General features: G+C 51.6%; 54 protein-coding genes (1 of these 54 running past the window's edge). 17 read left to right on the forward strand and 37 right to left on the reverse strand.

Translation table 11 applies throughout. The features are described from left to right. Nucleotides 1–1,415: 1,415 nt before the first annotated feature. The 6 genes from NY07_RS10330 to NY07_RS10355 all read right to left on the reverse strand — a co-directional run bounded on the left by NY07_RS10330 (nt 1,416) and on the right by NY07_RS10355 (nt 10,029). On the reverse strand, nt 1,416–2,885 hold the full coding sequence (locus NY07_RS10330) for a phospholipase D family protein (RefSeq protein ID WP_052125602.1): 1,470 nt from the start codon (nt 2,883–2,885) through the stop codon (nt 1,416–1,418). Nucleotides 2,886–2,962: 77 nt separating this feature from the next. Next, nucleotides 2,963–5,053 (reverse strand): carboxylesterase family protein, encoded by a 2,091-nt coding sequence (locus NY07_RS10335; protein WP_033539283.1) that lies wholly within the window; start codon nt 5,051–5,053, stop codon nt 2,963–2,965. Between the two features lie 293 nt (nt 5,054–5,346). Then, entirely contained in the window at nt 5,347–7,035 is a 1,689-nt protein-coding gene (locus NY07_RS10340) for a hypothetical protein (RefSeq protein ID WP_033539284.1), read from the reverse strand. A gap of 453 nt (nt 7,036–7,488) precedes the next feature. Further along, the gene (locus NY07_RS10345) at nt 7,489–8,928 is read right to left on the reverse strand and encodes an FUSC family protein (RefSeq protein WP_033539285.1); all 1,440 of its coding nucleotides are present in this window, start codon (nt 8,926–8,928) and stop codon (nt 7,489–7,491) included. A 12-nt stretch (nt 8,929–8,940) separates the two neighbouring features. After that, nucleotides 8,941–9,804 carry an HlyD family secretion protein gene (locus tag NY07_RS10350; protein WP_033539286.1) on the reverse strand — a complete coding sequence of 288 codons (864 nt, stop codon included), beginning with the start codon at nt 9,802–9,804 and terminating at the stop codon, nt 8,941–8,943. Between the two features lie 12 nt (nt 9,805–9,816). Further along, on the reverse strand, nt 9,817–10,029 hold the full coding sequence (locus NY07_RS10355) for a DUF1656 domain-containing protein (protein ID WP_033539287.1): 213 nt from the start codon (nt 10,027–10,029) through the stop codon (nt 9,817–9,819). A gap of 238 nt (nt 10,030–10,267) precedes the next feature. Here NY07_RS10355 and NY07_RS10360 point away from each other — a divergent pair, with 238 nt between their 5' ends. From NY07_RS10360 to NY07_RS10370, 3 genes are all read left to right on the forward strand, one after another. After that, the gene (locus NY07_RS10360; RefSeq protein WP_033539288.1) at nt 10,268–11,173 is read left to right on the forward strand and encodes a LysR family transcriptional regulator; all 906 of its coding nucleotides are present in this window, start codon (nt 10,268–10,270) and stop codon (nt 11,171–11,173) included. A gap of 318 nt (nt 11,174–11,491) precedes the next feature. Further along, nucleotides 11,492–13,180, forward strand: a complete 1,689-nt coding sequence (locus tag NY07_RS10365; RefSeq protein ID WP_081953815.1) for a hypothetical protein — start codon at nt 11,492–11,494, stop codon at nt 13,178–13,180. A 74-nt stretch (nt 13,181–13,254) separates the two neighbouring features. Next, a complete protein-coding gene (locus NY07_RS10370) occupies nt 13,255–14,424 on the forward strand; it encodes a BamA/TamA family outer membrane protein (RefSeq protein ID WP_081953816.1) in 1,170 nt (389 codons plus the stop codon). On the opposite strand, the gene NY07_RS10375 is transcribed toward NY07_RS10370, so the two are convergent. Continuing rightward, nucleotides 14,393–15,544 (reverse strand): MFS transporter, encoded by a 1,152-nt coding sequence (locus NY07_RS10375; RefSeq protein ID WP_033539290.1) that lies wholly within the window; start codon nt 15,542–15,544, stop codon nt 14,393–14,395. The genes NY07_RS10370 and NY07_RS10375 overlap by 32 nt on opposite strands. A gap of 99 nt (nt 15,545–15,643) precedes the next feature. Between NY07_RS10375 and NY07_RS10380 the strand changes: the two genes are divergently transcribed. Further along, nucleotides 15,644–16,420 carry an AraC family transcriptional regulator gene (locus tag NY07_RS10380; protein ID WP_033539291.1) on the forward strand — a complete coding sequence of 259 codons (777 nt, stop codon included), beginning with the start codon at nt 15,644–15,646 and terminating at the stop codon, nt 16,418–16,420. 1,417 nt (nt 16,421–17,837) lie between these two features. Here NY07_RS10380 and NY07_RS10390 read toward each other — a convergent pair. From NY07_RS10390 to NY07_RS10400, 3 genes are all read right to left on the reverse strand, one after another. Then, nucleotides 17,838–19,052 (reverse strand): 4Fe-4S binding protein, encoded by a 1,215-nt coding sequence (locus tag NY07_RS10390; RefSeq protein ID WP_033539292.1) that lies wholly within the window; start codon nt 19,050–19,052, stop codon nt 17,838–17,840. Between the two features lie 183 nt (nt 19,053–19,235). After that, complete coding sequence (locus tag NY07_RS10395; protein ID WP_033539293.1) at nt 19,236–19,886, reverse strand: DUF2959 domain-containing protein; 651 nt, start codon at nt 19,884–19,886, stop codon at nt 19,236–19,238. Between the two features lie 22 nt (nt 19,887–19,908). After that, nucleotides 19,909–20,130, reverse strand: a complete 222-nt coding sequence (locus NY07_RS10400) for a hypothetical protein (protein WP_011867341.1) — start codon at nt 20,128–20,130, stop codon at nt 19,909–19,911. A 155-nt stretch (nt 20,131–20,285) separates the two neighbouring features. On the opposite strand from NY07_RS10400, the gene NY07_RS10405 reads away from it, so the two are divergent. The 5 genes from NY07_RS10405 to NY07_RS10425 all read left to right on the forward strand — a co-directional run bounded on the left by NY07_RS10405 (nt 20,286) and on the right by NY07_RS10425 (nt 23,612). Further along, a complete protein-coding gene (locus NY07_RS10405) occupies nt 20,286–21,140 on the forward strand; it encodes a virulence factor BrkB family protein (RefSeq protein ID WP_052125620.1) in 855 nt (284 codons plus the stop codon). Beyond that, nucleotides 21,137–22,087: an alpha/beta fold hydrolase gene (locus NY07_RS10410; RefSeq protein ID WP_033539295.1), complete on the forward strand. Its 951-nt coding sequence runs from the start codon at nt 21,137–21,139 to the stop codon at nt 22,085–22,087. Before NY07_RS10405 ends, NY07_RS10410 begins: the two co-directional genes overlap by 4 nt. 62 nt (nt 22,088–22,149) lie before the next feature. After that, nucleotides 22,150–22,689, forward strand: a complete 540-nt coding sequence (locus tag NY07_RS10415; RefSeq protein WP_033539296.1) for a hypothetical protein — start codon at nt 22,150–22,152, stop codon at nt 22,687–22,689. 30 nt (nt 22,690–22,719) lie between these two features. Then, a complete protein-coding gene (dtd, locus tag NY07_RS10420) occupies nt 22,720–23,157 on the forward strand; it encodes a D-aminoacyl-tRNA deacylase (RefSeq protein ID WP_033539297.1) in 438 nt (145 codons plus the stop codon). A gap of 14 nt (nt 23,158–23,171) precedes the next feature. Then, complete coding sequence (locus NY07_RS10425; RefSeq protein WP_140946947.1) at nt 23,172–23,612, forward strand: thioesterase domain-containing protein; 441 nt, start codon at nt 23,172–23,174, stop codon at nt 23,610–23,612. 259 nt (nt 23,613–23,871) lie between these two features. Here the strand turns inward: NY07_RS10425 and NY07_RS10430 are convergent, their stop codons facing one another. Further along, nucleotides 23,872–24,435, reverse strand: coding sequence for a NapC/NirT family cytochrome c (locus NY07_RS10430; RefSeq protein WP_033539299.1), 564 nt, complete (start codon nt 24,433–24,435; stop codon nt 23,872–23,874). 354 nt (nt 24,436–24,789) lie between these two features. Between NY07_RS10430 and NY07_RS10435 the strand changes: the two genes are divergently transcribed. From NY07_RS10435 to NY07_RS10460, 6 genes are all read left to right on the forward strand, one after another. Further along, nucleotides 24,790–25,245, forward strand: a complete 456-nt coding sequence (locus NY07_RS10435) for a hypothetical protein (protein ID WP_052125606.1) — start codon at nt 24,790–24,792, stop codon at nt 25,243–25,245. Nucleotides 25,246–25,362: 117 nt separating this feature from the next. Beyond that, entirely contained in the window at nt 25,363–25,800 is a 438-nt protein-coding gene (locus NY07_RS10440) for a DUF2057 family protein (RefSeq protein ID WP_052125609.1), read from the forward strand. Nucleotides 25,801–25,905: 105 nt separating this feature from the next. Beyond that, nucleotides 25,906–26,313 (forward strand): hypothetical protein, encoded by a 408-nt coding sequence (locus tag NY07_RS10445; RefSeq protein ID WP_033539300.1) that lies wholly within the window; start codon nt 25,906–25,908, stop codon nt 26,311–26,313. A 261-nt stretch (nt 26,314–26,574) separates the two neighbouring features. Next, on the forward strand, nt 26,575–27,108 hold the full coding sequence (locus NY07_RS10450) for a heavy metal-binding domain-containing protein (RefSeq protein ID WP_033539301.1): 534 nt from the start codon (nt 26,575–26,577) through the stop codon (nt 27,106–27,108). A 182-nt stretch (nt 27,109–27,290) separates the two neighbouring features. Beyond that, nucleotides 27,291–28,832, forward strand: a complete 1,542-nt coding sequence (locus NY07_RS10455; RefSeq protein ID WP_373681783.1) for an efflux RND transporter periplasmic adaptor subunit — start codon at nt 27,291–27,293, stop codon at nt 28,830–28,832. An 8-nt stretch (nt 28,833–28,840) separates the two neighbouring features. Next, entirely contained in the window at nt 28,841–31,984 is a 3,144-nt protein-coding gene (locus tag NY07_RS10460; protein WP_033539303.1) for an efflux RND transporter permease subunit, read from the forward strand. 69 nt (nt 31,985–32,053) lie between these two features. Here the strand turns inward: NY07_RS10460 and NY07_RS19615 are convergent, their stop codons facing one another. After that, nucleotides 32,054–32,224, reverse strand: coding sequence for a hypothetical protein (locus NY07_RS19615; protein ID WP_181404194.1), 171 nt, complete (start codon nt 32,222–32,224; stop codon nt 32,054–32,056). A gap of 136 nt (nt 32,225–32,360) precedes the next feature. After that, nucleotides 32,361–33,140, reverse strand: a complete 780-nt coding sequence (locus NY07_RS10465) for a VOC family protein (protein ID WP_033539304.1) — start codon at nt 33,138–33,140, stop codon at nt 32,361–32,363. Between the two features lie 377 nt (nt 33,141–33,517). Between NY07_RS10465 and NY07_RS10470 the strand changes: the two genes are divergently transcribed. After that, nucleotides 33,518–33,931: a globin family protein gene (locus NY07_RS10470; RefSeq protein WP_033539305.1), complete on the forward strand. Its 414-nt coding sequence runs from the start codon at nt 33,518–33,520 to the stop codon at nt 33,929–33,931. Nucleotides 33,932–34,019: 88 nt separating this feature from the next. On the opposite strand, the gene mtr is transcribed toward NY07_RS10470, so the two are convergent. From mtr to NY07_RS10485, 3 genes are all read right to left on the reverse strand, one after another. Then, nucleotides 34,020–35,279: a tryptophan permease gene (gene mtr / locus NY07_RS10475; protein WP_033539306.1), complete on the reverse strand. Its 1,260-nt coding sequence runs from the start codon at nt 35,277–35,279 to the stop codon at nt 34,020–34,022. Then, nucleotides 35,279–37,702 carry a glycerol-3-phosphate 1-O-acyltransferase PlsB gene (gene plsB, locus NY07_RS10480; protein WP_033539307.1) on the reverse strand — a complete coding sequence of 808 codons (2,424 nt, stop codon included), beginning with the start codon at nt 37,700–37,702 and terminating at the stop codon, nt 35,279–35,281. Before plsB ends, mtr begins: the two co-directional genes overlap by 1 nt. Before the next feature lie 189 nt (nt 37,703–37,891). Continuing rightward, complete coding sequence (locus NY07_RS10485; protein WP_033539308.1) at nt 37,892–39,241, reverse strand: DUF4397 domain-containing protein; 1,350 nt, start codon at nt 39,239–39,241, stop codon at nt 37,892–37,894. 328 nt (nt 39,242–39,569) lie between these two features. Here NY07_RS10485 and NY07_RS10490 point away from each other — a divergent pair, with 328 nt between their 5' ends. Then, the gene (locus NY07_RS10490) at nt 39,570–40,163 is read left to right on the forward strand and encodes an FMN-dependent NADH-azoreductase (RefSeq protein WP_033539400.1); all 594 of its coding nucleotides are present in this window, start codon (nt 39,570–39,572) and stop codon (nt 40,161–40,163) included. Between the two features lie 110 nt (nt 40,164–40,273). On the opposite strand, the gene NY07_RS19535 is transcribed toward NY07_RS10490, so the two are convergent. From NY07_RS19535 to NY07_RS10590, 21 genes are all read right to left on the reverse strand, one after another. Continuing rightward, nucleotides 40,274–40,444, reverse strand: coding sequence for a hypothetical protein (locus NY07_RS19535; RefSeq protein ID WP_157705016.1), 171 nt, complete (start codon nt 40,442–40,444; stop codon nt 40,274–40,276). Between the two features lie 8 nt (nt 40,445–40,452). Further along, nucleotides 40,453–40,791: a rhodanese-like domain-containing protein gene (locus NY07_RS10495; protein ID WP_033539309.1), complete on the reverse strand. Its 339-nt coding sequence runs from the start codon at nt 40,789–40,791 to the stop codon at nt 40,453–40,455. Between the two features lie 88 nt (nt 40,792–40,879). Beyond that, complete coding sequence (locus NY07_RS10500) at nt 40,880–41,338, reverse strand: GNAT family N-acetyltransferase (protein WP_033539310.1); 459 nt, start codon at nt 41,336–41,338, stop codon at nt 40,880–40,882. A gap of 105 nt (nt 41,339–41,443) precedes the next feature. Continuing rightward, nucleotides 41,444–42,685 carry a beta-ketoacyl-ACP synthase gene (locus NY07_RS10505; protein ID WP_033539311.1) on the reverse strand — a complete coding sequence of 414 codons (1,242 nt, stop codon included), beginning with the start codon at nt 42,683–42,685 and terminating at the stop codon, nt 41,444–41,446. Continuing rightward, complete coding sequence (locus NY07_RS10510) at nt 42,685–43,410, reverse strand: 3-ketoacyl-ACP reductase FabG2 (protein ID WP_033539312.1); 726 nt, start codon at nt 43,408–43,410, stop codon at nt 42,685–42,687. Before NY07_RS10510 ends, NY07_RS10505 begins: the two co-directional genes overlap by 1 nt. Then, on the reverse strand, nt 43,407–43,907 hold the full coding sequence (locus NY07_RS10515) for an ApeP family dehydratase (RefSeq protein WP_033539313.1): 501 nt from the start codon (nt 43,905–43,907) through the stop codon (nt 43,407–43,409). Before NY07_RS10515 ends, NY07_RS10510 begins: the two co-directional genes overlap by 4 nt. A gap of 3 nt (nt 43,908–43,910) precedes the next feature. Continuing rightward, nucleotides 43,911–45,098, reverse strand: a complete 1,188-nt coding sequence (locus NY07_RS10520; protein WP_033539314.1) for a beta-ketoacyl-[acyl-carrier-protein] synthase family protein — start codon at nt 45,096–45,098, stop codon at nt 43,911–43,913. Between the two features lie 32 nt (nt 45,099–45,130). Continuing rightward, nucleotides 45,131–45,703, reverse strand: a complete 573-nt coding sequence (locus NY07_RS10525) for a DUF3261 domain-containing protein (RefSeq protein ID WP_033539315.1) — start codon at nt 45,701–45,703, stop codon at nt 45,131–45,133. Next, nucleotides 45,694–46,950, reverse strand: coding sequence for an NAD(P)/FAD-dependent oxidoreductase (locus NY07_RS10530; RefSeq protein WP_033539316.1), 1,257 nt, complete (start codon nt 46,948–46,950; stop codon nt 45,694–45,696). Before NY07_RS10530 ends, NY07_RS10525 begins: the two co-directional genes overlap by 10 nt. Then, the gene (locus NY07_RS10535; protein WP_033539317.1) at nt 46,950–49,358 is read right to left on the reverse strand and encodes an MMPL family transporter; all 2,409 of its coding nucleotides are present in this window, start codon (nt 49,356–49,358) and stop codon (nt 46,950–46,952) included. The genes NY07_RS10530 and NY07_RS10535 overlap by 1 nt, the downstream gene beginning before the upstream one ends. After that, a complete protein-coding gene (locus tag NY07_RS10540) occupies nt 49,355–50,083 on the reverse strand; it encodes an outer membrane lipoprotein carrier protein LolA (protein WP_052125611.1) in 729 nt (242 codons plus the stop codon). Before NY07_RS10540 ends, NY07_RS10535 begins: the two co-directional genes overlap by 4 nt. Next, nucleotides 50,080–50,520 carry an acyl-CoA thioesterase gene (locus NY07_RS10545; RefSeq protein ID WP_033539318.1) on the reverse strand — a complete coding sequence of 147 codons (441 nt, stop codon included), beginning with the start codon at nt 50,518–50,520 and terminating at the stop codon, nt 50,080–50,082. Before NY07_RS10545 ends, NY07_RS10540 begins: the two co-directional genes overlap by 4 nt. Before the next feature lie 10 nt (nt 50,521–50,530). Beyond that, nucleotides 50,531–52,093, reverse strand: coding sequence for an HAL/PAL/TAL family ammonia-lyase (locus NY07_RS10550; protein WP_033539319.1), 1,563 nt, complete (start codon nt 52,091–52,093; stop codon nt 50,531–50,533). After that, nucleotides 52,094–53,812, reverse strand: coding sequence for a glycosyltransferase family 2 protein (locus tag NY07_RS10555; protein ID WP_033539320.1), 1,719 nt, complete (start codon nt 53,810–53,812; stop codon nt 52,094–52,096). Then, a complete protein-coding gene (locus NY07_RS10560) occupies nt 53,812–54,186 on the reverse strand; it encodes a 3-hydroxyacyl-ACP dehydratase FabZ family protein (RefSeq protein WP_033539321.1) in 375 nt (124 codons plus the stop codon). Before NY07_RS10560 ends, NY07_RS10555 begins: the two co-directional genes overlap by 1 nt. Further along, the gene (locus NY07_RS10565) at nt 54,179–55,540 is read right to left on the reverse strand and encodes an AMP-binding protein (RefSeq protein ID WP_033539322.1); all 1,362 of its coding nucleotides are present in this window, start codon (nt 55,538–55,540) and stop codon (nt 54,179–54,181) included. The genes NY07_RS10560 and NY07_RS10565 overlap by 8 nt, the downstream gene beginning before the upstream one ends. Then, nucleotides 55,537–56,085, reverse strand: coding sequence for a hypothetical protein (locus NY07_RS10570; protein WP_033539323.1), 549 nt, complete (start codon nt 56,083–56,085; stop codon nt 55,537–55,539). Before NY07_RS10570 ends, NY07_RS10565 begins: the two co-directional genes overlap by 4 nt. Further along, complete coding sequence (locus tag NY07_RS10575; protein ID WP_033539324.1) at nt 56,085–56,333, reverse strand: acyl carrier protein; 249 nt, start codon at nt 56,331–56,333, stop codon at nt 56,085–56,087. Before NY07_RS10575 ends, NY07_RS10570 begins: the two co-directional genes overlap by 1 nt. Nucleotides 56,334–56,341: 8 nt before the next feature. After that, the gene (locus NY07_RS10580) at nt 56,342–56,596 is read right to left on the reverse strand and encodes a phosphopantetheine-binding protein (RefSeq protein WP_033539325.1); all 255 of its coding nucleotides are present in this window, start codon (nt 56,594–56,596) and stop codon (nt 56,342–56,344) included. After that, nucleotides 56,574–57,395: a lysophospholipid acyltransferase family protein gene (locus NY07_RS10585; RefSeq protein ID WP_033539326.1), complete on the reverse strand. Its 822-nt coding sequence runs from the start codon at nt 57,393–57,395 to the stop codon at nt 56,574–56,576. Before NY07_RS10585 ends, NY07_RS10580 begins: the two co-directional genes overlap by 23 nt. Then, nucleotides 57,388–57,671 carry the 3' portion of a beta-ketoacyl synthase chain length factor gene (locus tag NY07_RS10590; protein ID WP_033539327.1) on the reverse strand. It continues 451 nt past the right edge of the window, so 284 of the gene's 735 nt are visible here — the last part of the coding sequence; the start codon falls outside the window, past its right edge — the gene reads right to left on this strand; the stop codon is at nt 57,388–57,390. Before NY07_RS10590 ends, NY07_RS10585 begins: the two co-directional genes overlap by 8 nt.

A 57,671-nucleotide genomic window follows, 5' to 3' on the forward strand; every position in this document is an offset into this window, starting at 1 on the left:
TCCCCGGAAAGCCGCGATGAACCTTTTTTTTAGCCTAAGTTTGTGGGCATCAGCCTTATGGATTTAACATTATATCTCTGGCGTAATAGCCTTGGTGCGATTAGCGTGCGACCGATAGGCTTTCGCCAGTGAATGCTATTTTGTTGACCAAGTGCTTATATTGGGCACTTATGACACTGTGTTAACGAGTTTGACCCTAGTTCAGCTATGCTCTTCACTCGTTGCCTTGCCTCATCAGCGCTAACCTTTAGTGCTAAATCGTCGCTGAGCGATCACATCTTTATACTAATTGGTTTAACCCGTGAACTTGCTCTGTTCTCGCTTGCTCTGCTTGAGCAGTACCGTTTTTCTTTTCTTCAGCCTTCAATCGTCTGGTCGCAGCGTGTTTCCATCGTTCAGCATGTCAGGCATTTAGCTCTTTAGACCGTTTCTCGATTAATCCATATTCCAATGGCAGACTCGCTTTATTCCCCAGCCTAAAAAACCGGATGTCTCTTTGCCGAGAGGCAATACTCGCGGCCATCAAAGGCCATAGGCACCACCAAAAGGCTATACGCACTACTAACCATGCTATGGCGCCTCGTGGACAAGGTGACCAGGCTTTGCCAGGGGTAATGACTCGCAGGTTACAGGCCTAGCCTTTACCCGCTTTGCCGTGCCGGACACTTCTTGGGAAGGGGGGCTTTAATTAGCGGCATTACTCATTGGGCGCCTGACTTGGAGGTGGCAGGCCTTAAGGGTCACCGACTTGCCTGTTGGCGATCCCGAGTGAGTTGTTTGGCGTTAGCTTACTAGAATTTGCTGTGGGGAATGAGCTTGTTGGTATTAGCTGTTTGAATTAGCCATATGGAGTGGGTGACTTAGCCCGTTAGAGCCGTTACTGGCGGTCATAGTTGCACTGCTGTGGTTAGCTTACTTCTCATCTTGGGTGATGCTGATGGTCATATGCCCAGGCTTATTGAGAGTCATCAAGATGATCATCAGTATAGCCATCAAGATGATCATCAACACAGCCATTAACATAGCCATCAACATAGTCGTGGCCAAGCCTGAATTTTAGGTTTCAACCTTGATATAGCATCACAGGAGTGAGGGCCAAAAGAGCGCGTTAGGTGAGGCATGACAGAGTCAGAGAGACCTGTTTTAGCACGGTGCTATGCATTTTTAGACAATAGTGTGCAAATTGTAGGAGAGGGAAGCTGGCTCTCGAATCTCTTTTAGGGATCAGTGTAAGACGTTTGGAAATCAAGGGCATTCACAGCAGAGTGTGGACGACTGGCAGAAAAGCCAGATTATGGATAAGCGAGCGGTTTGAAGAGGCGAGCAGACGGTGTTTAAGGCGCTAAGGTTGGCATTTTCCGGGCAACGACCTGTATTAAGTCGTCACCCGGCGCTGCGATTAATGATGAATAGGCTTATAGCTCGAATTCGGTATCGAGCAGCCTGATAAACCAATCAGGCAGCTTGTGCCAGTCACCATAGTTTGGTGAGGCATCGTGAATCTCTTCACCCGAATGCCAACGTATAGTGCCGTCTTCGGCTTGAGATACGTGCCAATAGAGCTGTTCCTTTTTGCCCAGCAGATAGTCTGTCAACTTGGCTGCAAAGGCTGGGCTATCGATCACCACGCCAAACTCAATATTAAGAAAGTCTGAGCGTGGGTCGAAATTTGACGAACCTATATAAGAGAGTTTGTCGTCAAATATAAATGTCTTATTGTGATAGTAGGTTGCACCATGATAGAGATGATCATCATTGATGGCGCTATCCTTAAATTCATACAGCTCTACCCCCATCTCCAATAACTGGGGACGATATTGCTCAAAGTAGGCAGGGACGAAAGCTGAGTCGTTCGATGCCGACGAGTTGGTGATGAGAGTCACCGCCGCATTATGTTGAGTCAGACTCTCAATAATTTTGAACTTAGTTTGAGTCGGCAGCAAATAAGGTGTTGAGATAACGGCTTTACTTGCATTGTTTACCGGTTCTTCCATCAGGCGTTCAACCCGAGTTCTAAAATAAGGCTTATTGTCTTTTACTTTCTCTAGCGAGTCGAAGACAGGCGTGACCTTGGCATCAATAAAGCTCATGGCAGGTAGTGAGGTTAGCGAGCTAGCAATCGCCTCAACGACTTGAGTCTCTTCTGCTTGAGCATGTTCCAATGCCTGATTAAATTGGTGGTAGCTGCCAGCTTCTTTGGTCTTAATCAGCATTGTAACTGGGGTCACCAGCTCACTGTTCCACAGTTGTTTGTAGTTAGCCATAAATGGCTGAATAATATCGCCTTTAAAGACTACATCTAAGTCGAAAAAGTTAGCGTCCTGGCTGTAACCAAAATAGTCATCACCGATATTGCGCCCGCCCAAGATCATCAACTGACCATCGACATTGAAATATTTTTCATGCAGTCGATTATCCAGCTGGCCCCTGTCGCGTTGAAAGTCGATGCTACGACCTAACCAGCCCGCCTTACGAGAATTGAAGTGGTTAAAGATGCGGATCTCCATCTGTTCATGATGGCCCAGTTCAGCCAGCCAGGTTTCATTGAACACCAGTAGATCATCTAAGACGATGCGAACCTTTACTCCCCTATCAGCCGCCTGCTTCAACTCGTTGAGTAGCGACAGACCTGAGAGATCCTTGTTCCAGGAAAAATAGGTGATATCGATACTGTGCTGTGCATGGCGAATCGCCTCTATGCGTCGCGCAAGCGCTTCACTTGCCTTAGGGATCAGATACACCTGTGCCTGATGGGGCTGAGACTGCCAATCAGACTCGAATGTGGGCTCCACCTCAGGGAAGGAGCTGGCGCATCCCGTGAGTACCAGGGCGCATAATGACAGCAAAAGTGTGCTTGCTGTGCGGTATAAAGATTTGTTTATCATCGGCTTTCTAGTCCTAATTCGGCTTTTAAGGCTAACTGGCGATTTGCCAGTCAGCCTTAAGGAAGGGGAGTTAAGGCTTACTTGTCGAAATAGCTCATGATTAGACCGAGCTGCTCTAGACCGGTTAGGCGGCCTTTTCTAAGCTCTGGATCTACGCCAACATTTTGTTGGGCATCCCAGTCGGTGATCGTTGAGATCTCACCGTCCTTATTGATGCTGAGCACATTGTCAGTCGCAGTATCATATTGATAGTCGGCGAATAGCTCGTCACTAAACCAGATACGTGACATCTTGTTCATCAGTAGCGTGTCTTTAACACTTGGCTTCACCTGGCTACCGGCCAAGTTGTAAGGCTTATTAAAGATGAACGGCAGCTCTGCACCCGTACATATTTTGCCTAAGCAGCTAGTTGATCTGAACATATCACCTGGGTGAATGGCTTCCCCTTCGTTATATACCGTCCAGCTATTGAAGCTTGGCTTATAGTCAAATTGATACAAGCTAGTGGCCACCTGTCCCTTGTCGCTGCTCTGCTTTGCCTTAATGCGAGCCGGGCCACTGAAGAGTAAGTCGTTAGTCAGCTGACCAAACTGTGCCATGTTTGCCACTGCACCCGAGAGTTGACTCTCGTTGTTAGGGGCGTAATCGGTTAATGCAAACAACTGGTTAGCCAACTCACCATTGCCCAGGCCAAAGAAGAATTTCACTATGGCCTCGTAGGCGCTGCCTGGCAGGATATCGCCAAGTTCTACCTGCGTAGCAACCTGCTCTGGTGTTAGCTGCATCAAACGCTGCTCCAGTTGGTCAAGGTTGTCTTGAGAAGCGAGCCAGGTTTGAATGGCCTGCGCCGATGGCTCTGTGTCCTCAGGGGCATTATTCATCTCTTTGATCAACTCAATGATCGTTGGGATCAACGAGGTTAGGCTCGGCAAAAAGCTGGTTGTTGCGCCATCGTTACTGTTAAAGCCAACCACAGTAGGTACTGTATATTCGGTTTGTGCCGGCTGAGTGGTGAGGTGGTGGCCGCTGATTTCAGGCTTCAAGAACCCCTTAGCACGATACTCTACGTAGGGCGCAAATGGCTTCAAATGATGCTGAGGTGTCATTTCGCTGTCTAGCTTACCGGCGAAACATAGGCCGCTGCCAACCAGGTCGTCAGTATCAATACAGTCGATGCCAGACCAGGCGCCAACTGTGTGTAACAGTCCAGTGGCTTTGGCTTGAACCTGCATCAGCTGCTCCAGAGTCAGCTCTGCCAACTCGGTATCATTTTGATGCAGCGCTTCGCTATATTGTGCTAGCTTCTGGCTAAATGTTTGAGCTTGACCATAGGATTTGTAATCAAATCCATAGGCGTTACTTTGCATAATGGCGCGTTGAAAGTAGGTGCCTGCAATGTTTTCTTGGGTCTGGCTTTGCTGCAAAATGCCCACAGACATAGCGCCCGCTTCCTGACCGATAAGTGTGACGTTATCAGGATCGCCGCCAAATAGGTCGATGTTTTCGTTCACCCACTGCAGTGCTCGCTTCTGATCGCCTAAGCCAAAGTTACCGCCTTCTGGCATTTTGGTACCATCAAGCCAGTAGCTACCTAGAATACCGAGACGATAGTTGATGGTCACAGCAATAAAAGGTTTGCCATCGAGTGCACCTTGGGCAACGACATTGTCAGCCTGAACCAGAGGATCTGCACCTGAGCCGACTTCAAAATCTCCGCCGTGAATGAAGACATAGACAGGTAGAGCAGCAGATGCATCGGTATCTTCAGGACGCCAGATGTTGAGGTTTAAGCAATCCTCTGACTGAGCCTGGATGGTGTCGCGGTTTTGCGGACAGGCGTTGCCGAACTCAGTGGCATCCGTCACTGTGTCTAGGGCATTGAGTTGACTGTGTTCAAATCGAGTAGCATTGGCATAAGGGATGCCTTTAAAGGCTTCAAGCTCAACCCGTGCAGCTTCGCCTTCGATATCGTCGACGACAACAGATTCTTTCATGGCAGTAAGGCTGTGATCGCCAATCTGTACAGTGATCTGCTGAGGTGGCAGCGGCTCGACAGCTGGCACTTCAGGAACTGGCTGGTTGCCACCTGATTTATCATCATCGCCACCACAAGCGGCTAACGATAGCGAAATAAGTACGGCTAAGGCTGAGCGTGAAAACATTGTCATTTTTGACTCCAAATATCTGCATAGGATGAGCAGTGGCTCATTTGATGGGGCTATAGTAGTACGCTTTATGACCAGGCAATAATCGTGTATGAAGGATTGAACCCTCTCTAATCTGATTGTGATAAGTACTAGCAGGTGAGAGGTTTACGCGACCTTGTCACTTAGCAAATCGCTGGTTCTTGTGGATCACGAGCGAAGCAGAGGGTTAGCTTCGCGAAAGCGGCAAAGTGTGGATAACAAATAAAAAAACGACTCAACCGGATAGATTGAGTCGTTGATAGTTTGTTGACTGTTTAGAATCGGTAGCCCAGGTTTAGGGTGAAGGCGCTTCTGGTTTCGCCTTTGTTGTATAGGGCGGTAAAGTTTAAGTTTTTACCAATCTGCTTGTTAAAACCGATTAAGTAGGCCCACTTATCTATATCGACACCTACGTTGTAGTTAAACTCCTGGCCGCCAATATCGATGCCTAAGGTGCCTTCCATGTTAGGCTTGAGACCTTGATATTCGGCGCCGACGAAGACCTGCGCGCGGTAGTCAAGGAACTGATAACCCAGCATAGGTTGAACGGTTAAGATGCCATCGCCCCATTTGCCTGTACCTTCCATACGTGTCTTACTATAGCTCGCGGTGACCGAGGCAAAGAACTCTTTGTAACCTATCGACAAGGTAGTACCCACGCCGACCAAGTCATATTCAAGATGCAGCGGGACGTTCAACTCACCAGGTGAGCAGATATCTACCCCTTGACTCTCGACAGCGGCACAAGCCAGCTTGCCACCGACGACGCCCAGTTTGTCTTCGAACACATCCTTCATCTTGCCTGTATAGTGGGCATCCACCACGGCATCAACATTCACCTTGCCGATATAGCCGAACACGTTCCAGAAGGGCAGAATGTTGATGTCAGCTCGTAATGAGTAGCTTTCAGCATTTACTGTACCGATTGAGCTTTCTGGATCGAAGAACTCATCTAGGTTAACGCCCATGATGTCAAAACTGTTGAAGCCGACATCCATATCCTGGTTGCGGTAGGCCACCGAGACACCGAATGGCAGCGGTACATCTATGCCGCGTTGACGTACGAAGTCACCCAAGATTGGGAAGAGTCTGTCCAGATCTACCTTCTCTTCGCGGATGCGGGGATCCGAGACTATTGACAGGAGATCCTGGTCCATGACCATTACACCCAGCACATCATCATAAAAGGCGACAGGCTCGAGTTTTGCCTCGTAGTTAACTGGCTTCTTACCTTTTTGCCCCTTGGCCTTAATGTTTTTCTCTTTCACGATGATCTTGCCATTAGGCAGAGTATCGAAGGCAATTTCCTGTGCATACTCGGTCACACGATAGTCGTCATACTCGAAAGACCGACCGTTGTTAGTGATCTCCATAGTGCTAGCCTTGCCGTCGAGCACAGTCAGTTTGACCTGCATAAAACGGAAGTAGGCAATATCTTGCGGCAAGCCATACTTAGAGTAGTTGAAGTGAATTTCAACATGGTCTGGGCCGATCTCATTGACGACTAATGAAGACTTGTCATAGCTCTCCATGTAATCTTTTAAGCGGTATTCCAGCTTAGTGATCTCTTCAATCTTAGTGATCACATCTTCATCGGCATCGAGCTTGCTTTGGTCATACTTGATGCGCAGATCTATGTTGCCGCGGTTGTCTGTGCTTTGTACTAAAAACACATCTGACTCATGCTTCTCGCCATCAATTTCAATTGTGCGTTTAACGTGCTCAACTTGCTGGTCGCCATAGCTTAGTGAGCTTAGGCCCAGTTTCAGTAGCTCATCGGTAATGCCGTAGCGCTCTAGCACAGATTCTTCTGCACTTTTTACTGCAGCTGGTGCTCCTTGCAGTGCATCGTCACCTGCATAGGCTAAGTTGCCAAAAGATAAGGCTAGCGCCAAAGGAATCGCTTTAAGCATGGCTACTTTACCCGAAGTCATTTTGATAGTGCGAAATTGAAGCTTTTGCATGTAGGTTACCCTTTCCGTTTGCCTAGTCTTTGTTTACTGGCCGAATCCTGAATCTGGATTCACTGTTTATTGTTGAAGCGTTGCGAAACTGCCTGACACCTGATTTGAGGTAGTCATTCGGTTTCGCTTTCTTCATTCGATGAGGGTATTTTATGAGCAGGTGTGACAATTAAGTAATCGCCTATGAAGGATGAAACCCTTCAATTGCAGTAGGATGGTAAAATCGGTTATTCTCTATCTAGTTTATTGTTTTTAAATGACTTTTATGTGTGGTAGGGTTCGTTAAGTGTTAACGGGGAGCGATGTTTTACTCTGTGTAGGGCTTTAAACAGACCCATTGCGAGTTATTTTTTTTGTTAAAAGTGAAAAAATATTTTGGGTTGTCGCCCGAATAAGGCTGCAACCCAAAATAGTAAATAGATTCACAGTGGTCTAAGCCGAGTTGGCGGCGTCCTACAATGGCTCCGCCTTAAATAAGCGAATGTAAAACCGGGCCACAGTTAAAGAAAGCAACATGATGATCAGCATTAGCAGTGGTGTGATGATCTCGTATTTTGGGATGCCATGTAGCGCATTCATGGTCATGATCAGTAGCATGTTACCGCCCAGGATTCGAATGACAACATGGGATGGCTTATTGAAAACAGTGAAAATCAATAGCGTGTTCAAGCTATAGAAGGCCACAAGCTGCCACAATTCAGTGATGTTGGTTAACACTAAACAATACTCGACCAGAAACAGTGGCCCCCAGGCGAGACACGCCAACTTGGCCTGCCTTACTAGACTCACAGGCATATGTACACTGGCGTTAGCCAAGGCCGCGCCCAGAAGCGGAAAAATGGGACCACCCGGTATGGCAAAGTAGATCCATAGGGCGAAGCAGGTTAACGAGCTGGCGACCGCAGTGATGGCGTTGGTTAAACGCTGTCGCTGCAACCTACGCTTTGCTCCTACTCCTGCAACAGCTCTTTCTTCTGCGGCATCAATCTTGGCATCGACTTTAGCATCGAGCCTGCTATCGCGCTTCGTCCAGTGCTGAATCAACTCGGCGTCTTTTGACTGTTCATTGGTGATGGTCGCATTAAGTAGCCTGAGCTCATGACCAAGTTGGGTGAGGCCATTGTCGAGATTGTTGGGTTCCATCTCATGTTGTATCCCTTTAGCGAGCTTCAGTAGGTGCGCCTGTATGCCATCGCAAGCCAGGGCAACGCTCTGCCACTTGGCTTTTTCATAGCGCAACCGGTAGGTGCTGGCCAAAGGAAGTGCCAACAGTTCCATTAGCTTATCGATATGTTGCTGATTGGCAAAGAGATCAGATTTAGCATCTAGTATGTGCTTATCCGTCTTAGCTTCAACCAGAGCTTTTCTGGCTAAGGTAAACTGTTTAGTCACTGTCTTAAGGGTATCGAAAAACAGTGACTCTGTTGTGACAGGCCATATAAAGCGATAGACAGCAGAGTACACCACCACACCTAGCATGGTTTCTTGAATTCTTAAGATCGCGATATCAAATGAGGCGGTACCATTGGTGCCGCCAAGCATGGCGATAATAGCAAAGGCAGTAAATGCCATGGTGAAGGCATAACCGTTGCGCTTATGGCTGCTAAAGAAGACACACACACCTAAAAATAGGTGGAAACATGCGATGAACATCATGCGGTCCTGGCTAAACAGGCTGATCAGCACTAGCGCAAAGAAGATACCTGTGAGGGTACCCACGATGCGCAGCTTGCCCTGCAATATGCCGTGACCGAAGGATTCATTAGCTGAAATCGCAATCACTGTGATGGCAGCCCAATAGGGTTTGTCCCATTGAAAAAATAGCGCCAATGCTATGGTGAGTCCGACAGCGAGTGAGATCTTAATCGCTTCTTTTAATGATGAACTGAGCATGTGAGTCTCACTTTAGTGCTTCAGAATTTTAACCGATGCCGTCATGCCTATTCTTAGTTGCATATCTTCAGGCAGATGATCGAGTTTAATTTTTACTGGAATACGCTGAGCCAGACGTATCCATTGAAAGCTAGGGTTAACATTGGGGAGCAGGGCATTGCCTGTACTGCCGTCAGATTTGGCAATACCATAGCCAATACTCTGAACCTGACCCTTAAGCATTGCATGGTCGCGCATCATCAGGTTGACCTGTGCCTTATCCTGGACATCGACATCCATAAGATCAGTCTCTTTGAAGAAGCCTTCAATCCAAAAACTTGAGGCGTCGATCAAGGCAACCACAGGGTTGTTGGCAATCACTTGAGAGCCGACTCGGTAGTTGAGGTTGGTGATATAACCGTCCGTTGGGGCCGTTACCTTGGTGTACAGCAGGTTTAATCTGGCTTCCTCGACCTGTGCTTTGGCCATCAATAGGTTGGCCTCTGCCGTATCAATGGCATTTTGCAGGTTATTAAGGGTTAATTCTGATTGTGCACCTGGGGTCAGTTTTTCAAGGTTCACCGCGCGATGGGCCTCGTTTTTTGCCTTATCCACTAGTGTGGCCGCCTGTTTCTCATTGGCGATCGCCTTATTCAGGCTGGCCTGGTAAATACTTGGATCGATTTCAAACAAGAGATCACCGCGTTTAACTTGTGAGTTGTCTTCGATCTGCATATTGATGATCTGGCCAGTGACTCTTGGCGTGATTTGAATAATATGGGCACGCACCTGGCCATCTCTGGTCCAAGGGTTTTCAAGGTAAGTCTGATACTGGCTGTATAGGGTCGCAATGGCCGCTATAGCGATTATCGCCGTGATAAAATATTTTCTTAACATCTTGTTACCTAATTAGAAAATTGAAATAAACTGACTAATCACACCAACGAAGATGATGGTGATTGAGAGCTCTGCTATAGCTGGTACTGCAATATACCTGTGCCAGCCAAGTCGGGTTCCGATAGCGGTAACCATGGCCGCGAGAAGGTAAGCCAGTATTCCAACAAGCAATAAGGGGGGGAAATAGACATCACCTAATGCTATTTCATGGGGCATGATGTTCATCTGTATTTAACCTTATGTATGTGAAAATGGCGCATCTCGAGGTTTGATGGCACCGTATTTTTGATAGGGTAGCGATGTTAGTGGCTTGGCAAATAAAGTCACAATCACATATGACGGATCAAACCCATCAAAACAGATAAACAAACACTTACGAATATGCTAGTTTAGGGCTTCAACATATCCTTTCGAATGGCTGGCGAATTAGTGCGGCATGTAAGATTTTTCAGGGAGTGGAATAATGAACTTTAGCTTAGAACAACTGCTTGCTTTTGTTACTGTTTATGATCTTAAGTCTTTCAGTAAGGCAGCCGTCAAGCTAGATAAGCATCGCACGACGATTGGCCAGGTGATCACTAACTTAGAAGATCAGTTGGCTATCACCTTGTTTGAGCGTATTGGCCGCTCTGTTGAGCCTACTCAAGATGCCGATTTACTCTATCACTATGCTAAGCAAGCCATAGAACAAACCCGTACCTTCGATCGCGTCGCGTTAAGTCTGTCTTATGGCACGTTAGAGTCGGTGACCATTGCCTACCCGAGTTTTATTCCCCAGCATGTGCTCACTGTGATACGTCATGCACTAATAGAAGAATTTCCCTATATGAGGGTTAATCTATTGGTGCGTTCGAAAGCCGAAATTAAGAAGGGGATTCAAGACGGGTCTATTCATTTTGGCCTGGTCAACGTGTTCGAAAGTAAGGTGATAAGTAGTATCGATTCGGTGTTAATGCGCAGCATCGCCTTTGTGCCTTTTACCAGCGAAAATAGTGAGCTGGCGCGAATGCCGTCGAATGAAACTTACACCGCAATGAAATCGACCCGCCAATTTGTACTCAAATCTATGCTTGACGATGATATGGAAAGTCGGGTGATCCTCTCCTCTCAGTATGAAGTGGTGGACCAGCAGACACTTATTATCAGAATGGTACAAGAGGGATTGGGCTGGGCATTGCTGCCACGAACCATAGTCCAATCTGAATATTATTCAGACGATATTGTTGAGATTGAGCTCGATCAGCTTAAAGAAGCCGTCCATGTCCCCGTGTCACTCTGGTGTCAGCATTCAAAGCAGGTGATGATCGTTAAGAAAGTCATTTACAAGAGTATTATGGATTACCTTAAGGTGCTCGATTCACCAAGTTAACAATACATTGGTTGGCCTCTGCAACGTCAGAGGCCTATCCTCATACCTTACTTTTTCTAAAGTAATTCAAACTCTTACCTATTCTTCTAGCATGACTTAAGTCATGTGTCGGCTTTTATGAAGGGTTTCATCCTTCATAGACGATTATCTAAGTTTCATTGTCGCGCATAAAATTCATCTGAAATCGAGGTCTATACGCTTAGCTTTTGCACCACTTGAGTGGTTCGCAAAAGGGGAGAGCGATGGCCACGATAAATAGAATTTAACTAGACATGACTGAACACCTAGGCATGCCTATAACATTCAAGTGGTCAGGCGATGGAAACACTACAAAATATTTTCAATTTTTCTCCTTACTTCCCCATTTTGATCACTTTGGTCTTGGGGTTCTTGGTCGGAAAGATCTCGGTAGGGCGTTTTAGCTTAGGCAGCATAGTGGGCACCTTATTGGTGGGCATGCTGGTTGGTTTAAATGGTGTCGAAATCACGCCAAGCGTTAGGTGGGTATTCTTTGGCTTTTTCATGTATGTGGTGGGCTACCAAGGGGGCTATCACCTTATTAGCACACTGAAATTGCGCAAGAAGTCTATACTTCTAGCGAGTGTATTGATGAGTCTCGTTGCCGTGTCGACCCTTGCTATTGCTAGCTGGCTATTCGAGCTGGATCTCTATATGGCAATTGGCATGACGGCTGGCAGCTTTGTTCATCCTGAAATCATTAGTGCCGCCATTGACGCTATTGGTGATTTTTCTGGCGTGAGTGAAGCCGCTAAAAATCTGGCCCAAAGTGAAATTATCTTAGGCTATATGCTCACGGTTATTTTTGGTGTGCTAGGCCCGGTGATCATGATGTCTTGGTTTTTCCCCAAGGTTATGCCAAAGGTGATGGGGTTTCAGACGGAGAGCAGCGATCTGCTCGATGCCACCCCGTCGGCCATGCGTAAGCCTATCAACAGCGCGCATAGCATAGTCAGGCGTGTTTTTGAGGTGAACCAGGAGAGCACTGTGGTGGGTAAGACCCTGCAGCAGCTGACGGCACCATCTATCGATATTATTTTTGAGCTATCACGTGCCAGCAATAGTGACCAGGGGCTTAAGGATGGGGATCCAATCGCGATAGGCGATATCATCACCATTACCGGTCGCCACAATGCCCTGTTTTACTTCGACGATAATTTGTTAGGAACAGAGCTTCCCTGTGATAGCCAGACCAATGTTAGCGAAGAGAGCTATCTGATGCAGGTCAACACGCCTGAACTCGTGGGTCTGTCATTGCAGCAGGTAAAAACCGCTTTAAATCAGAGTACACACAGAGGTGTTTGTATCACCGAGTTACTTCGAGATGAGCAGGCACTGGAGATCACTCCCGATTTAGTGGTGAAACGCCATGACATATTGCAGATCACCGGCAGTTCTTGCGATGTGCAGTTGGTTAAAAATGACTTTAGTCAGCGCTCGCCAAACAGCGGTGTGAATCAGGCCTTATTTGGCGCTGGTTTGGTACTGGCTTATATGATCAGCATGTGGCACCTCAATATAGGCGGTATTTACCTCTATTTCAGTATGGGTCTGAGCAGCTTGGTTTCTGGCATTGCGGTGGGCTGGGCGTGTCACAAAATCAACCCGCTAGATATGCTGCCTGTAGATACCAGTAATGCTGTACGCAACGTGTCACTGCTGGTGTTTACCGCGATCACGGGTTTGTATTTTGGCCCGAAGATGCTTTATGCCATGAATGCCAGTGGAATTAAGGTCGCCTTAGTTGGTAGTGCTGTGGTGCTGATATCACAGTTGCTTTCATTTGCTATCGCTTATCGGATTTTCAGGATTAAGAGTCCGAGCGACTTAATCGGCTGCGTCAGTGGTAGTCAGCATTCAGGTCTCGGCATGCCTGCAATTTATAAGCAGGATGGATTTAAAAGCACCATTCATGCCTTGGCGGTTTCATATATTACATCAAGCTTCTTGATGTTGATTGTCGTCTCAATGGTTTTAAATTTGATGTGACCTGAGTGTCACATCAAATCGTTAGACTCATTAGCTAATTTTATTTTTAAAACAGATTTACAGGTGATTAAGCAATGATTAAAAAAACTCTCTTGTGCGCCTTGCTCATGGCTTCATCACAGGCCCTTGCAGATGCTTCTGATTTTTTCGATGAGCAAGATGGCCAGTTAGATCTGGGTCATTATTTAGCTGAAAATGCCTACGGTTTCCTGCCGATCCCCATGTTAATCACCGAACCCGCTGTCGGTGTGGGTGGTGGCTTGGTGGGCCTGTTTCTGCATGAAACCGAAGAGGAAAAAGTTCGTCGTATGCAAAAGGCCCGTGAATCTATCGACGGTGGTGCCCAGCTTATGCCTGCGGCCATGACTTTAGTGGGTGCGGCGGGTACCGAAAATGGTACCTGGCTTGCGTTTGCCGGTCATCGTCATTCCTGGCTGCAAGATACTATTCGGTATACGGGTATTGCCGGTGTCGCCAATGCGAACCTGGATATCTACTCTCGCCTGGGTGGCCTGTTGCCCCCCGAGCATGCGATTCAATTTGATACTGAGACCCAAGCCGTGTTTGCCTTGCAAAAGGCGCAGTTTAGGGTGGCCAAAACACCCTTGATGTTAGGGGTTAAACAGATCTGGAGCCAGTCGAGCATTTCCTCTTCTGATGCTTTAGTGGATTGGATTCTAAAAAATCGCTTAGGTGATAGCAGTACAACTTCGGGTCTGGGACTTGTAGCCGAGTATGATACTCGCGACAATATGTTCTTCCCCAAAAAGGGTTTCACCGTATCGAGTGAATATATGGTGTTCGATGAGGCTATCGGCTCTGACATTAATTACCAAACCTTGAATGTTAGTGGTGAGGTTTACGTGCCGATCACTGAGCATTGGACCTTCGCCGCCGCGGCCAGCTATGACGCCATCTATGGTGATGACAACGAGCTGACACCAACAGCGAAACCCTTTGTGAACCTACGTGGTGTGTCGGCGTTTCGTTACCAAGGCGATCAGGTCGCCACTGTGCAGTCTCAGTTGATGTATCACTTTGACCACAGATGGACGGTCTCTGGCTTCTACGGTTATGGCCAAACGGCTAATGACAGCAATTATGAAAACCAAGACTCGGTAAATGCCTATGGCGTGGGTTTCCGTTATCAGATTGCCCGTCGTTATGGTATCCACATGGGTGTCGATTTGGCGAGAAGCGGCGACGACAACGCTATCTACTTCCAAGTGGGATCAGGCTTCTAAGCTTTCCCGACAAAGTGGCCAGGGTAAGCAGCAGGGCGGTGATCACTAACGAGCCGCCCAATTGCCCGGTTAGGCTCACTAACGCGAGTCCCAAGGCGATTAGCAGATAGTAGAGCAGGCCAAACAGGGCTCCTGCGGTGCCAGCCTGGTCGTGATAGTCGACTAAGGCTTGGCTAAGCAGGTTAGGAATTGCGATGCCAAAGGCGGCCACTATGATGGCCATGGGCAACAAAAAGCCCAGGTGCGTCTCGGTGAAATACACCCCAATGGCACCAGTAAGGGCCAGCAGGCAAGCCAGTTGCAGCAAGCGCTGTGACATCATGCCTCGCTGTAATAGGCCTTTGTTGACGGCACTGCCAATCAGCGTACCTAGCGCCAACACCACGCCGCTATAACCAAATGCCTGCATACTCAGCGCTAGGCGCTGAAACAGGAAGGGCCCCTGCAGGTAGTAGCTAAACAGCAATACATTAAAACCCGCCACCAATGTCGCATAGTGCCAAATATGGCCATCTTTAACCATACGCTTGCTCAGTGACCAGATTGACCCGGGCAGCTGCCCAGCCGGGCGCGTCTCAGGCAGGCGTTGCAGGCAGATACCAAAAAGCAGCACGGCCAAGAGGCACAGGGTGAGAAATATCGCCCGGTATCCGCCCAAGTCAGCCAGCAAGCCACCAACGGACATGCCGATGACTGGGCCAATGGCAATCCCTATCCCCATGTAAGCGAACACCTTAGCCAGGGCGATGCCGTCGAAACTGTCTCTGAGCATGGTCTGAGTGACCACAGAACCCACGGCCGCGCCGAAGGCGCTGAGGGCTCGCATTGTCAGTAGCCAGTCAAAGCTGGGCACCCAAAGTGCGGCAAACGCCGCGATACCATAGAGCAACAGGCCGAGTAACAGAGCGGTACGCCTGCCCAGATGGTCACACAATATGCCCCAACACACCACGCCTAGGGCGAAGGCCAGGAAATAGATAGACAGGGTCTGGCCCGCCATGGCCTGTGGCACCTCAAAACCTGCGGCAATGTGAGGCAGCGCCGGGCTGTAGAGGGTTTCCACTATCTGGGGAAACATCATCAGGATCACCATCAAGGGGATCGAAGGAGTCGCTTTCATGGTTAATGATTCGCCGTTGTCAAAAGAGTGTGCAGTCTAACGGCCTTTGCTATAGTCCAAATAATATGATTGAGACAAAAAATATCGAAATAAGGACTTATGGCATTTATCGATGAGTCGAGCCTAATAAACCTTGAAGCGCTGGAAGCCGAGGTGGTGGGTATCGCCGCCCGTCTCGGTCAGCACGATTCAGGCATGCATAGCCACACCAAGGCGCAGCTGCTCTATGCTCCTCAGGGGTGTATGACCATCACGCTGGAGAGCCTTCATTGTGTATTGCCGCCCACCCGTGCCGCCTGGATCCCGCCTGAGTGCCGCCACAGTGTGGTGATGGAACGTGTGGTCGATTACCGCTCTGTCTACTTTGCCCCACACCTGACCCAGACTATTGCTAATCGTATTCAAATTCTTGAGGTGACCCCCTTGTTAAAGGCGCTGGTGGAGCGCATGGCCTTTTGGCCCTGGGACAAACCGGCGGCAGCTATGGTGAACACCTATCAGCTATTCTTCGAGGAGTTGGCACAGGCCAAGGAGAGTTACCAGGCGTTACCTTTGCCAAGCGATAGACGCCTGCAAGCCTGGCTGGCAGATTTGCAGCGTGCCCCTTGTGATGTGCCGACCCTCAAGGAGCTGGGGCAGCAGTTAGGCGCTAGTAGCAAGACCATAAGTCGCATTTTTACCCGGCAGACGGGCATGGCGTATCAGAGCTGGCGCCAGCAGTGGCGGTTACAACAGGCAATCGCCTTGCTGGCCACCGACCATCAGGTCAATGATGTCGCCTATCGTCTGGGCTTCTCCAGTGACAGCGCCTTTATCGCCTTTTTCAAGCAGCATACCGGGGCAACGCCGCTGCAGTATTTGCAGCCAAAATACTGAGGGGTTGGCCACTAGAAATGACAATATTTCAATATCTTAGATTTTAGTTTCTGGTTGAGACGGTTATCTAGCGGAACGATTTAACACCATGGCCGCATGGTTAACCTATCGCCTGCCCGGCGAGGGATGTGCTGGATTTTAGCTATTGAGCTTCTGGCTCATACGGTTGTTTAGCTGAGTTATTTGACACCATGGCTTAGTGGTCAATCTATTGCCTGCGGCAGGTGCAGCTGGGGAGCCATAGGCATCTTTTTGTTAGCATTTACCTGAACAGGAGTTTAGTGATGGTGTTTGCTTCCGTAACTGGATGGTTAATCTATCGCCTGCCCGGCGAGGGATGTGCAAGCACTCTTTTGGCCCGCCACAAGCACATCCATGTGGGCTTCACGGCGGCGTCCATGCCGCCGAGAGCCAAAAGCGTGCTTACACCCCTATCTAAACGTCTCTTCGATTAAACGTTACCTGTTGCCGTTCAAGGTGGTGGCTTCTTTCGCTTTGGAGAATGCGAGGAAGTCTTAGCCCTCTTATGAAATAAGCAAAATTTCGCTGTATTTTGGCGGAGGTTACTTTTGTATTGAAAAGAACTGCATGCATTGATATAAAATTCAAGGCGTTACATTTAGTATAGCGGAATGCATTAGGTACTATCGATTCGCCTATTCGGCAATCTCGCTAACATGTATCATAAAACAAGGAAGTATCTTAAATGCAGGAAGGCCATTCAGTATATTTAAACTTTTTTATTAGTTGGTTTCCTATTCTATTAGTATTAATAGTTTGGCTAATCCCTTTGATTGTTATTGGAAAATCAAAAAGAGTAGGAAGGAAAGAAAAAGCCATTTGGTTATTTGCCACATTTTTTGTTAGTTGGGCCAGCTTTATGCTCTATTTAATTATTGCCCCAGTAATGCAAAACGACGACTGACATGTCTGATAACAAACTGATGAAGTCATGTGCCATGCACTTTTTCTAAGAGAAGTTTGCACATGGGCACATTGCAGGGGTGAGGTTACAGCGAAGGTAAGGTCTTCAAACATATGTCATAAATTCAAAATGATCCAAAAAGTTAAGCCTCTCAGCCTTATAAACAAAGCCAAATCGAAGAGACGTTAGATACTGGTGTAAACACGGCTGCGGCCTTCGCCAGCATGGATGCTGGCGTAGAGCCCACAGGGAGGTGCTTGCGGCGTGTCGCAGAAGTGTTTGCACATAAAGCCTGCGGCAGGCAATGGGTAGCGATGAAGGTGCGAGCTTCAACCTGACTCAATAAATGTCGAATACGTTCCGCTTAACCCCACTTCAGGCGATAAGTAGCGATGAAGGTACGACCTTCAATTCCCGCTCAGATGGCGACGTTCCTGAGGGCAAAATTCTCACGGGCACCCCAACTAAGCGGGAACCCCTACCGAAAGGGGATCAATGCCCGATAGCATTCAGATGCTGTATCAAATAGATCCTCATCTCGGTTGGCGTCTGGCTGACCCAGAACCCTCCAACAAAGGCGATAAGCGGGATCATAAACAGCAGCAGTAACAGCATTATGGTCAGGCCGCGGCCCGACAGCGTAACGCCATTGCGGGTGCTTAGCTGCAATGCCTGTTTCTTGGGACAGGCGGAGACGCAGCGCATACAGGCCTGGCATTCGTCCGAGCGCACCGTGTGTATCTCATGCACCTTAATGTTGGCTGGGCAGGCGCGGGTGCATTTGTCGCAGTTCATCCCCTTGGCCTCTATAAGGCAGTGTTGGGTGCTGCGGCGGATCTTAAAGGGGCTTAAGAAGCTGGTTAGGCCGAGCAGGGCGCCATAGGGACAGATATAACGGCAAAAGCCCTGACGACGCCAGGCTGCCAGCAGTAAAATCACACCGAAACAGGCCAGAGTGATAAGGCCTGGGGTGATAAAGAAGAGTGCCATCTTAAGATCGGCAATCTTGTGATAGTTCCCCTCCAGGTAGTGAGGAATACTCTGTGTCGGCATGCCGAGCACGATATAGAGCAGGCCGCCAAGCAGCAGATATTTGAGCATGCGCAGCGGCCAGTCGAGCCAGGTGGGCGGCAATAGTTCACGCTTGATGAAACGTTTTCTTAGTTTATACAGGTACTCTCCGGCGAGTCCTAACGGGCAGGCCCAGCCGCAAAAAGCGCGTTTACATAGCACACCTGTGAGTATCACGACCGTCAGCATCACGGCTGCGGCTGGGTGGTTTTGATCCCATATGCCAAGGCTGATGATCGCCTTGAGTTCAATAGCGCCTGCTATGGGCAGAAAGGCGTCGCCCACGTCGGGTCGCATCAGGTAGGGAGTGATGCCAAGCTTTAGCATCACGGCGTTGGCGGTAAATTGAATGCCAACCAACAGCATGGAAAGCGCCAACAGGTGCTGCACCATCTGGCGGGTCTCATTAATTCGGGTCTCGCCTTTGGTCAGTGCAGGCCGAAACCGATAGGCAAGGGCTAACAGGCCGGCAGCGATTGCCAAGGCGATAAACAGAGGCCAATAGAGGGTTGATAGCGCGGCGCCCAGTAAGGCTGCACCGCTGATGACAGCGCCCCAGCGTTTGCCGCTCCAGTAGAGCAGACTGCAGGTATAGAGAAGGGCCAAGGTTAACGTCAGAGATTCAATAAAGCTCATAGCCAAAAGCCAGTAAAAGTTGCGATAACCATGAGAGTCTGGGTCGGGCTAAAGAGTTCTGACAAGCTGTCACATGTGTGCGCTGCTTCGCTAAAAAACGTTAACTTTGTTGGATTTAGGTGATCTTTGTCGCGACGGGACGAGGATAGTAAAAGCCCTAACCAAGGTTAGGGCTATCAATGATTACTGGTTGCCTTCCATCGATTGGATAAAGCGGTTGGACTCGGCAATCGATTTGTTCATCTCTTTGATCAGGCTTGAGATATCAGTTTGTAGGCTGGCAAACTCGCCCTTGATGGCGCCTATGGCCTGGGCGTTGAGGTTATGCTTGAGATAGAGCATGTTGTCTTTCATAGCCGTCAGGATAGGTGGCATCTTGCTTTCGGCGCGGCGCATGGTGCGGATCAATTGCTCGTAAGAGCGGCGGGTGTCACGCAGCTTGGTTTCGCTGTTGCGGCGCAGACTGGCCTTGCTGATCTCACCGATTTCTGCCTGCCATTCGTCAAACAATGCCTCGGCAACATCTTCGACCTTGTCGATACGGCTGCTGACTTCGTCGGCGGCTTCCTGGGAAGACTCATACTCGTCTCTTGCCTTCTCGTAGGCGCTCTGTAGATCGCCACCATCGTGGTTCAGCAGTGCCTGCATCTCTTCCAGCGCCGAGCTAAACTGCTGCTGAGCCTCTTCCTGGGATTCTTTGGCATCATTTACGCGATCCACCATGATGTCGCGCTTATGGTAGCCCACCTTTTCCATGGCGCCATAGTAGGCGCTCTGGCAACCGCTAAGCATGATGATGGCGCCGAGGGCCGTTGCTGATAGTAGATTTCTCATCCTGACATTTCCTTTAATAGGGTTAATCGGCCTTAAATTTCGCGGCGTCTATAATGCTCCACAGGTGAGCAATACCGCCTATGATGGCTGGGACGATCAACCACCACAGGGCATAGCCCACTATGGTCACGACACAAAACAGGAGTGCCGCCAGGATGCGTCCTTGTACTAATTGGCCCAGGCCTGGGAAAAAGAAACTTGCGATGGCGGCAATCACATTGCCTGCCGAACCTTGTTGGGACATCAATTTCTTCCTTACACTTGTATCTAGTGTCTTTAAACTTGTAATCTTATTGTACCAAGATACGCAGTTAACCCTACTTGAATCAAGAGAATAACGTGATAAATAGAATAGATGTGAGCTTGCTTTGTTCGATAGTGCTGGGTATCTGGCAATTCATGATACATCTAAAACAGCGTGTCGCGGAAGATCAGATAAATATGCGGGCGGGCCACCTGGCCTATGTCACGCTGTTGTCTCTGGTGCCCATGGTGGCGGTGACCATGTCTATGTTGTCGGCGTTTCCTGTCTTCAAAGGAATTCGGGTCCATATCGAGACCTTTATCTACGAAAATTTTATCCCCTCTGCCGGCGACAGCGTGCAGATGTATATCAATGAGTTTGTCGCTAACGCCTCTAAGGGCACGGCCGTGGGTATCGGTGCACTGGTGGTGGTGGCGATTCTGTTGATCTCCAATATCGACAAGTCCCTCAATGGCATCTGGCGCACCACGGAGCAGCGCTCTTTTGTGGTCTCCTTCTCTATGTATTGGATGGTGTTGACCTTGGGGCCTGTGCTGATGGGGGCCAGCCTGGTGGCCACCTCCTATGTGGTCTCACTTAAGGTGTTTAATGGCACAGATCTCAGCGGTGTGGTGCCTATCTTGGTGGAGCGCCTGCCCATGTTCTTCTCGGTCGCCACCTTCCTATTGATCTACATGGTGGTACCCAATACCAAGGTGAAGTTCTTCCATGCACTGCTAGGTGCCATAGTGGCGGCCTTGTTATTTGAACTCGGCAAGAAGGGCTTCGCTCTGTATCTCACCGAGTTTCCAGCCTATGAGGCTATCTACGGCGCTCTGGCGACCATTCCTATCTTATTTGTCTGGGTTTATCTCTCCTGGCTCATCGTCCTGATCGGCGCCGAGATCACTGCCGCCATGCCAGAGTATCTGGATAAGCGCCTGATGGATTTGGTGAACAAGGAGCTGACAGATGAGTCTGACGATCACTTCGACGAGCAGAAAAGGTGAGTCCGGCGAAGTCACATCCGCTGATCCGTCAGGATTGGCTCGATGTTGGCGAGGGGCACCAGCTGTTTCTGGCGCAATATGGTGATCCTCAGGGGATCCCTGTGCTCTATCTTCACGGTGGACCGGGGGCGGGCTGCAATCCTCAAGAGCTTAAGCTGTTTATCGACCGGGGCTTTCATATCTATCTGCTGGATCAGCGTGCGGCGGGGCGCTCTAAGCCCTGCGGCGAAGTGGCCAATAATGATTTTCCCAGCCTGGTCAAAGATATCGAGCGTGTGCGTCACTGGGCCGGCGTCGAAGCCTGGTGTCTGCTCGGTGGTTCCTTTGGTGCGACCCTAGGCTACCTCTATAGCTGTGTCTATCCCCACCGGGTGCTGTCGCAGATCTATTGGGGCATGTTTATTCCCTCTGCCGAGGGGATGGAGTGGCTCTACGGACGAGGGGGCGCGGCGCAGATCTTCTCGACTCAATATCAGCAGTTTTCGGCTGGACAGGGGGAGTCGCTCCAGCAGCTATTTAACCATTTCGAGGAGGGCCTGAATCAGGTCGATGCCGAGGTTCGCCGCGCCTTTGTGCGTCGCTGGTTGAGCTGGGAACTGTCGCTGGCGATACCTGGCTTAGAGTTGAGTGAGGCCTTGGTAGAGCAGGGCAGTGTACTGGCCCGCCTGGAGCTACATTTTGCCCGCCACGACTATTTTGGCGGGTATCAGTTGATGAAACGGGTCGGCGCCGACCTGATCTGTCCGACCATCATTTTGCAGGGGGAACTTGACTGGGTTTGCCCTCAGCGTCTGGTGGATGAATATTTACAGGCCTATGGCCCTAAATTATTAAGGTCTCGCCTGGTGAAAGGGGGTTATCATACTCTGGCCGACACGCGCATGTGCCAGGCGGTTGCCGAGGCGGTGACACAGATGGGGCGTTATCTGGCGAGTGGCCGTTCGTAAGGGAAGTATGTCGATACAGCTAGCTAATCACAATAATATTAAGAGTCTAAGGAAGTAGAATAATGAAAAAAACCATAGCCGCCATCATGGCGCTTTTGATGTGTGGCACTGGATTGGCAAATGAACGCACGCCCCAACCGGTGCCAGAGCGCGTCTATTTTAGTGGCATGAGTAATGATCTGGCGGCCGACGCTTTGTTGGTGTCGCTGATCAATAAGAACTATCTGGCGAAAAAGGTTGGCCCTAACCGCATTGGGGTGCAGTTGGGGGAACATCAGTTTGTATTGCAGCCTAGTTTAAATCCTGAGGGAATAGACCGTATTCTTGCGAGCCGCTTCTATGCGGTTAGTCCTAAGTTAATCGGCACCAAAGAGTTGATGCTGCTCATCGGCACCTTGAACGATAAGCTCAATTTCGCCAAGTTCACCCTGAGGGAAGAGGGCAAGGTGATTCAGGTGCAGGGCGCGGCGACCTTTGTCGATACCCTAGAGCTGGAAGAGCTGCGTCGTTTTCTGATCTGGATTGACGATGCCTTGGTGCGCGTGGGTGAGGCGCTGCCCAATACCACGGAACATATGATTAAACCTATCCCAGTGATGTAACCAGAATAAGTAACTGGAGTCGGTAAGGGAGTGATAGCGTTAATTCAACGGGTCAAGCAGGCCAGTGTCGATGTGGATGGCCATACCATAGGCGCCATAGACAAGGGCCTATTGGTATTGCTGGGCGTCGAGCGGGAAGACGATCTGGTGAAGATGGAAAAATTAGCCAACAAGGTAATGAGCTACCGCGTGTTTAGCGATGAAGCTGGCAAGATGAATCTTAACCTTAAGCAGGTACAGGGCAGTTTGTTAGTGGTGTCTCAGTTTACTTTGGCGGCCGATACCGGCCGAGGTCTTCGTCCCAGTTTTTCGGGGGCCGGAACGCCTGAGCAGGCGAGGCAGCTTTATCAGGCCTTCGTCGATTACTGCGCTGCCCAAGGCGTGCCTGTGCAAACTGGGGAATTTGCCGCCGACATGCAGGTTAGCCTGGTCAATGACGGCCCGGTCACCTTTAATCTGCAGGTATGAGCATGGCGCCGCAGATGGAGGATTTACTTAGGGAACTGGGAAGCACCTGGCATAAGACGATTCCGGTGAGCGCCTTTATGCAGATAGCCCCAGAGAATTATCAAGCTAAGACGCTGACAGTCAGTGCTCCCTTGGCACCTAACATCAACCTGCATCACACCATGTTTGCCGGTAGTATCTACACCCTGATGACACTGACAGGCTGGGGCATGGTATGGCTGCAGCAGAGATTGGCCGGTGTTGAGGGTGACATAGTATTAGGTAAGGCGGATATTCGTTATCTTGCCCCAGTGGGGCAATCACCTCAGGCCAGAGTCAGTTGGCCTGGTGGCGACCTCTCTGTGCTGGCGTCGGGTAAGCGCGCTAAGGTCACCTTGAGTGTGGAGCTCTACTGCGACGAGCAGTGCTGCGCTCAGTTTGAAGGCACCTATGTGAGCCTGCCGAAAGCGGATTAGAGCCTAAGCGGTTCTGTTAATCAGCTTCTCCTCTCGAGCCCTCTTAGACCTTCTGGGTTTGTGGGATGGGTCTCCGGGGTAAATACGCTGACTGCCATGGAGGGTTGGAATGCCGAAAAATGTCGGGAACATTTTTGGCCCTGTACAAATCCCCTCTTAAGCTATCCATGGCCACCGGGGATAAATACATCCCTGTATAAAAAAAGCCTCACACTGTGAGGCTTTTTATTTTAAGAGTCACCCAAGGGTGAGCTGATTCTTATCCCTTAGGATAAGGGTGTGCAACGCCTTTGTGGCAGTCAACACAGGTCTTACGCTTATCAGCTTCTTTCTTGAAGTTGTTTTCGTGCATTCTCTTAGCCATCTTCTTCATGGTTTCAGGCTGGTTCTCGTAGATACGAGTATGACAGTGTTGGCAGTTAGCGCTGTCGTTAGCACGGAAATACTTAAGTGCCAGGTCAGCTTGCTCTTTACGGTTCTCATCCAACCACTCTTGCGTGTTGAAGCCGTCGATAGTGAGGAAACCATAGAGATCTTTAGATACGATGATCTTCTTGATCAGGTAGTCAACAGGACCGTGTGGTAAGTGACAGTCTTGACACTGAACGGTAACACCAGCACGTCCGCCGCCGTGAGCCGACGCCAACACTTCATCTTTCAGAGAGTGATTGCTGTGGCAAGACATACAGAATTCATCTGTACTGGTTGCATGTAAAGTTTGTTGTGTTGCAAAGTAGCCCACAACGCCGACAACAATACCTACCACAAGCAGGGCAAATATTGAGTATTTCGCGCTAGGTTTGAATAGTGCACGCCAGTTCATCACTCTATCTCCAAAATAATACGTATATTTATATCTATTATATTTGATGCATCTCTGTAGCTGAGAGTATAACCAGAAGAAGGCTATTGATCTGGCTTTAAAACCGTAAAATGAGAGCTAGCTCTAACTCTATCTTACATAAGCAAGATTTTCTCAAATTGCTCATAATATATGCGCAATTACTAAAGTTATAGTAAAGGGTGTTAGATGACAAGTTGGTCATCACTTTTGCTACTGGTTAATGATTTTGTTGATATTTTCAGCATATTATTCAGGGCTAATATGACAACTGTTCGCACTAATTAAAAATATTTTGCATTGAAAGGAACCTTTTTCTCTGTCGCCCGGTCTATCATGGTAACTATCACTTATTTGGTTTCCCTTTTTATCTCTATGACACGCATCTTAGGCAAGTTGGTTTTGATCATAGCGCTTCTGGGTCAGTTTATTCTGACGCCAGCGATGGCTATGCCCAGTGCCTTGGTTGCTACTATGCACAGTGGTCAAATGAGCGGTCATATGCAGATGACACAGACAGAGATGCCATCTCAAAACGAGTTAGGCAGGGTGATGTCTCATCAGGGGGAGCCCTGTCAAATGAGTGGTGTTAGTGAACTAGTGGATTGTGAAGCCCTGTGCGCCGCCATCGGTCCCGGTGATTGCGTGTCACACTGCGCCTCGATACTGGGAGCGCTGGACGCCTCGGTACCATCTCTGGCGGTACCAGATCATTCTGGTCCTATTGTTACTTCTGCCTGGTCGCTACAGACGGCCGAGCTTACCCCCTTATCACCCCCTCCCATAGGCTAATGCTTCGTTCTTAACTCGCGTAATACGTACGAACATTAATCCGCCGCGCCGCTAAAGAGCCTTGCGTGGCCAAGCATTCAGCTAAATTGTCAGGTGAACACCTGATGGGAGTTAATCATGAAAACACGTCATTTTGTTAGCAGCCTTTTTGCCTCGGCCTTGACCCTTTTTGTCGCCAATGTTGCCAGTGCGGCCACTCTTACCTTGCCTAGTGAGTTAGAGGTGCAAGGGAGCGAAGTGAAACTGGTTCAGCAACATAAGGTATTATCCTTAGATTCCGGTAAGCAACTTGTCGAGGTAGTCTATCGCGACCTGTTTGCCGATAACGCCGATGATTCCGGTGCCTGGATCACCTCTGCACCTCTCTATTTAACCTTAGATGTCCGTAGCGACGATGCTTATCGACTGGTGCTGCCTGAGATAGTCACTCAGCAGGACGCCGAAACCTTTATCCGCATGCCCAAGGCGCTTCTGATGTCTGAAGGTGGGCAACAACAGCAGCTTACCCTGATGAATCATCAGCAGCTGATGGAAAAGATCTGGCTGGAGAAGTAGTCGCGTCGAGGAAAGGCAGCCTTGAAATGTTGGAAATGTGAGTTTTATCAAGGCCAAATTTCGAGATCGTGATAGACTTGGAACATCTCATTATAGGGTTACACCATGCGTCGTACGCTTAGACATCACACTTTAGTCGTTTTAACACTGCTCACATTGCTGGGCCAAGTGTTGCTGGCTAATGGCGTGTCTATGGTGTCTCATGCACAGGCGGATGAGCTGCCCATGATGCAGATGAATGAGAGGTCTGGCTGTAATGATGACAGCGCAAAGATGCAGTCTCACTGCTGCGATGATGAGCAAAATGTGCTTCCCGCTGCTCAGCATTGTTGTGAAGGCAAAGGATTTTGCAAGGGAGATTGTAATCACTGCGTGGTGATCTCTGTGACAGGCACCTTGTTTACCGTTACGCCCTGGCCTGGTGTAGCGGGTTCCGAGTCTATTCTGGCCACTCAAGTGCCTCATTTCCACTCTATTTCTTTAGGCTCAGCCTTCAGACCTCCGATCGTCTGATCTTATCTGGCGTCTCGTTGTCGAGTTGCCTGAGTCTAAATCGATATACCCCTTTAGTTTCGATTGACGTTATTGCTCGGTGTATTGGCGTAATTTATTCCTGTTGATTTTGGAGAAGCTCCATCCTCAGGAGCGCCTCAATATTTACTTCACTGATGTTTAACGAAAAATGAATTATATTAGCCGCATATTAAATATGGTGTGTTTGAGTATTAAGCAACTCGGCATCCCGCTGCGGTCATCATTTGATGGAGTCCATAAATGAAAACCCTTATCAGTCTGATTTTAACTGCTTTTATATTTGTAACTTCCGCCCCGCAGGCGTTTGCCGAGCAGCACCATGGCGCGGTAGCCGAGCAAGGTTATGACTGCCCCATGCATCCTGAAGTAAAAGGCGCCAAGGGCGATACTTGCCCTAAATGTGGCATGAACCTGGAGCCAGCGGCTCACCATGGCATGGCCAAGCATGACGGCAAAAATTGTGACAAATGCCCTCATCATCAACATGCTAAAGGTGACAAAGCTGGTGGCTACGAATGCCCTATGCATCCAGAAGTAAAAGGCGCCAAGGGCGATACCTGCCCTAAGTGCGGTATGAACCTAGAGCAAGCTAAGGCGAAGCAGGCTGGCAAGGCTTGTGATAACTGCCCTAAGCATAAACATCAGATGGCCAAGCATAGCCATCACTGCCCTATGCACCCAGAAGTGAAGGGTGCGAAAGGGGATTCATGTCCTAAGTGTGGCATGTTCCTTGAGCCTGTGGCGAGCGCAGATAGCGCCCACAAGCATCACTAGTTCATGAGTGGAGATGAGGCATTATGAGTCAGGTAAATTCGAAAAACAGAGGCCAAAAGCTTGCTTATCTTTTGAGCCTATTTCTGGTGGCGACACCTCAATTAGGCTATACCCAGGCCAGCGACACTCATGCACATGAGAATCATCAGCATCAGTCTGGCCTGAAAACATATGCCTGTCCAATGCACCCCGAGGAGACCAGCCACGAGCCTGGTAGCCGCTGCCCTAAGTGCAATATGTTCTTGGTGGAGCAGGAGACTCAGGCCGAGCCCATTAGCGAGCAGGGAGTGAAGACCTATGTTTGCCCTATGCACCCAGAGGAAACCAGCCATGAGGCGGGTAGCCGCTGTCCTAAGTGCAATATGTTCCTGGTGGAGCAGGAGACTCAGGCCGACCCTATTAACGAGCAGGCGGCGAAGACCTATGTCTGCCCAATGCACCCTGAAGAGACCAGCCATGAGCCTGGTAGCCGCTGCCCTAAGTGTAATATGTTCCTGGTAGCCGAAGAGGAAGAGGAATCGCCCAGCACTAAGTCGCAAGCTGAGATGGATCACAGTCAACATGATCCCTTATCTCAGGCGAAACCTGCACCGCTCACCGGCGAACCATCGATTAAATATGTTTGCCCCATGCATGCCCACATTGTCAGCGACGTGCCCGGTACTTGCCCTATTTGCGGCATGAACCTGGAGAAAGTTGAAGTGGGTGGTAACCAGCAGCAGATAGAGATAGATGTGTCGGGTGGTATGCAGCAGGCCTTAGCGCTCAAGGTCGCTAAGGCAGAAAGAGATACCCTGTGGAAGTTTGTGCAAACCGTGGGGCAGATTGGCTACGACGAGAGCCAGATCAACCATATTCACGCTAGGGTTAATGGCTGGATTGAAAAATTAGCCATCAATGCCGTAGGCGATAAGATCACTAAAGGGCAGCTCTTGTATGAGATCTACTCACCGGATCTGATTAACGCCCAGGATGATTATCTTTTAGCGCTTAGTAGCCTCAATAGCTCTAGGGATAGCGGTAACTATCAGGACTTGGTGCGTAAGGCAGGCCTGCGTCTCGAGCTGTTGGGGATGAATAAGGCACAGATCAAGCAACTGGCGAAGACCAAGCAGACCCAGTATCGGGTGCCTTTCTACGCCAAGGCTGACGGTATAGTGAAAGAGCTGTCGGTTCGTGATGGCATGTATATTCAGCCCGCCATCGAGGTGATGTCAGTGGTGGATCTGTCTAAGGTGTGGGTCATTGCCGATGTATTCGAGAATGAGCAGAGTTGGCTGGCTATCGGCCAACCCACAGAGGTATCTGTGCCTGCCATGGGACTTAAGGATATCGAGGGAGAGATAGATTATATCTACCCAGAGCTTGACCCTGTGACTCGCAGCTTGCGAGTGCGTATTGTGCTGCCAAACAACGAGGTGGAGCTACGTCCGAACACTCTGGCTAAGATAGAGATCTACGGCGGCCCGAACGAGGATGCCTTAGTGATACCGCAAGAAGCTTTGATCCAGACAGGTAAAGAAAACCGGGTGATCGTCAAGCAAGATGATGGCGGCTTCGTCGCTCGTCAGGTGACCGTGGGCATGATGTCCCAAGGTAAAGCGGAGATCTTAAGCGGCATTAGCCAAGGTGAGCAGGTGGTGATCTCGGGTCAATTCCTGCTGGATTCTGAGGCGAGCCTTAAGGGTAGTTTGATGCGCCTTAGCAGCGGCCATCAACACTAGGGGGCACCATGCTAAAGAAAATTATTGAAGCCTCTATCAACCAGAGATTGATGGTGTTGATCATCGCCTTGATGATCACCGTCTGGGGTGTGCAGGAGCTGAGAAATACGCCGCTCGATGCCCTACCGGATCTCTCGGATGTACAGGTGATCATTAAGACCCCTTATGCGGGGCAGGCGCCTCAGCTGGTGGAGGAGCAGGTCACTTACCCGCTGTCTACCGCTATGTTGTCGGTTCCCGGCGCCAAGACGGTTAGGGGTTACTCCTTCTTCGGCGATTCTTATGTTTATGTGATCTTTGAAGATGGTACGGATATCTACTGGGCGCGTTCACGGGTGCTGGAATACCTGAGTCAGGTTAGCAGTCGTTTGCCACAAGGGTTGCAACCTTCGCTGGGGCCAGATGCCTCGGGCGTGGGCTGGATCTATGAGTATGCCTTGGTGGATCGCTCCGGTAGCCTGGATCTGTCTCAGCTTAAGAGTCTGCAAGACTGGTACCTGAAACTCGAGCTACAGAGTGTGGCCGGGGTGTCTGAGGTTGCCACCGTCGGCGGCATGGAGCAGACCTATCAGGTGGTGATTGAACCCGATAAGCTGGTCACCTATAAGCTGGATATCGCAGCGGTGAAGAGTGCTATCACCAAATCTAATACCGAAGCTGGTGGCTCTGTGATTGAGATGGCCGAGGCTGAGTATATGGTGCGCGCCAAGGGTTATCGTCAGACGCTGGAGGATTTCAGAGAGATCCCGCTAGGGGTAACCAGTCCTTCAGGTACGCCCTTGCTGTTAAAAGATGTGGCCACAGTGCGCAAGGGACCAGCCTCTCGACGCGGTATCGCTGAGCTTGACGGTGAAGGTGAGGTCGTCGGTGGCATTATCGTGATGCGTTATGGCGAAAATGCCCTGGCAACCATAGACGCGGTCAAGGCAAAGCTTGAACAGCTAAAGGCGGGTCTGCCCAAAGGGGTGGAGATTATTCCGACCTACGACAGATCTGAGCTAATCAACGAGTCGGTGGAAAACCTGTTTCACAAGGTGATCGAGGAGATGTTGGTGGTGGGCTTTGTCTGTCTACTGTTCCTGCTCCATGCGCGCTCAACACTGGTTGCGGTGATCACCCTGCCATTGTCGATTCTGATCGCCTTTATCGTGATGAATAAGATGGGGGTGAATGCCAACATCATGAGCCTTGGCGGTATCGCCATCGCCATCGGCGCCGTGGTGGATGGCGCGATCGTGATGATCGAAAACATGCACAAGCACCTTGAGCACTTCAAGGATGAATATCAGCGTGATCCTGACAACAAGGAGCATTGGCATATTGTTGCTAAGGCGTCTATCGAAGTGGGGCCTGCGCTATTTTTCTCATTACTTATCATTACGTTAAGTTTTGTGCCTGTGTTCGCTCTCGAGGCCCAGGAGGGACGTTTATTCAGCCCGCTGGCCTATACCAAGACCTTTGCCATGGCGGCTGCGGCGATCCTGTCGATCACCTTAGTGCCTATTCTGATGGGCTACTTTATTCGCGGTAAGATCCCTAAAGAGACCAGTAACCCCCTTAGTCGGGTGTTGATCGCCCTCTACAAGCCGTCTCTTAATCTGGTACTGCGTTTCCCTAAGATCACCTTGATCTTGGCGGTTATGGCTCTGGGTAGCGCCTGGTATCCTGTCACCAACATGGGTAGCGAGTTCATGCCTGAGTTGGAGGAGGGAGATCTTCTCTATATGCCAACGGCACTGCCGGGAATCAGCGCCAGTAAGGCGGCCGAGGTGTTGCAGCAGACCGATAGGTTAATCAAGACTGTACCTGAGGTGAAACGTGTCTTTGGTAAGGTGGGTCGCGCCGAGACGGCGACCGATCCTGCGCCGCTGACCATGCTGGAAACCACCATCATGCTTAAGCCGAGAGAGGAGTGGCGTGAAGGAGTTGAGCTACAGGATGTGATAGACCAGCTGCAGAAAACGGTAAAAGTGCCAGGTTTGACCAACGCCTGGGTGCAACCCATTAAGACTCGTATCGACATGCTCTCTACAGGTATCAAGACTCCTGTGGGGATTAAGATCACCGGCGCCGATGTGAATGAGCTGCAGAAGGTGGGTGCCGATATTGAGGCGATTCTGAGTCAGATGCCCAATACCAAGTCGGCCTACGCCGAACGTGTGGGTGGTGGTCGCTATATCGATATTACGCCTAAGCTGGATGTCGCCTCGCGCTACGGCATGACGTTGAGCGATATTCAAGATGTGGTGCGTTACGCCATAGGCGGTATGGATATTGGTGAGTCGGTTCAGGGGGCGGAGCGTTATCCGATCAACCTGCGTTATCCTCGGGCGCTGCGAGATAATATCGAGAAGCTCAGAGAGCTGCCAGTGATCACTAAGTCGGGTCATTATCTGCCGCTGCGTAATCTGGCGGATATCGAGATCACCGATGGGGCTCCTATGCTCAAGAGTGAAAACGGCCGCCTGATCTCCTGGGTATTCGTAGACATTCAGGGCACCTCGATTGGTGAGTATATCGATGAGGCCAAGGCAGCCTTAGGGCAGCAGCTGAATGTACCGCCAAGGTACAGCTACAGTTTTGCTGGACAGTATGAATATATGCAGCGGGTCGATGCCAAGCTGAAGAAGGTGATCCCCATGGCGCTTGGCGTGATCTTCATTCTGCTGATGATGACCTTTGGCTCGACGATGCAGGCTTCTATTATCATGCTGAGTCTGCCGTTTGCTTTGGTGGGGAGTACCTGGTTGCTCTACATGCTCGACTACAACATGTCGGTCGCCGTAGCGGTGGGGATGATCGCCCTGGCGGGTGTGGCTGCCGAGTTTGGTGTGGTGATGCTGGTCTATCTCAACAATGCCATCAAGCATCGTAAAGAGACTGGCGGCTATGAGTATGTAACGGATCTCAAGGAGGCGCTGATAGAAGGTGCTGTGATGCGTATTCGCCCTAAGGCGATGACGGTAGCCACCATCTTCTTTGGTCTGCTGCCCATCATGTGGGGTGCAGGTTCAGGTAACGATGTGATGCAGAAGATTGCCGCACCTATGGTGGGTGGTATGGTCACAGCGCCCTTGTTGTCGCTATTCGTCCTCCCAGCCCTCTACCTGCTTATCTATGGCCGTCGCTTGAAGCGCTCAGCCGAGGCATGATGAAGCTGTTTGAATCATAGAGATAAAAAGCACTGCCTAGGCAGTGCTTTTTTTATCAGTCAAAGGCAGCTATTTACAGCGGCCGATATTGGAGCCTGTTGAGCGTACCCTTTTGCACTCTTTAGTCGCTTTGTTGCTGGTGTTGTCAGCCGTTTCTGTGTCTGACTCTTGGGTCGATGCACAGCCGCTAAGGCCGATTAAGAGTGTCGTCGCCATGATAGGCATCCATTTTTTAAGCATGTTATTACATCCCTGATTAGTGGTTAACAAGATTGCCCAAGTCAATGTGCAAGGTTATGAACCTAACTAAAACAAAGAGTTAAAACAATGCCTCTTCCATTTTAAGCCTTCAGATTAGTGCTTTTTTACTAAGGATTTACGCTGTAGTGAGTCGTATGACTGACAAGGTGCCGCCCTGAGGATCATTGATCACCGAAAAGCGTCCTACTTCGGGAATATCCGTTGGCGGTACGCAGACTCTGCCGCCAATCTCTGTGGCTTTGGCGACGGTGGCATCACAGTTGTCTACCATGATGTAGGGCATCCAATGGGGAGGCATGTCGCCCCATTCTGCGGTCATGGCCATCATGCCGCCGATAGCGCGTTCACCCTGCATCCATTCGTAGTAGATGAAATCCTCCATTTGAGATTCACGTACTTGCCAACCCAGAACCTGGCTGTAAAAGGCTGTGGCTCTGGCGGTGTCGCGGCAACATAGCTCGATCCAGCAGAGTGTATTGGGCTCGCCCATGCGCATAGAGCCTATATGATTGCCCGCTTGCCAAAGGGAGAAGCCAGCGCCTTCTGGATCTAGGCATTGTGCCATCTTACCTGCATCTCCCACGCTGTGAGGGCCTAAGAGTACCTGGCCGCCGTGCGCGATCACTGCCTCTAGGCTGTTTTCCAGGTTGTCGACGGCAAAATAGATGCTCCAGTGAGTCGGTACCTTGTCATCTATCATATTTTGCGGCAGCTGATACATGGCGCCTATATCATCATCTTCTGTGGCAAACATGGTGTAGACACCATCAGGGATGGGCATATCCTTTAGCTGCCAATTGAACAGTTCGCTGTAGAAATGCTTACCCGAGGCGGCCTCATGACTGGCCAGCTCAATCCAGCAGGGATCGCCATGTTGATAGCTTGCAATCTTCATCTTGGAGTCCTTTGCTGAGGAAGGTGCGAATAAGTCCCGTGCTTGCTCTGCGTGTGCTTAAAGTGGATAGATGCAAGGCACAGTTCTTGCGAATGGCCCTAGTCCTTCGCAAGAACTGTAACGCAGCAAATACCGCTGTAAGCCTCGCCCTGCGGGGCTTTGATAGCAACACCATTTCGGTGTCATTCAACTTCAGCAGGCCTCGGCATGCCTTCAGTTGAATGCCTAGAACTGTCGCTGCTATCAAAGCCAGAGCTGTGCGACGACTTGTTCGCACCTTCCCTAATGAAAAATCTGTTGTGATATCAATTTAGTTAAGCCTGTTTTGCCATTTATGTCTATGCTGAGAGGAGACTAATTCAGAAGAGGGAGTTTCGATGAGCCTGACATCCACCCAAATCGATCTTGTACAAACATCTTTCAAACAAGTTGAGCCCATTAGCGAGCAGGCAGCGGCGATATTTTATGATGCCCTGTTTCAGATAGACCCAAATTTAAAGCCGCTATTTAAGCAGGATTTGCGTCATCAGGGGCGTAAGCTGATGGCCATGTTAAAGGCGGCCGTGGAGGGGCTCAATGATCTTGATGCCTTAGTGCCTCAGTTACAGGACCTCGCCCACAGACACAATGCTTATGGCGTTAAGCGTGAGCATTTTACTCCGGTGGGTAATGCACTCTTGTATACACTGAAGACGGGACTGGGCGAGGCTTATTCTCGGGACGTTCGCGAAGCATGGGTAGCCTTGCTTCATCTGGTCGCCGATACTATGAAGCCGAAATTGCATCACTAATGCCCATATAGCAAAAAGGCGCTCCTAGAGCGCCTTTGCCGTGTAAGCCAAGCGGTGAAAACTGGCTTAGCTTAATGCTTACTTGAGCTTACGAGCCATACAAGGGCAATAGATCCGCCATGGCCAGCAGGTGACAGGCCGCCGTCAGCACACCAAAAAAGATCACTATGGCAATCACTGCGGTGCCGCCCGGTACCTTAAAGCCCTGGCTGTCAGGAAACAGTTGTCTTGCCTTATAGGCCATGAGTGCGGGCACTATGGCGGCCCATACCGTGGCTGCCAAAGCCGCAAAGCCGATGGCGATCAAGAAGCCGTTAGGGAAGAGCAACCCTAGCAGGGTGGGCGGCAAGAAGGTGACTGCCGCCGTCTTAAGGCGTCCGCTAGAGGACTCATCGAAACCAAACAGATCTGCCAGATAGTCGAACAGACCAAGGGTGACCCCCAGGAATGAAGAGGCTACCGCCAAGTTAGCAAACAGAGTCAGCATAGTGGTTAGCCAGTCGCTGGCCATCACATCAGAAAGTGCGGCCACTAACACGCCCATGTTACCGCCCTGGGCAATAATATCGACGAAGGCACTACGGCTGATGTTGCCCATGGTGGCGATTAACCAGCACAGATAGATGATAAAGGCGATCAGGGTGCCGAGCGTAATCGCCTTGGCTATGGTGCTGGCATCTTTGCCATAGTATTTCACTAGGCTGGGTACGTTACCGTGATAGCCAAAGCTCACCAATCCAAAGGGGATCGCCGCCAGCATGTAAGGCAGATAGCTGGCCTCACCATCGGGCACAAACAGCTTACTGGGCTCTATTTCGATCAGTAGATTACCGATTGCGAGAAAGAAGGTAATGATCATTCCGCCCAGCATGATGGTGGTAATGCGATCCACCGCCTTAGTGCTGATAAAGACGACAATTGCCAGTCCCAGTGCAAAGATGAGCCCGGCGATGCTTTGGGGGAGTTCGACCCCTAGGCTATTGAGGCTGTGATTGACGATAGAGCCGCCACCACTGATATAGGCATAGGCCAGGATATAGAGTACGAAGGCGATAGAGAGGCCATTAACGATACGCCAAAAGTTACCTAGGGTATCCCGGGTGAGGGTATCGAAGCTGGCACCGGGTTCATAGTGCAGGTTAGTTTCCAGTAGCAGTAGGCCTGAAACCAGCATGCAGAACCAGACGCCAAGCATCATCAGTACCGAATAACTGAACCACATGCCAGCGCCCACCACGGGCAGGGAAAACATACCAGCACCAACAGCGGTACCGGCGATGATCATGGCGCCGCCCAGCAGCGACTTACTAGAGGCCTTATGCTTGGCCGCATTCATATGATTTGCCATTAGGCTTTATGCTCCGCGGCTACGCTGTCAACTATGGTCTGTCTTACCGAGGTACGCAGCAGGCTGTTGGCCCGATTGCGAATACGCAGGACTTCTTGGCTATGGCTGTCATCGGCCAGATAACCCAGCTCCTTGAGCTTGACACTTAGGGTGCCGTAGAGCTTCTTATCGTAGAACTCAGGCGCAGTGATGCCGTGTAGCGCCCCCAGGCGCTGAGCCAACTGATGGCTGTCGCTCTCAAGCTCTGCACGCTCAATCTTAGGTGAGTTGGCCAGAATGTTGAAAATAATGGCGTAGCGCTGCATGGTCTCGCTAATAGTACCTGCCAGCAGCAGCAGTTGATTAAGGCCATGTGGCTTAACGGTGAAGTGCTGCTTTTCGCTGATCAGATCTTCCGCCAGCAGCTGATCCAGTAGCTGATTGACGTGAGATTCGAGATCGTCGATCCCCATAAACAGCTCGGCCTGTAGCAATGGATAGAAATCTTTCACCGTGGCAATGATATCCGCCCTGGTGCAGTTGTCCTGACGGGTCAGGCTGCTGGCAATCAGAGATGGGATCACCATTAAGTGGATGATGTTGTTGCGGTAATAGGTCATGGCAACGGCCAGGCTCTCATCTATAGAGATGATATCCCCAAGCGGATCGCTGTCCAGCTTCAACTTCTTCAGCTCGAGACCTTGGGCGACCAGCTTGGCGCCATCGCCTTCGACCACAGAGGTGTAATCCGTGTAGGGTACGCTCTTGAGTAGCGACAGATAGAGATCCAGCTGCTTCTCCAGCTGACTGCGCTGCAGGGCATTTTGCTCTGACGCCAAGAGTACCAGGCTGGTCAGGGTGATAGAGCTCACCGCTGCGGCGTCGTTGATTCGTGTCATGACGCGGTTTGCCAGGGTATTGACCACAGGGGTTAACCAGCTTGGTTTCTGCTCAGGATCTTGCGCCAGTTCTTCGCGCCACTGAGGTACCTGCTCGTTGAGGTAATTATGTAAGGTGATCGGCTCGCCGAAGTTAACATAGCCCTGACCGAAGTTACCCAGCTTGCGGATGGCGCCAAATACCTGCCAAACAGATTCTTTCTGTTTCTTCTTACCACTTAGTTCTTTGTGGTAGGTGGCAACTTCCATCACATGGTCATAACCCAGGTAGACAGGCACTAGGGTGACTGGGCGCTCGACACCGCGCAGCACACTGTTGAGGGTCATGGCGATCATGCCCGTCTTAGGTGCCAGCAGGCGGCCGGTACGAGAGCGGCCCCCTTCGGTGAAGTACTCGACCGAATAGCCCTTGGCAAATAGCTGATCTAGATACTCACGGAATACCGCGGTATAGAGCTTGTTGCCGCGGAAGCTACGGCGAATAAAGAAGGCGCCGCCACGCCGGAACATGGGACCGGCCGGCCAGAAGTTAAGATTGATCCCGGCGGCGATATGAGGCGGAACCATGCCTTGATAGTAGAGGATATAAGAGAGTAGCAGGTAGTCCATATGGCTGCGGTGACAAGGCACATAGACGATTTCATGGCCGTCGTGATGCAGCTGACGGATCTGCTCGGCGCCCTTGATGTTGATCCCCTTGTAGAGCTTGTTCCACAGCCAGGTGAGGAAGCGCTCGGCGATACGCACCAGGTTGTCAGAGTAGTCGGCAGCGATCTCATCGAGGTATTCCATGGCCGTCTCGCGCGCCTTGGACTCTGAGATCTTCTTGCTTTGTGCCTCTTCCTGAATCGCCTTCTTCATCGACTCAGATTTCAGCAGGGCGTGAAATAAGTTTTGACGATTTGGCAATACAGGTCCTGTCATCACCTTACGTTGGCGACTGAAATGAACCCTGGCGACTCGTGCCAGCTTTTGGGCAATGCGTTTGTCGGTGCCGTGTTCGTCGGCCATATACCTTAGGGACATGGCATTAGAGAATTGCACAAAGTTGTGGCGGCCCAGGAAGAGGATCATCAGGCATTTGCGCAGCCAGGTGGGATTCTCGCGCTCGAGGACGGCTGCCTTCATGGTGTCGTCTTCTTTGCCCGGCGTACGGCCCCAGTAGAGGCTGACCGGCACCAGTTGAATATCCAGATCTGGGTGACGTTTATGGGCACTCAGCAGGCGTGAGAAGCTGTCGAGGTAAAACTCATTGCCTTCCCTTTGACCAAACAGGGGTTTGGCGCCTTCGACACAGACCACGCGTGGGGCTTCTTCGCCCTCTACATTCAGCGGCTGATAGGGGCTGGGTAGGCCGAGTTTGTCGGTCACTTCGCTCAGGGCGGCAATATCACTGATGGATTCGGTTTTCATGACGTAGACCAGAGGTCTGTCTGAATCCAGGTTAAGATCGGCAAAGGGATCCTGAGGCACGACTATGGTGTGCACGAGTTTCTTCTGGATCCAACGTAAGGATTTAAACCAAAGAGAGTCTTGTTTGGGCATTATTCTTTATGCATAGGAGTCATGTTTAATAACGCCATAGAATACCAGAAAATGAACAGTAATCCCTAATTTGTCTGCTTTGGTGCGACAGTTGGTGGTAGGGGATCACTCTTGTTTGACTAAGCAGTAAAAAGCGCCCACAAAAAGGGGCGCTTGGCTTAACTTGGGTACATGGTATTAGCGTTTACACTACATGGCGGTGACAAAATCATCCAAGAGGATCACACCCAGTGGCGCGCCGCCGCCCGTAGCATCAACAGCCACCACACCATAGAGTCCGCCCGCAGCCAGACTAATATCGAGAGGGCCGATTGCGACTGTCTTGCTGCCCGTTGGTGTCACGCTGACGACATAGTTTCCTGGGGCTACCGACAAACTGCCTGACGCCGCTAAGAAGGGAATATCGCTCAATACTGGGGTTGCCGACGAGATATCGCCATCTGGGGTAAGGTAGATATCCACATTGCCAGCGGAATAACTTGCATGAGCAATGTTTATCTTAGCCTCGGTGGCAACACGTCGACCCTCTTCCATCACTACCCAAGGATTAATATCCATATCGCCTAGTGACCCAGTTGCCAATACGCTGTAGCTTTGACCCTTTTCCAGGGAAAGGGCGGCTTCATCGATAACCACCACGCTGTTGTCAGCATCGGCTGCAACTGTGACTGTGTGCGCGCCATCTGCGAGGTTGAGATAGTCGGTCACAGACCCGAAGCTAAACATGTCGACTGCGGGCGTCGTGGCTCCATCGACAAATATATCGACCGCCGGAGCGTCTGCTACCGCATGAATTACCCGCACATCGCTGCCACTCATCTCATCAAGGAGTAACGCCTGCTGATCAGCCAGGGCGACTAGCAAGGCAACGGGTGAGTCGCCGCTCCAGGCATTGGCAATCGCAGTGATGAAATAATCAGTATCAGCCATCAGGGGGACGGTTCCGGAATCGAAAACCGGTGTCTTCTGTCCCGATGCTGTGATACGGATCTGATAGTCACTGGCGGGGACTTCTATCTGGGTGCTGGCATCGAGGAAGTTAGCCGATAACGTGGGCGCTGTGTCGCTAATGTCAGCCCCGGGTGCGGTGACGTACACATCGACTAGGCCGACGTCAGAGGCGCCGTGTAATACCTGCACACGGGCATAATCAGCGGCTATTTCGGCGCTGGGGTTGGCCACAAGCTTAAGTTGTAATGTATCGTCGCTCACCTTACCAAGCGCTACAGCCGTGTACTCCATATCGGCGGATAGATCCAGGTCTGCGGTAAGCACCTTAAGTAAAGAACCGTCGGCGATTTGTGCATTGACCTCTACGTCATACATGCCAACAGGGACGGTTAAGAAACCACTCGATATGCCGTAGTCAACATCGGCAAGCAGTTCGTTATCATTAGCCGTCACGTTGACCTTTGGGGCGTCGACGCCAGCATGAATGATACGAACATGTGCCTCAGCAACGGGCGTAGGAACCATATTGACTACTTCATCTGAGTCATCACTGTCACAGGCCGTAATACCCATCATGGCACTTAGCATTAGGCCGGATAGATCCTTTTCATCAGCTTCTCCTTAACAAGGGTTGAGTTCCTAGTGCGTTACGACTAGATGTGCCCAAGGGATCATAATGACAGCTCAACATTTAATGATTATTTTTTGCACTAAAGATAACTTGATATTAATCAGTAGGTTATTTATTGAATTGTCTGAGGCTGATTGCTTCTGAAGCTGCTGGTTAGCATTGGTCTTACTTTTTCTTTCGTATATTTAGAATGTTTTGGCGCATTTTATGCGCTTATCTTTCAATTAAATAATGGATAAACTGGCCTCAATTGGTTGTTACAGAGATTCTGAATTGGAGCAAGTTATGGCAAAAGTATTGGTATTGAAATCGAGCATATTAGGGGATTATTCACAGTCGGCTAAGCTGATCGACCACCTGCAACAGCACTGGCAGGGCCAGGGCGCCGAGGTGACGGTGAGAGATTTAGCGGCGCAGCCTCTGCCCGTGTTAGACGGTGAGATCGCCATGGGACTACGTGGCGGCGAAGAACTGACCGCGCGTCAACAAGAGGTGCTGGCACTGTCTGATGAGTTAGTGGCTGAACTTAAGGCTCACGACACGATTGTGATTGCCGCGCCTATGTACAACTTCAGTATTCCTACCCAGCTGAAAAATTGGATCGATTTAATAGCCCGTGCTGGCGTGACCTTTACCTACACAGAGACTGGCCCTAAAGGTTTGGTCGACGGTAAACGTGCGGTATTGGTGACCACTCGTGGTGGCGTGCACAAAAATGGCGACAGCGATCATGTGGTGCCTTACCTGAAAACAGTACTTGGCTTTATCGGTATCACTGACGTTGAAACTGTTTATGGCGAAGCCCTTAACATGGGACCTGAAGCAAGCGAGCAGGGGATCAGTGAGGCGAAGCAGAGCATAGAGCAGCTGGTTGCTTAATTTAGCTTAGGCTCTGTCTTGTATTGAGTCTTGATACTTTTCATCATCATCTTTTTAACCCATCTCTAGGTTAGGGCGCTCAAGTTGAGCGCCTTTTTTTTACTGCGCCATTATTTTTGTGTCAGCTCGCACAGGGTGCACTCTTCACTCTGTTGACTCGTCTCCACATATCGCACCCTGTGGCACCCTTGACTGCGATTGGCACTAAAGCGATATCTTGGGCGCGCAGGACTAGCTGGCGTATTGGCCTTCTCTGCTGGGGTGTGGGGCACTTGTTTCATATGAGTTGTTAGCCTTCCAGCGCCTTTTGCGGTTGGTAACAGAGCAGATCTTTGAGGGCACCACCATTGATGGCGCATTCAAATCCATTGGCTTTAAGGATCTCACAGCCTTTTTGCGCGCGGATCCCCGCCCCGCAATAGAGGACAAAGGGAGTCTGTTTATCGCTGTGCTCAGCCAGCCACTGGGAAAGCTGGTCTAATGGCACATTGGTCGCCATGGGGAGATGACCACTGGCATATTCTTGTGGCGTGCGTACGTCGAGCACCTGCACGCCCTGCTCGATCAGTTGCCAGCACTGCTCTGCCGGATGACTACCCGATAGCTTGGATAAGAGTGATTGAAACATGGTCTACCCCAACAATTAGAAAAACTTCAATAAGATTATTCTAATCTATTGGGGAGTGCAAGTCTGATTTAGCAGTGCAAGCCAGATTTCACGACAACTGTTTCGTCATAAATACGCTATTGGGATCCGGGCGATACTGACCGAAAGGGGCGCACTCTACGAAGCCAAATTTTTGGTACAGGCGACGCGCTGGCAGAAAGAACCCCATACTGCCGGTCTCCAGGCTGAGACGAGTGATCCCAATTTGTGCTGCATCTGCCTGAAGATGGTGCAATATTTTGGCTCCCATACCACGCTGACGATAGTAGTTGGCTACTCGCATCGACTTGAGCTCCCCATGGTTTGAGGAGAGGCGCTTAATAGCACCACAGCCACAGAGTCGGTCGCTTTCCCATAGGGTCCAAAATCGAATATTGTCTTGTTTTAACTCGCTTAAATCTAAAGCGTGCACACTTTCTACGGGGGAGGTGGCGTACATATCTTCCAGGTGCTGCTCAAGCATCTTGACCACACTGGCGTTGGTGACCACACCGAGTACAAACTGCATCTTAAGCTCCATCTTGTATTTAGGGACCTAAGGTCTCAGCAAGGCCTGTGCCAGTGAGGCATTGACCGCCACTGGTTTGTGACCCAGTGGCGATCAGTAACCTATTTAGCCGCGCCAACGCTTGAAGATCAGCGAGGTATTAATGCCACCAAAGGCAAAATTGTTGCTCATCACATAGTCGGTGTCGAGCTGGCGCATTTCATCTTTGATGTAGTCGAGTTGGCCACAGGCGGGATCGATATTGTGCAGGTTGAGGGTGGGAGCAAACCAACCTGCGTTCATCATCTCTATGGTGAGCCAGGCCTCTAGGGCACCGCAGGCGCCTAAGGTGTGGCCTGTGTAGCTCTTCAGGGAAGAGATAGGCATACGCTCGCCAAAGACGGCATGAGTCGCTTGGGTTTCGGCGATATCCCCTCTGTCGGTCGCTGTGCCGTGGGCATTGACATAGCCGACTTTGTCGGCGGCCAGATCGGCATCTTTGAGTGCCTGTCGAATAGCCACTTCCATGGTCTCGGCGTTGGGCTGGGTCACATGCAGTCCGTCCGAGTTAGTACCAAAACCAATTAGCTCGGCGTAGATCTTAGCGCCGCGCGCCTTGGCGTGCTCAAGTTCTTCCAGAACCAAAGTACAGGCTCCTTCGCCAATCACTAAGCCGTCTCTGTCACGATCGAAGGGGCTAGGTGTCTCGCTGGGGTTATCGTTCTTGGTACTGGTGGCAAATAGGGTGTCGAATACCACGGCTTCGGTGGGGCAGAGCTCTTCGGCGCCACCGGCCAGCATAAGATCCTGCTGACCATACTTGATCGCCTCATAGGCATAGCCTATGCCTTGGCTGCCCGAGGTACAGGCGCTGCTGGTAGTGTGCACCCGTCCCTTGAGACCGAAGAAGACGCCGACGTTAACCGCCGTGGTATGGGCCATCATGCGGATATAACTGGTGGCGGTGACTCCCGACATGTCGCCGTGCTTCAGCATGTCGCCAAAGGCGACGATAGGATCTGTACTGCCGGTGGAGGAGCCGTAGGCGATACCCATGGCACCTGAGGTGACTATAGGGTCATCCAATAGGTCTGCGTCAGCCAGTGCTTTTTCGCTGGCCCAGGCAGCCATAACAGAGACCCGGCCCATGGCGCGGATCTTCTTACGTGAATAGTGCGCCGGCTTCTCAAAGTCAGTGACAGGAGCGGCCAGACGCGTGTTAAGACCGTCGAATCTGTCCCACTCCTCCATACGCTGCACGCAGTTTTGCTTTGCTTGCAGGCGCTGGGCGATGCTGGGCCAATCGTGCCCCAGGGCGGTGACGCCGCCGGCGCCAGTGATCACTACGCGTCGAGTCTTGCTATTCATTAGATCATGCCACCATTAACTGAGATCACCTGACGGGTGATATAGGCTGCCTCATCGGACATAAGGAAATTCGCCAGGCCGGCGATCTCTGAGGCCTTGCCCATGCGGCGCATCGGCACCATCTCCTTGACCATCTCTTGAGGGAAGTCGCTGACCATATCTGTCTCAATGAGGCCGGGAGCGATGCAGTTGACCGTGATCTTACGTTTGGCCAGCTCCAGGCTCAGTGCCTTGGTGGCCCCTATGATGCCCGCCTTGGAGGCGCTGTAGTTCACCTGACCACGGTTGCCTGCGATGCCTGATACCGAGGCCATGGTGATAATGCGTCCGCCTTGTCTTGCCTGGATCATCGGCATAGTGCAGGGTTGAATAACATTGTAGAAGCCATCCAGGTTGGTATGGATCACCCCATCCCACTCCTCATCTGTCATGGCGGGAAAGGCGGTGTCGCGGGTAATACCGGCATTGAGTACCACGCCGTAATAGGCGCCATGACTGTCGATGTCGGCGGCAATGGCGGCTTTGACGCCGACGCGATCGGCCACGTCGAACTGCAGGCGGCTCACCTTGGCCCCTAGGGCCTCAAGTTCTGCCTGGGTCTCGTCGGCCGCCGCCTGGTTGCTGTGAAAATGCAGGGCGATATCATGGCCCGTTTCGGCCAGCTTAAGGGCAATAGCCTTGCCGATACCGCGACTGGCACCGGTAATTAACACACGTCTGTTCATTTTACTTTCTCTTCTTCTTTCCCTGCTTGACTCTCCAAGATATAGGCTTGGGTATCTTGGGGCTGGAATACATTAACATTCGCCTCTGCTACAAGTTGATTGTTATGGAATATTTTACAATCAAATACCGCCAGGCCGTTGTCTTCCTGATAGAGGCGAGTGACCCGGGTTTGATAACACTCGCCCTGTTCATAGGCGGGGATCGCCAATGATAACTTACGCGTGCCCAGCAGAAAGCCGACCCGAATCGCCTCTCCCCTGGCGCTCGCTTCCAGTCCGGCGAGGGCGGCGATGCTCTGAGCCATATACTCTATGCCCACATAGTTGGGGACAGATTGACTGGCGGCGTCGAAATAGGCGCTTTGCGGTCCAATGCAGACCTCGGTGAGCAAGGTATCGGGAGCATGTTCCAGCAGTCTGTCGATAAGGATCATTGGCGCGCGGTGAGGCAGCACCTGTTCTAATGGGATGTCAGTTAATGGCGTTATTGTCGGCATGGTTTAGCTCTCTCCCCGGCAGAAGATCACGCTGGCATTACTGCCACCGAAGGCAAAGGAGTTACTCATGATGTAGTCGAGTGCCTGGGTTTGACCCGGCGTAACAAAAGGAAGCTCAGGGTTGTCGCCATCCCACTCTTGATCGCCCACCTGAGGTGGCAGTGCTTGCTGATCATTATATTGTGACAGTAAGAGCAGGCAGAAGGCGGCTTCCAAGGCGCCGGCAGCGCCCAGGGCGTGTCCGGTCAGGGGCTTGGTAGAGCTCACTGGGGGGATCTGCTCGCCAAAGACCTTAAGTAAAGCTCGGCTCTCCATGGCGTCATTTTTCATGGTTGCCGTACCATGTAAGTTGACATAGCCCACCTGTGATGGGGCGATATCGGCATCTTGCAGCGCCATCTCGATAGCGGCAACCGCGCCTGTGCCTTCAGGATGGGGTGAGGAGATATGGTGAGCATCGCTGGATTCTCCCACACCGGCCAGCATCAGCTCGGCCTTGCCTAAGGTGAGGGTGAACAGGGCGGCGCCTTCACCGATATTGATGCCGTCGCGGTTGCGGCTAAAAGGTTGGCAATGGGCCTTAGAGACAGACTCCAACGAGTGAAAACCGTTTAGGGTGAGCTTACACAGGCTATCGGCACCACCGACGATCACCATGTCGCACACGCCAGCCAGTAGCAGGCGCTTGGCGCTGGCGAACACCTTGGCACTGGAGGAGCAGGCGGTCGATACCGTATAGCAGGGGCCAGTCAGGTCAAAATAGTGCTGCAGAAAGTCGCAGCTGTTGCCTAGCTCCTGTTTAGAGTAGAGGTAATCGGCTGGCAGGACACCATGTTCGGCACGGTAGGCCAGCGCCTTCTCGCCTTTGGCGATGCCCGACGTGCTGGTGCCTAAGACGATACCTATGCGATCGGCGCCGTATTGCTGCTTGGCTTGTTCGACGGCTGAGGAGATCTGTTCGGCGGCGCATTGAAGCAGCTGGTTGTTGCGACAGTCAAATCTCTGTAGCTCAGGTGCTATGCTCGGCAGCGCTGAGTTCACCATGCCCACGAGTACGCGAGTGTCTGGGATCAGGTCGTCACGCCACTGCATGCCCTGGGTATCGCCGTCGAGCAGGTGGCGCAGGACTGTTTGCGGATCATCGCCCAGTGGTGTGGATAATCCTAAGTGGGTGATAGCTATCTGTGTCATTGTGTCCGTTCTTTTGCTATGTCGCGGTTGATTTACTCAAGGGGCCGGATATCAAGCGAAAGCTGCGCCTGCTGAAAATCCAGATTTACCTGTGCTGCCCAAGGTGCTGTCTGACTGTAGCGGATATCCATGATGGTCGCGCCGTCGTTAGCATATAATCTTCTGCACCGCGGTGCATCACACTCATAACTGGCGAGTGTCGCCCCTTGTAAATAGCGATTTACATCCTCGGTCGGCCAGTATATCAATTGCAGCAGCCCAAGAAGATACTCGGCCTTAAATTGCTCACCCAATAGGAGACTCTGTTCACTGGTTAGCTGGTCGCCGTCATAGCTGAGGGTAAACAGTGGCTGCCCCAGGGGCGCAAGCCCTACTACGGTGAGCGTCTGCGGCGAGAGATCCAGTTGGCTCAGCAGTTGATGTCTGGATTGTTTTACCTTGAGCTTCACCAGTTGGCTCTGGCTGATGTTGGTCTCTGCTGGCAGGGGCGCCAGACAATAGTCGACCCCCTGCGCCAGTACCATGCAGGTTTGCCTGTCCAGCGTTTGGGCGCAAGCACTAAGCAGCAAAATGGCTGCAAGCATCAGGCCTCGGGTTAGCGGCATAGTTCCACGACCATATTAAGACGACGCTCAGACTCGGCGACAAATGGGTTGTTCTCATCCCAGGCATAACCCGCCAGGATAGAGCAGATCATCTGCTTAATCTTTGGGTTTGGGTCTTGATAGAAGATCACATCCTGGAAGCGTCCATCATACCAGGCCTGGACATAGGTTCTGAAGGTATCGACACCGCGCATCAGCGGCTGGGCGTATTCGGTTTGCCAGTCGACCGCCTGACCATTGAGCTGTTTCACAACACATTTAGTCGCTATAGAAGCTGATTGCATCGCTATGGTGACACCTGATGAGAAAACAGGGTCGAGAAACTCACCGGCATTGCCTAGCAAGGCGAACTTATCCGTGGCCAGAGTGCTGACGTTGGCCGAGTAACCTGCCAATTTGGCGGGTTCGCGAATAATTTCTGCCTGACTGAGCAGTTGTTTGAGCCTGGGCTCTTCGCGCACCAGACGCATCAGGGTCTGTTCCAGATCATCAGCATCGCCGAGAAGGTGAGGCTCCCCTACTACCCCAAGCGAGCAGCGGCCATCGCTAAAGGGGATCAGCCAGTACCAGATGTCTCGGTTGTCTGGGTGAACGCTGATCAATATCTTATTGCGGTCGAAGTGATAATCGCCCATGTCGACGCTGTCGATATTGTCCCTGATATGGGTAAAGATGGCGGTGCGGCTGGGAAGACCAGATGGCCGCTCTAGATCCAAAAGACGCGGCAGGACGCGGCCAAAACCGCTGGCATCGAGCAGGTAATCGGCGCTGAGCTCATAACGCTGGCCCTGCTCGTCGCTGATGGTGAGTCTGGGTTGATGGGTTAGATCGACGGCCTCGACGCACTGACCATAGCGGATCTCGACCCCTTGGCTTGCGGCCGTATCGGCGAGCAGCTTGTCGAAGTTGCCGCGCTCGACCTGAAACGTGGTGCCCGGACCAGGGGTAAACTTGTCGGTAAAGTCGAAGTAGGTGGAGCGGCCGTTAGCGTTGAAGGCGGCGCCATTTTTGAATTGATAACCCGCCTGGTTGACGGCATCGAGCATATTGGCCTCGGCAATCACCTGCATGCAGCAGGGCAACAGGCTCTCGCCGATGGAGAAACGGGGAAAATGTTGTTTCTCCAGCACAAGCACACGCTTGCCCTCTTGATGTAACAGGCTGGCGGCAACACTCCCTGAGGGACCGGCGCCTATCACTATCACATCATAATGCGCCTTAAGCTCGGGCGTTTGCGCTGATATCATCACTTATCAATCCTTGTTAATGTATGAATAAATGGAGACAACCCAAAAGTCAGGGCTATCCCCAAGAGGAGTGTCAGGCCAAAATAGTGGATGGCAGGGGTCTGGCTGAAGGCCAGCAGACCAAAGGCCATCAGGGTCGAACAGGCCGACATGAATACCGCCATCATCACGCTCTCTCCCTGCTGGCTTTCGGCGAAAAATAGGCTGTAGTCGACGCCGATGCCGAATACCAAGATCAGCGCCAAAGCATGAAACAGGGTCAGTGGTGAGCCTGTTATCCCCAGCAGGGCCAGAGTCAAGAGTGCCGCCAGGGCGGGCACTGAGGTTATCCATAGCGCCATCTTAAGACCAAAGCGCAGGGAGAATATCGTCCCGGCAACCAACAGCGCCAACGCTAACAGGCCGAGGGTGAGGCTGCGATATTTGGCCATCACATCGGAAATATCCTGTACCTTATCGACCAGACTGACGCCTGTTAGTGGAGCGATTGCCGCCTTAAGAGTCTCTAGGCGTTTGATGCCACCGAGTAAGAGGATAGCAGCGTATTGCTCACCCTCATCCTTAGGGGCTAGCCAGAGCGGCGCAAATAAAGCACCTGCGTCAGAGGCAAGAAAGCTATCTGGAATAATGGCCTTGGCTGCGCTCGCCTCATAAGCCTGGATTAACGGCGGCGCCAGGCTGTCATCCAGGCCCAGGCGATCGAGCAGAGCGGGTAAGTCTTGATAGATCTGTCCCTGAAGTCGATATGCGGTTTGCTGACTTGCTTGGCTCGGTAGGTAATTAGCCAGATTGACAAAGTTGCCCAGAGCCTGCTGCGTTTGCAGTGCTGCCAATATGGGCGTTATCCCCTCAAGCCGTGTTAGCAGGGCTTCGGGGGTGTCGGCGCGCACCAGAATAAATTGATTGTCGGTACCGCCACTCATCACCTGACGTAACTGCTGCTCGCTCTGGGTGACTCGCTCTGGGCTTTGCTGCAGCGCGCGAATATCATCGTTGACGCCGAGGCGTGACAATCCCCATGTGGTTATGATTGCTAGACCGAGCAGCGCTACAAGGCCTTTTCCTCTGAGTTGGCGAGCGAGACGCTGCATGAGCTGTAAGTAGTTGCTGGCATAGCCCAGGGCCTTTGGAGCTGGCTTCATGGCGCTGTTGGCAAGCTTGGGATAGGCGAAGATCAGCGTCAAATAGGCGCCCAAGAGTCCGGCGGCGCAGAAAACGGCCACCTGCTGCATACCGGGAAAGGGCGTTAGTCCGATGGCGAGATAGGCGATCACAGTCGTTAGCAGCGCCAGGCTGGCGGCGGGAAACACCTTGGTCACCGCCTTGCTGGCGGCCTGGTTATCACGGGTGACGCCCTGGGCCTGCAAACGCTCGCAATAGAAATGAAAACTATAGTCGATGGCGATACCGATAAGGCTAGTGCCAAAGACCAGGGTGAGCAGATGTACCTGGGTAAAGAGCCAGAGCGTGGTGCTCATGGCAAATAACAGGCTGGTACCAATTGTTATGGCCGCTATGGTGAGCGGCATGACAGAGCGAAATGCCAGCCACACCAGAATAATCACACCAACTAGCGAGGCCAGTCCCAGGCTGGAAACCTCTTGCTTGGCCTGTTGGGTCGCCGCCGCCGCATGAAATAGTGCGCCGCCGCGCAGCACACTGACCGTTTGTTCTGCCCCTATACTTTGCTGCATCTGGGTTATCGCGCTTTCTAGCGTGTTTAACTGGCGTTCCTGCGCCTTGGGATTGAAGGCACTGCCGACACCCTTAGCCATGATGATGGCGACACTGGCCGCCGGCTGATCTGCGGTATTGGTTTGCCCAACCAAGACGCCATCGACTACCTTGAGTCGTTGTTGTGGCGATAGCTGTTTAAGTACCTCGGGGTAGAGCAGCAGGGGATCTTGGCTGAGTAGCTGGCTATTGGCGTAACCAAAGGCATTGTACAGCTGGGCTAATGTATTAGCCTCTAACTTCGCTAATTGTCCATTTTCTAACCTGAGCTTCTGCTGAGGGGTAAGCAGGTGGAATCGATAGGGAAAATAGAAGCGGTTGAGGGCCTGGGCGCCGCGTAGATCGGCGCTCTGCACTTGGGTAAAGGCCTCCGGGGTCGCACCGAGCGTGGCCATCAGCTGTTGGGCAGCTTGCACTGCTACGCGCTCATCTTGGCTGACGACGCCAAGGTAGATGCGATCCGCCAGTTGCTGCTCAACCCTGTCTATCGCCCTTTGGGTCAGGGGATCTTCCTGGATCTTGGGTAACATGGCCAGAATATCGCTCTGTACGCCGGCGCCGCGATTCAATGCCTGCAGGGCTAGCAGTGCCATGACAGCCAGCAACACTAGCCAGATGGCGAGTCTGGTGTTGGCGGAGAGACGACTTAGCCAGTCGCTGAGCTTGAGAATCATCTTGTCTCTTGCGCGGGCTGAGCCTGAGGCGGACTCAGGTCGAAATAGGTCTGTTCCTGAGGTGTCAGCGGGCGTTTTTGCAGCGCTTTAAAGCTGATCACGCTGCGATCGCCGCGGCTGTCTAACAGGGTTAGCGAGTCTAGTGATTCGGCGCCTTGCAGTACGATGCGCGGCATCGCCTGCTTGATAAGGGGATCTTTGGGTTCAAGTCCCAGCAGCCAGCTGCCAGCTTGTTGGATAAGATGCGGCGTAAACTGGGTCTCTAGTGGAACGAGATCGCCACTGAGCAAGGCGCTCATCAGCTTAGGCATCATCTGCGCCATGGCACCTGCCTGAGGGTTTTCATCGGCGTGGCTTACCTGCTGGTTACCGTCGGCGTCTATCTGCACCAAGGTGTTTTGGGTCAGAATCAGGCCACTGTAGAAGGGCGCAGTTTGCAGCCAGGCGATCCCCAGTTTGTCCTGAAACAGAAATTCTCCCTGACTCAGTAGCGGTTTCTTGAGTACCTTGAGATAGCGGGATTGGCTAAACTCACCCTTTGCGGCGTCACCCCCACCGAGACGCTCAGCTAAGGCGCTTAAGGCTGCTTTATCCGCTGGCGCTTTAAAAAGTGCCTCATAATCGGTTGATTGATCTGCATGAGTGATCAAGCTAATGAAACTCAGGCAAAGCAGCAGTGCGCTTAGCCCTAGCTTGAGGTGACTGGTGACGAGTCTGGCCATCATAGGGATTCACGCTCCTCTGCGCTCAGCAGGTGGGCTATCTTGTCGCGAAAGCAAGTGGGCGTGACCAGGCAAAGCTCCTTGCTGTCGATCTCGACCGCGGCCTGCACAGTATACCCCTTGGTCAGGCGTTGATTGGTCTGGGCATCACGCACCTGATAGGTGATCTTGAGACGGTTTTCCCACTCCACTAATGAGGCGATCACCTTGACCTTCTGCTCAAAGGTGCTGGCCTGCACATACTTGATCTGTAGATCGATAATGGGCCAGGCATAGCCGGAGGCCTGCATCTTGCGGTAGCCGTAATCGATCTCGTCCAGCAACTGGCAGCGAACGATCTCGAAATACCTTAGGTAGTTGCCGTGCCAGGTGATCCCCATCGAATCGACATCGTGAAAGGGGATGACCATCTCCATCTCTGTGGTGAGCAGTGCCTTCATCTGATACCTCCTAGTGACACACTTCCCACTGTCCCTGCTGGATCTTGTCCACCGTCTGTCTGAGCACGCTTTCCAGTGGTCTGTCTTCGGTGAGTAGCTCAAAGTCGGCGCTGACCTGATCTAGGGTCTTGGCCACTGAGGTGGCCAGCGAGGCGTGACACAATTCGCCCTGGGCGATGCGCAGATGAATGCCTTGGGTCATGGCTAACAGTGCGGCTGCGGCGACCTGTTCGGTAAGCTGCAACACACGCATACAGTCGCGGGCGGCGATAGTGCCCATGCTCACCTTGTCCTGGTTGTGACATTCGGTGGAGCGAGAGAAGACGCTGGCAGGCATAGTGTTTTTAAGTGCCTCGGCGGTCCAGGCCGAGACGCCGATTTGCACCGCCTTGAAGCCGTGGTTGATCGCTTTACGGTTACCCTGAGCGCCCGAGAGGTTGGCGGGCAGGCCGTTATTAAATTTAGGGTCCATCACCAGTGCCATCTGACGGTCGATAAGGTCGGCGATATTGGCGATGGCGTTCTTCATCGAGTCCATCACGAAGGCGATATGGCCGCCATAGAAGTGACCGCCGTGGAGCACGTGTTCACCCTCACCATCGACGATAGGGTTGTCGTTGGCGCTATTGAGCTCGGTCTCGATAAACTGACGCATAAAGGGCAGGGCATCTTGCAGCACCCCTATGATGTGCGGCGCGCAGCGGATCGAGTATCTGTCCTGTAATCTGTCTGAGTTACGAGGATGCTCATGGTGATTAAGATCGTCACGTATCCAGGCGGCAATCTGGTTCTGGCCAGGATGAGGCTTGGCCGCAAACAGGATATCGTCGAAATGGTTCGAGTTACCCTTGAGGGTCAATGACGCCATGGCGGTGATACGACTGGCCAGGCGATTGAGATATTGGGCTCTGTCGTAGGCTAGACAGGCTAGCGCCGTCATCACGGCTGTGCCGTTCATCAAGGCGAGGCCCTCTTTGGGGCGCAGGGTCAGCGGCGTGATATTGAGCTCGCGGTAAACCTCAGCAGTGTCGCGACGCTCACATTGGTAAAACACTTCGCGCTCACCAATCAGTACCGCAGCCAGATAGGATAGCGGCGTGAGATCGCCACTGGCGCCAACCGAGCCCTCTTCGGGGATCACCGGGGTGATGCCAAGATTTAGCAGAGTTTCGATGCGTTGAAGCAGCTCATAACTGACCCCGGACTTACCGACTGCAAGAGAGCTGAGGCGACAGGCCATCACGGCCCTGGCTTGGGTGACACTGAGAATATTACCCAGGCCGCAGCCGTGAAAACGTGACAGATGCAGTGGTAGCTCATGGACCAAGTCTAATCCAACTGTGACTGTGCAGGAGTCGCCATAGCCTGTTGTTACCCCATAGACCACGCCCTCTTCGGCCAGCAGGCTATCGATAAAGCGAGCCCCCTTTTGGATATACTCCTGATAGTCGGCGCTGTCATCGAGCTTGGCCTGAGCACCTTTGGCAATGGCAACGACCTCCTCGAGGGAGAGGTTACGTTGGCCAAACTTGACCTGGGCGCTGGATGCAGGGTTATGGGTTGTCTGTGTCATCTATTTCTCTGTCCTGTTGAGCGTTTGAGGCTTGGCCTCGCGCAGGAGTTCATCATCCTTGCGCCAAAAATCAAAAAAATTAAACCATTGCAGCGGTGCACGGCGGGCATAGTGTTCCAGTCGCTCGGCGTAACGGTTTACCGCCTGTTGTAATCGTTCCATGCGGCCGGCGCGCGGCCCCTTGAGTGTGTCGGCAAAGTGTTCTACATGGACACGGTAGCGGCCATTTTCTCTGAGGCAGAACATCAGGTAGACAGGGCAGTCCAGCAGGCTGGCCAGAATAAACGGGCCTTGGGGGAAGGGGGCCTCTTTGCCCATGAAAGGAGCATAGAGCACCCGGCCTTCGCTGCTGGTGGAAGTACGATCGCCAGCGATCACCACAAGTTCTCCCTGCTCTATCTTTTGCTGTAGCAACATAGAGGTGCTAGGGCCCAGTTCGGTGACCTGGATAAGGTTAAGGGCGCTATCTGGGTTGAGTTGTTTCAGCACCCGATTGAAGTTCTCGGCGTTCTGGGTCAGCACCATCACATTGACCTTCACCTTGCGCTGGTGAATTGAGATGGCGCGGCATAGCTCCAGATTCCCCAGGTGAGAGACCAGCAGTACGGCGCCCTGGCCCTGTGCCAGTGGCTTAGCCAATAGTTCGCGGTCGGGAAAATCGACCTGGCTGAGCTTGATGCGATCGCACCAGGCATCGATACGATCCAGCGCTGCGTTACCGAAGGCGAAAAAGTGTTTCAGGCTATGGCGCCAGCCAATTTCGCCCTGAAGGTCGGGATGTTTGGGTTCTAGCGTTTGTACCTGACGTAAGAACCCCTGGCTAGCACGGCGCGCCGCAGAGCCAGTGGCAAAGAAGTAGCAGATCACCGGATACATGATGGCGCGGCATAACCAATGGCCGCCCAGTTTGTAGCTCTCGGCCAGCAACTTGATCCCCCAGTAGCTGCCTCGCTCGCCGATGCGCGACCAATGTTGCACCTTCTGTGGTTGGCGGCGTTTATGGCGTAGCAGCTTAGGGGCACGCTTGAGCATACCGAAGAAAAGCTTAGTGTGCATAACGGAGATACGCACATTGTCCTTGACCCCTTGAAAGTGGCTGGTGCCATCTTCGGGGTAGATCACCCGTGTCGGCAGGTGTTTGACCTCAACGCCTTGCCAGTAGAGCTTGACCAACACCTCGATGTCGAAATCCATCCGCTCGCCCAGTTGTTCACTGAGAAACAGTTGTTCGGTGGCGGCTAAGGGGTAAACGCGAAAGCCGCACATTGAGTCTTGGATCTCCAGACTCAGGGTTTCAACCCAGACCCAGAAGTGGGTGAGGTAGCGCCCATAGAGGCGTCCCTTGGGAACGGATTCGTCATATTGAGGCAGTCCGGAGATCAGCGCCTGGGGTTGAGCCTGTGCCGTTTCGATCATCTTAGGAATATCGTTGAGGTCGTGTTGACCGTCGGCGTCCACCTGCAGCGCATGGCTAAAACCATCGGCGTAAGCCGTCCTAAGCCCCGTCATTACCGCCGCGCCTTTGCCACGATTGAACGGGTGATGTAACAATCGTACCCAGTCGTATTGCGCCGCCAATTGGCACAAGAGGTGGCGGGTTTCGTCATCGCTGCCATCGTTGACCAGGTAGCAGGTCATTCCCAGAGGCTCCAGGCGCGCGAGCGTTGCCTTAATCGCCTGGCGATGGTTGTAGTTTGGAATGACTAACGCCAGTTGCATCAGCAAGCCTCCTGGTTGCTTTGCAGCGGGGCAAGGCAAATACGGCCTGAACCGTAGCGCTGATCGTCCTGAAAGTAGGCGAAGGTCAGCTTATGTTTAGCACGGTTGAGGCTGATCTTGAGACGGACTTGGCTGCCCGGCAAGATCAACTGTTGAAACTTGAGCACCTCAAGGGTCTGCACCTCGGGACGATAGCCAAATTCGGCCGCGCCCAGCTGCACTGCCCAATCCAGTTGCGTCACCCCGGGTAGCACGGCTTGCTCGGGAAAATGGCCGTTAAAGTAGGGCAGTTCGGCGTCGATGCGCAGTTGCCACTCGACGCCATCTTCCAGCACCTGTTTGCTGATAATGGGGGGTAAACTTGACTTAATCATGATTAAACAATTCTAACAGTTCGGCGTGAATACGCTTACCCTGAGTGTTTATTGGCAAGGCATCAGGATAGCGCCAGCGCCTTGGCAGGGTGACACGTTCAAACTGACTGAGAAGATGTTGCTTGAGGGCATTATTGACCGCCAACTTGCCTTGAGCTTCCAGCAGTTGTTTGCCCTCGCTTGACAGCATTATGGCTGCGCCAAGTATTACCCTGGGTTGTTCCAATACGGCTAAGGCGGCTTGCTCGACCAGTGGATGACTCTCCAGCAGGGCTTCCATCTGCACGAGTGACAGACGTTTCTCCTCTATCTTGACGATGCGATCCAGACGACCCTGCAGCGCAAATTCATTGGAGCTGAGTAGCTCTATCTTGTCGTCACATTTGAGCCAATCGTTGTCTGGTAGATAGGGGGATTTTAACCAGAGTGCACCATCTTGGGGATCTTGTTTTATCTCGTGACTGGCAAAGGCTCTCCAGTTTTGCTGGTGAGCGTGCTGGCGCCGATAGGCGATACCACCGGTTTCTGTGCTGCCAAAGACCTCGATGGGCGGTTTTCCGTAACAGTGGGCAATGGCATTAGCAGCTTCCAGGCTCAAGGGGCCACCAGAGCTGAAGATAAGGCTAGGCGCGCGCATCTGTGGCTGATGGTCTAGGGCATCGGGCAGGCGTGACAACTGCGCCGGGCTGCTGATCAGGCAGAGATTAGGAAACAGGTTGGCGTAATAAGTTAAGGTTTCGGGGTATTCCACCAGATCGCTTAGAAAAGGGCGGCTGGCGGCTAGTGGCCAAAGCACCTTAAACAGCAGACCATAGATATGCTGATGAGAGACTGTTGAGATCACACTGCACTGGGGCAGGTGATTGGCAAAAGTCTGTTCTAGCACAGTGACTTCGGCATCGAGCTGATCAAGTGTCTTAGTGATCGCCTTGGGTTGACCGCTAGAGCCCGAGGTAAACAAGATCAATTCGCCAAAACCCTGACTGACTGGCCAGGGGCCAGCATGCTTCAGATCCTTACTCAGGGCGATATGGTCTTTGACCTCGTACAGAGGATGGTCTGACAGCACGCCGTCAAATTCCAGAGCGAGTTCGCTCAGGGTGCCACTCTGGGTATTGGCCGGTAAGATGAGCTGTTTACCTGCTAAGAGCCCGGCGCAGAGGCCCACCGCGAAGAGGTCGCTGCTGTCACAGGCCAGCAACCAGCGTTTGGTTTGATGTTGGCTAAGGCTCTCAAAGACTGCTGCGACCTGAGCGGTAAAAGCGGCACCGTTCACTATATCGTGGTGATTGAAGCTTATTAGCTGCTGACTCGCAGGGCCGTGTTTGAGCCAATGTTTGAGTAGGGCTGTCATGACTTTTTTAACCAGAATGTTCGATATAGCCATTCTCCGCCGAGTAGCAAACCAATCAGCAGGTAGGCAATAAATCCATTATAGAGTGTCCAAGTGGCTAGGCTGGTGGCGCTAGCCGTGTACAGCGCCATGGCACCGTTAAAGATAAACAGGCCGCACCACAGCATGGTGACCTTACGCAGATAAGGAATCGCTTCCTCGGGCAGGTCTGGCTCCTTGAGTCTGGCAAGGCGCTCTATCATGGTAGGGCCGTGGTTGAGCGAGTAGGCAAACAGCGCCAGCATGCTCAGGTTGATCACTACAGGATAGTAGAGTAGCCAAGCGTTCTGTTTTGCCAGGTAACTTCCGGCGGTCAGAAAAATGCCCACTATGATGGGCAACATCATGGCTCTCACCTGCTGTCTCTGCAGTGCCAGTCGCAATAACAGCAGGCTACAGAGGGCGAGCGCAATCACGCCCGGCGGCAAATAGTTTAGGCCAAAGTAGACGGCGAGGGGGTACCCCAGCAGCACCAGGCCAGTGACTAATTGCAGAAACAGACGCATTACTGCTTCACTAGCCCTTCGATAGCCGTCACGACATCGTTGACGGTGCGAACGGCTTTAAACTCGTCGGGTTGAATCTTCTTACCCGTGAGTTGTTGCAGTTTAATGACCAGATCGACCGCGTCTATGCTGTCCAGATCAAGATCTTGGTACAGTGAGGCCTCTGGCGCGATATCGTCGGCATCGATTTCAAACTCATCGACCAGGATCTGAGTCAGCATCTGTAGAATTTGTTCACGATTTTGCATGCTGCCTCCTAACCGCGTTGAGATTCGATAAAGCTTGCCAGACTGGCAACGCTATAGAAGTGAGCCTTGGTGGCTTCTGAGTTGGCTTCGATTTTGACATCGAACTGTTTCTTAATTGCCAAGCCCAGCTCAAGCGCATCGATAGAATCTAGCCCTAAACCGTCGCCAAAGAGGGGGGCATCGGTTTCAATATCGTCGATGCTGACATCTTCTAGATCGAGGCAATCTATGATGAGTTGTTTAATTTCGTTTTGTAAGCTCATAATTAATATCAAGTTGTTGTTTATAATATTCTTCGAGATCCCGCGTCAATTGCCGCGCCATTTTGGCATCACCGCCAGCTTGAGCATGATACCTGATATGTTCAATAGTTTCGCCTACTTCGACATTCATGCCTATGGTTTGGCGAGGTATCTGATACCAGGATTCCTGCTTAGTCAGTCCAACGGCATTGGTCCTTAATACAACAGGGATCAGGTCTGTGTTAGTGCGTAGTGCAATATTGGCGGCACCACGGGCAAAATCGTTAATTATCTCTCCTTTGCGGGTGCGGGTGCCTTCGGGAAAGATAATCATATTAGTGCCTTGGGCCAGTACCTGACTACAGTCATTGAGCAGCAGATCGGCGCCGCGGTTGGGGATATACCCGGCACAAGAAACCACGCCCCGCATAAACGGATTGCGCCACAGCCCCTGTTTGACGATACAGCCAACATTGGGCATTAAGCTTATTAGCACCACCACATCCACTAGGGTGGGATGATTGGCAATGATCACCTTGCCCTTGGCCTGTTGCAATCGATGAAGATCTTGGGTGGTTACCCGAATCACGCCCGCCCAGGTGAGCATATGTACGAAGCCACGAAACATCAGGTGTACAGCCCGTTGCACTCTGGCGACGCGTGCCGCTTGTGTGCCGGGCCATAATCTCAGTACCGGCAGTATAGTGAGCGAACTGAGTAAGCCGCCTAGGCCAAAGGCGATATAGCAGCTTACACCGCCTAGCCAACGGGGGATATAGGCGATGCCGGTCAGGCGTTTGGCAACGACCTGGCTAGTCATGGTTTATCCGGTAAAGGTATTGGTTAAGATGGCCTTGGAGTGGCTGTAAGCTGGCAATGGCATGTAGTAGTTGGCCAAAACCGATCTCCGGAACCGCAGCCAAGTCGGTCGCTGAGGGGGCCGTATCCAGCGTCAGCGTCAGACCTTTTTGCTCTGGCGCGGCCAGAGAGAGTTGTAAGGCGAGGGCGATGGGGAGCTCAGGCTCTTGGGTAAACTCTTTATAGATGTCTGATACCGGCTCATCGCCAAAGACCAATAAAAGTGGACTGTTATCTT

It is taken from the genome of Shewanella sp. ECSMB14101 (genome assembly GCF_000773485.1).
Lineage (GTDB): Bacteria > Pseudomonadota > Gammaproteobacteria > Enterobacterales > Shewanellaceae > Shewanella > Shewanella marisflavi.

Coding starts and splice junctions, on each gene's coding strand:
- NY07_RS10400 (WP_011867341.1), bottom strand. CDS start 20,130: ATGTCCCAACAAGGTTCGGCAGGCAATGTGATTGCCGCCATCGCAAGT.
- NY07_RS10330 (WP_052125602.1), bottom strand. CDS start 2,885: ATGATAAACAAATCTTTATACCGCACAGCAAGCACACTTTTGCTGTCA.
- NY07_RS10535 (WP_033539317.1), bottom strand. CDS start 49,358: ATGATTCTCAAGCTCAGCGACTGGCTAAGTCGTCTCTCCGCCAACACC.
- NY07_RS10345 (WP_033539285.1), bottom strand. CDS start 8,928: ATGCTCAGTTCATCATTAAAAGAAGCGATTAAGATCTCACTCGCTGTC.
- NY07_RS10425 (WP_140946947.1), top strand. CDS start 23,172: ATGGAGGATTTACTTAGGGAACTGGGAAGCACCTGGCATAAGACGATT.
- NY07_RS10450 (WP_033539301.1), top strand. CDS start 26,575: ATGAAAACCCTTATCAGTCTGATTTTAACTGCTTTTATATTTGTAACT.
- NY07_RS10515 (WP_033539313.1), bottom strand. CDS start 43,907: ATGCCGACAATAACGCCATTAACTGACATCCCATTAGAACAGGTGCTG.
- NY07_RS10380 (WP_033539291.1), top strand. CDS start 15,644: ATGGCATTTATCGATGAGTCGAGCCTAATAAACCTTGAAGCGCTGGAA.
- NY07_RS10495 (WP_033539309.1), bottom strand. CDS start 40,791: ATGTTTCAATCACTCTTATCCAAGCTATCGGGTAGTCATCCGGCAGAG.
- NY07_RS10545 (WP_033539318.1), bottom strand. CDS start 50,520: ATGAAGGCACTGCTCACCACAGAGATGGAGATGGTCATCCCCTTTCAC.
- NY07_RS10335 (WP_033539283.1), bottom strand. CDS start 5,053: ATGACAATGTTTTCACGCTCAGCCTTAGCCGTACTTATTTCGCTATCG.
- mtr (WP_033539306.1), bottom strand. CDS start 35,279: ATGGCAAATCATATGAATGCGGCCAAGCATAAGGCCTCTAGTAAGTCG.
- NY07_RS10525 (WP_033539315.1), bottom strand. CDS start 45,703: ATGCCGCTAACCCGAGGCCTGATGCTTGCAGCCATTTTGCTGCTTAGT.
- NY07_RS10490 (WP_033539400.1), top strand. CDS start 39,570: ATGGCAAAAGTATTGGTATTGAAATCGAGCATATTAGGGGATTATTCA.
- NY07_RS10445 (WP_033539300.1), top strand. CDS start 25,906: ATGCGTCGTACGCTTAGACATCACACTTTAGTCGTTTTAACACTGCTC.
- NY07_RS10365 (WP_081953815.1), top strand. CDS start 11,492: ATGGAAACACTACAAAATATTTTCAATTTTTCTCCTTACTTCCCCATT.
- NY07_RS10395 (WP_033539293.1), bottom strand. CDS start 19,886: ATGAGAAATCTACTATCAGCAACGGCCCTCGGCGCCATCATCATGCTT.
- NY07_RS10460 (WP_033539303.1), top strand. CDS start 28,841: ATGCTAAAGAAAATTATTGAAGCCTCTATCAACCAGAGATTGATGGTG.
- NY07_RS10550 (WP_033539319.1), bottom strand. CDS start 52,093: ATGACACAGACAACCCATAACCCTGCATCCAGCGCCCAGGTCAAGTTT.
- NY07_RS10405 (WP_052125620.1), top strand. CDS start 20,286: ATGATACATCTAAAACAGCGTGTCGCGGAAGATCAGATAAATATGCGG.
- NY07_RS10580 (WP_033539325.1), bottom strand. CDS start 56,596: ATGAGCTTACAAAACGAAATTAAACAACTCATCATAGATTGCCTCGAT.
- NY07_RS10575 (WP_033539324.1), bottom strand. CDS start 56,333: ATGCAAAATCGTGAACAAATTCTACAGATGCTGACTCAGATCCTGGTC.
- NY07_RS10465 (WP_033539304.1), bottom strand. CDS start 33,140: ATGAAGATTGCAAGCTATCAACATGGCGATCCCTGCTGGATTGAGCTG.
- NY07_RS10350 (WP_033539286.1), bottom strand. CDS start 9,804: ATGTTAAGAAAATATTTTATCACGGCGATAATCGCTATAGCGGCCATT.
- NY07_RS10375 (WP_033539290.1), bottom strand. CDS start 15,544: ATGAAAGCGACTCCTTCGATCCCCTTGATGGTGATCCTGATGATGTTT.
- NY07_RS10440 (WP_052125609.1), top strand. CDS start 25,363: ATGAAAACACGTCATTTTGTTAGCAGCCTTTTTGCCTCGGCCTTGACC.
- NY07_RS10370 (WP_081953816.1), top strand. CDS start 13,255: ATGATTAAAAAAACTCTCTTGTGCGCCTTGCTCATGGCTTCATCACAG.
- plsB (WP_033539307.1), bottom strand. CDS start 37,702: ATGCCCAAACAAGACTCTCTTTGGTTTAAATCCTTACGTTGGATCCAG.
- NY07_RS10570 (WP_033539323.1), bottom strand. CDS start 56,085: ATGCGTCTGTTTCTGCAATTAGTCACTGGCCTGGTGCTGCTGGGGTAC.
- NY07_RS10530 (WP_033539316.1), bottom strand. CDS start 46,950: ATGATATCAGCGCAAACGCCCGAGCTTAAGGCGCATTATGATGTGATA.
- NY07_RS10510 (WP_033539312.1), bottom strand. CDS start 43,410: ATGAACAGACGTGTGTTAATTACCGGTGCCAGTCGCGGTATCGGCAAG.
- NY07_RS10355 (WP_033539287.1), bottom strand. CDS start 10,029: ATGAACATCATGCCCCATGAAATAGCATTAGGTGATGTCTATTTCCCC.
- NY07_RS10360 (WP_033539288.1), top strand. CDS start 10,268: ATGAACTTTAGCTTAGAACAACTGCTTGCTTTTGTTACTGTTTATGAT.
- NY07_RS10560 (WP_033539321.1), bottom strand. CDS start 54,186: ATGATTAAGTCAAGTTTACCCCCCATTATCAGCAAACAGGTGCTGGAA.
- NY07_RS10390 (WP_033539292.1), bottom strand. CDS start 19,052: ATGAGCTTTATTGAATCTCTGACGTTAACCTTGGCCCTTCTCTATACC.
- NY07_RS10430 (WP_033539299.1), bottom strand. CDS start 24,435: ATGAACTGGCGTGCACTATTCAAACCTAGCGCGAAATACTCAATATTT.
- NY07_RS19615 (WP_181404194.1), bottom strand. CDS start 32,224: ATGCTTAAAAAATGGATGCCTATCATGGCGACGACACTCTTAATCGGC.
- NY07_RS10585 (WP_033539326.1), bottom strand. CDS start 57,395: ATGACTAGCCAGGTCGTTGCCAAACGCCTGACCGGCATCGCCTATATC.
- NY07_RS10470 (WP_033539305.1), top strand. CDS start 33,518: ATGAGCCTGACATCCACCCAAATCGATCTTGTACAAACATCTTTCAAA.
- NY07_RS10505 (WP_033539311.1), bottom strand. CDS start 42,685: ATGAATAGCAAGACTCGACGCGTAGTGATCACTGGCGCCGGCGGCGTC.
- NY07_RS19535 (WP_157705016.1), bottom strand. CDS start 40,444: ATGAAACAAGTGCCCCACACCCCAGCAGAGAAGGCCAATACGCCAGCT.
- NY07_RS10340 (WP_033539284.1), bottom strand. CDS start 7,035: ATGCAAAAGCTTCAATTTCGCACTATCAAAATGACTTCGGGTAAAGTA.
- NY07_RS10540 (WP_052125611.1), bottom strand. CDS start 50,083: ATGATGGCCAGACTCGTCACCAGTCACCTCAAGCTAGGGCTAAGCGCA.
- NY07_RS10520 (WP_033539314.1), bottom strand. CDS start 45,098: ATGACACAGATAGCTATCACCCACTTAGGATTATCCACACCACTGGGC.
- NY07_RS10555 (WP_033539320.1), bottom strand. CDS start 53,812: ATGCAACTGGCGTTAGTCATTCCAAACTACAACCATCGCCAGGCGATT.
- NY07_RS10435 (WP_052125606.1), top strand. CDS start 24,790: ATGGTAACTATCACTTATTTGGTTTCCCTTTTTATCTCTATGACACGC.
- NY07_RS10500 (WP_033539310.1), bottom strand. CDS start 41,338: ATGCAGTTTGTACTCGGTGTGGTCACCAACGCCAGTGTGGTCAAGATG.
- NY07_RS10565 (WP_033539322.1), bottom strand. CDS start 55,540: ATGACAGCCCTACTCAAACATTGGCTCAAACACGGCCCTGCGAGTCAG.
- NY07_RS10415 (WP_033539296.1), top strand. CDS start 22,150: ATGAAAAAAACCATAGCCGCCATCATGGCGCTTTTGATGTGTGGCACT.
- NY07_RS10455 (WP_373681783.1), top strand. CDS start 27,291: ATGCACCCCGAGGAGACCAGCCACGAGCCTGGTAGCCGCTGCCCTAAG.
- NY07_RS10485 (WP_033539308.1), bottom strand. CDS start 39,241: ATGCTAAGTGCCATGATGGGTATTACGGCCTGTGACAGTGATGACTCA.